Origin of the sequence: Enterococcus sp. C57, assembly GCF_040887305.1 — a bacterium.
Taxonomy (GTDB): Bacteria; Bacillota; Bacilli; order Lactobacillales; family Enterococcaceae; genus Enterococcus_B; species Enterococcus_B hirae.
Window position 1 is genome coordinate 57,672 of sequence record NZ_JBFOFP010000006.1, and the last position, 57,671, is coordinate 115,342.

51 protein-coding genes and 1 other annotated feature are annotated in these 57,671 nt (G+C 37.2%); of the genes, 38 read left to right on the forward strand and 13 right to left on the reverse strand.

Going from position 1 to position 57,671, the window contains the following annotated elements; all coding sequences use genetic code 11:
* Positions 1 to 120: 120 nt before the first annotated feature.
* Entirely contained in the window at positions 121 to 522 is a 402-nt protein-coding gene (locus AB5M32_RS08605) for an organic hydroperoxide resistance protein (RefSeq protein ID WP_010720840.1), read from the forward strand.
* Positions 523 to 802: 280 nt separating this feature from the next.
* Here AB5M32_RS08605 and AB5M32_RS08610 read toward each other — a convergent pair whose 3' ends face one another.
* Positions 803 to 1,633, reverse strand: a complete 831-nt coding sequence (locus tag AB5M32_RS08610; RefSeq protein WP_081128452.1) for a manganese catalase family protein — start codon at positions 1,631 to 1,633, stop codon at positions 803 to 805.
* A 227-nt stretch (positions 1,634 to 1,860) separates the two neighbouring features.
* Between AB5M32_RS08610 and AB5M32_RS08615 the strand changes: the two genes are divergently transcribed.
* The 8 genes from AB5M32_RS08615 (at position 1,861) to AB5M32_RS08650 (ending at position 9,869) form a co-directional block, all read left to right on the forward strand.
* Positions 1,861 to 3,186 carry an ABC transporter substrate-binding protein gene (locus AB5M32_RS08615; RefSeq protein ID WP_368024413.1) on the forward strand — a complete coding sequence of 442 codons (1,326 nt, stop codon included), beginning with the start codon at positions 1,861 to 1,863 and terminating at the stop codon, positions 3,184 to 3,186.
* A 40-nt stretch (positions 3,187 to 3,226) separates the two neighbouring features.
* Positions 3,227 to 4,138: a carbohydrate ABC transporter permease gene (locus AB5M32_RS08620; RefSeq protein ID WP_063627525.1), complete on the forward strand. Its 912-nt coding sequence runs from the start codon at positions 3,227 to 3,229 to the stop codon at positions 4,136 to 4,138.
* On the forward strand, positions 4,135 to 4,989 hold the full coding sequence (locus AB5M32_RS08625; RefSeq protein ID WP_053766292.1) for a carbohydrate ABC transporter permease: 855 nt from the start codon (positions 4,135 to 4,137) through the stop codon (positions 4,987 to 4,989). Before AB5M32_RS08620 ends, AB5M32_RS08625 begins: the two co-directional genes overlap by 4 nt.
* Positions 4,990 to 5,604, forward strand: coding sequence for a DUF624 domain-containing protein (locus tag AB5M32_RS08630; RefSeq protein ID WP_178287221.1), 615 nt, complete (start codon positions 4,990 to 4,992; stop codon positions 5,602 to 5,604).
* 176 nt (positions 5,605 to 5,780) lie between these two features.
* On the forward strand, positions 5,781 to 6,455 hold the full coding sequence (locus AB5M32_RS08635) for a response regulator transcription factor (protein WP_010720833.1): 675 nt from the start codon (positions 5,781 to 5,783) through the stop codon (positions 6,453 to 6,455).
* A 17-nt stretch (positions 6,456 to 6,472) separates the two neighbouring features.
* Positions 6,473 to 7,498 carry a HAMP domain-containing sensor histidine kinase gene (locus tag AB5M32_RS08640; protein ID WP_010720832.1) on the forward strand — a complete coding sequence of 342 codons (1,026 nt, stop codon included), beginning with the start codon at positions 6,473 to 6,475 and terminating at the stop codon, positions 7,496 to 7,498.
* Positions 7,499 to 7,586: 88 nt separating this feature from the next.
* Entirely contained in the window at positions 7,587 to 8,453 is an 867-nt protein-coding gene (locus AB5M32_RS08645) for a GRP family sugar transporter (RefSeq protein ID WP_010720831.1), read from the forward strand.
* 36 nt (positions 8,454 to 8,489) lie between these two features.
* On the forward strand, positions 8,490 to 9,869 hold the full coding sequence (locus AB5M32_RS08650; RefSeq protein WP_010720830.1) for an APC family permease: 1,380 nt from the start codon (positions 8,490 to 8,492) through the stop codon (positions 9,867 to 9,869).
* Between the two features lie 220 nt (positions 9,870 to 10,089).
* Here the strand turns inward: AB5M32_RS08650 and AB5M32_RS08655 are convergent, their stop codons facing one another.
* Positions 10,090 to 11,277 (reverse strand): toxic anion resistance protein, encoded by a 1,188-nt coding sequence (locus tag AB5M32_RS08655; RefSeq protein ID WP_010720829.1) that lies wholly within the window; start codon positions 11,275 to 11,277, stop codon positions 10,090 to 10,092.
* A gap of 169 nt (positions 11,278 to 11,446) precedes the next feature.
* Entirely contained in the window at positions 11,447 to 12,112 is a 666-nt protein-coding gene (locus AB5M32_RS08660; RefSeq protein WP_010737126.1) for a 5-bromo-4-chloroindolyl phosphate hydrolysis family protein, read from the reverse strand.
* A 225-nt stretch (positions 12,113 to 12,337) separates the two neighbouring features.
* On the opposite strand from AB5M32_RS08660, the gene AB5M32_RS08665 reads away from it, so the two are divergent.
* The 4 genes from AB5M32_RS08665 to AB5M32_RS08680 are packed head-to-tail and all read left to right on the forward strand — an operon-like array spanning position 12,338 to position 14,467.
* Positions 12,338 to 12,901 carry an NUDIX hydrolase gene (locus AB5M32_RS08665; protein ID WP_053766295.1) on the forward strand — a complete coding sequence of 188 codons (564 nt, stop codon included), beginning with the start codon at positions 12,338 to 12,340 and terminating at the stop codon, positions 12,899 to 12,901.
* A gap of 12 nt (positions 12,902 to 12,913) precedes the next feature.
* Positions 12,914 to 13,198, forward strand: a complete 285-nt coding sequence (gene macP / locus AB5M32_RS08670; protein ID WP_010720826.1) for a cell wall synthase accessory phosphoprotein MacP — start codon at positions 12,914 to 12,916, stop codon at positions 13,196 to 13,198.
* A 16-nt stretch (positions 13,199 to 13,214) separates the two neighbouring features.
* On the forward strand, positions 13,215 to 13,907 hold the full coding sequence (locus AB5M32_RS08675; protein ID WP_010737128.1) for a 5'-methylthioadenosine/adenosylhomocysteine nucleosidase: 693 nt from the start codon (positions 13,215 to 13,217) through the stop codon (positions 13,905 to 13,907).
* Positions 13,908 to 13,918: 11 nt separating this feature from the next.
* The gene (locus tag AB5M32_RS08680) at positions 13,919 to 14,467 is read left to right on the forward strand and encodes a cysteine hydrolase family protein (RefSeq protein WP_081128460.1); all 549 of its coding nucleotides are present in this window, start codon (positions 13,919 to 13,921) and stop codon (positions 14,465 to 14,467) included.
* A 272-nt stretch (positions 14,468 to 14,739) separates the two neighbouring features.
* On the opposite strand, the gene AB5M32_RS08685 is transcribed toward AB5M32_RS08680, so the two are convergent.
* The 4 genes from AB5M32_RS08685 to AB5M32_RS08700 form a co-directional block, all read right to left on the reverse strand.
* Positions 14,740 to 15,324 (reverse strand): biotin transporter BioY, encoded by a 585-nt coding sequence (locus AB5M32_RS08685; protein ID WP_010737130.1) that lies wholly within the window; start codon positions 15,322 to 15,324, stop codon positions 14,740 to 14,742.
* Complete coding sequence (gene bioD / locus AB5M32_RS08690) at positions 15,311 to 15,988, reverse strand: dethiobiotin synthase (RefSeq protein WP_063627521.1); 678 nt, start codon at positions 15,986 to 15,988, stop codon at positions 15,311 to 15,313. The genes AB5M32_RS08685 and bioD overlap by 14 nt, the downstream gene beginning before the upstream one ends.
* Positions 15,978 to 16,943, reverse strand: coding sequence for a biotin synthase BioB (gene bioB, locus AB5M32_RS08695; protein WP_178287225.1), 966 nt, complete (start codon positions 16,941 to 16,943; stop codon positions 15,978 to 15,980). The genes bioD and bioB overlap by 11 nt, the downstream gene beginning before the upstream one ends.
* An 841-nt stretch (positions 16,944 to 17,784) precedes the next feature.
* Entirely contained in the window at positions 17,785 to 19,692 is a 1,908-nt protein-coding gene (locus AB5M32_RS08700; protein ID WP_368024414.1) for a M13 family metallopeptidase, read from the reverse strand.
* A 179-nt stretch (positions 19,693 to 19,871) separates the two neighbouring features.
* Here AB5M32_RS08700 and AB5M32_RS08705 point away from each other — a divergent pair, with 179 nt between their 5' ends.
* From AB5M32_RS08705 to AB5M32_RS08720, 4 genes are all read left to right on the forward strand, one after another.
* Entirely contained in the window at positions 19,872 to 20,720 is an 849-nt protein-coding gene (locus AB5M32_RS08705) for a dihydrolipoamide dehydrogenase (protein ID WP_178287229.1), read from the forward strand.
* An 81-nt stretch (positions 20,721 to 20,801) separates the two neighbouring features.
* A complete protein-coding gene (locus tag AB5M32_RS08710) occupies positions 20,802 to 21,776 on the forward strand; it encodes a ribose-phosphate diphosphokinase (RefSeq protein ID WP_010720818.1) in 975 nt (324 codons plus the stop codon).
* 176 nt (positions 21,777 to 21,952) lie between these two features.
* Positions 21,953 to 23,083 (forward strand): cysteine desulfurase family protein, encoded by a 1,131-nt coding sequence (locus AB5M32_RS08715; RefSeq protein ID WP_063627518.1) that lies wholly within the window; start codon positions 21,953 to 21,955, stop codon positions 23,081 to 23,083.
* A 75-nt stretch (positions 23,084 to 23,158) separates the two neighbouring features.
* Positions 23,159 to 23,500 carry a DUF1831 domain-containing protein gene (locus AB5M32_RS08720; RefSeq protein ID WP_010720816.1) on the forward strand — a complete coding sequence of 114 codons (342 nt, stop codon included), beginning with the start codon at positions 23,159 to 23,161 and terminating at the stop codon, positions 23,498 to 23,500.
* A 124-nt stretch (positions 23,501 to 23,624) separates the two neighbouring features.
* On the opposite strand, the gene AB5M32_RS08725 is transcribed toward AB5M32_RS08720, so the two are convergent.
* Both AB5M32_RS08725 and AB5M32_RS08730 read right to left on the reverse strand, forming a co-directional pair.
* Positions 23,625 to 24,401 (reverse strand): hypothetical protein, encoded by a 777-nt coding sequence (locus tag AB5M32_RS08725; RefSeq protein ID WP_010720815.1) that lies wholly within the window; start codon positions 24,399 to 24,401, stop codon positions 23,625 to 23,627.
* A gap of 95 nt (positions 24,402 to 24,496) precedes the next feature.
* Positions 24,497 to 28,357, reverse strand: coding sequence for a bacterial Ig-like domain-containing protein (locus AB5M32_RS08730; RefSeq protein WP_178287231.1), 3,861 nt, complete (start codon positions 28,355 to 28,357; stop codon positions 24,497 to 24,499).
* Between the two features lie 698 nt (positions 28,358 to 29,055).
* Between AB5M32_RS08730 and AB5M32_RS08735 the strand changes: the two genes are divergently transcribed.
* Entirely contained in the window at positions 29,056 to 29,667 is a 612-nt protein-coding gene (locus AB5M32_RS08735) for a metallophosphoesterase (RefSeq protein WP_178287233.1), read from the forward strand.
* 162 nt (positions 29,668 to 29,829) lie between these two features.
* Here AB5M32_RS08735 and AB5M32_RS08740 read toward each other — a convergent pair whose 3' ends face one another.
* Complete coding sequence (locus tag AB5M32_RS08740; protein WP_178287235.1) at positions 29,830 to 29,991, reverse strand: hypothetical protein; 162 nt, start codon at positions 29,989 to 29,991, stop codon at positions 29,830 to 29,832.
* Between the two features lie 569 nt (positions 29,992 to 30,560).
* On the opposite strand from AB5M32_RS08740, the gene AB5M32_RS08745 reads away from it, so the two are divergent.
* The 9 genes from AB5M32_RS08745 (at position 30,561) to AB5M32_RS08785 (ending at position 39,750) form a co-directional block, all read left to right on the forward strand.
* Positions 30,561 to 31,199, forward strand: coding sequence for a hypothetical protein (locus AB5M32_RS08745; RefSeq protein ID WP_178287237.1), 639 nt, complete (start codon positions 30,561 to 30,563; stop codon positions 31,197 to 31,199).
* A gap of 431 nt (positions 31,200 to 31,630) precedes the next feature.
* The gene (locus AB5M32_RS08750) at positions 31,631 to 32,263 is read left to right on the forward strand and encodes a hypothetical protein (protein ID WP_178287239.1); all 633 of its coding nucleotides are present in this window, start codon (positions 31,631 to 31,633) and stop codon (positions 32,261 to 32,263) included.
* 86 nt (positions 32,264 to 32,349) lie between these two features.
* Positions 32,350 to 32,988 (forward strand): hypothetical protein, encoded by a 639-nt coding sequence (locus tag AB5M32_RS08755; protein ID WP_178287241.1) that lies wholly within the window; start codon positions 32,350 to 32,352, stop codon positions 32,986 to 32,988.
* Positions 32,989 to 33,390: 402 nt separating this feature from the next.
* Positions 33,391 to 34,011 carry a hypothetical protein gene (locus AB5M32_RS08760; RefSeq protein ID WP_178287243.1) on the forward strand — a complete coding sequence of 207 codons (621 nt, stop codon included), beginning with the start codon at positions 33,391 to 33,393 and terminating at the stop codon, positions 34,009 to 34,011.
* Between the two features lie 466 nt (positions 34,012 to 34,477).
* A complete protein-coding gene (locus AB5M32_RS08765; RefSeq protein ID WP_231105515.1) occupies positions 34,478 to 35,020 on the forward strand; it encodes a hypothetical protein in 543 nt (180 codons plus the stop codon).
* A 98-nt stretch (positions 35,021 to 35,118) separates the two neighbouring features.
* On the forward strand, positions 35,119 to 35,403 hold the full coding sequence (locus AB5M32_RS08770; protein ID WP_010720808.1) for a hypothetical protein: 285 nt from the start codon (positions 35,119 to 35,121) through the stop codon (positions 35,401 to 35,403).
* A 577-nt stretch (positions 35,404 to 35,980) separates the two neighbouring features.
* On the forward strand, positions 35,981 to 37,102 hold the full coding sequence (mnmA, locus tag AB5M32_RS08775) for a tRNA 2-thiouridine(34) synthase MnmA (protein WP_010720804.1): 1,122 nt from the start codon (positions 35,981 to 35,983) through the stop codon (positions 37,100 to 37,102).
* Between the two features lie 438 nt (positions 37,103 to 37,540).
* Entirely contained in the window at positions 37,541 to 38,668 is a 1,128-nt protein-coding gene (locus tag AB5M32_RS08780) for an aminotransferase (protein ID WP_178287323.1), read from the forward strand.
* A 380-nt stretch (positions 38,669 to 39,048) separates the two neighbouring features.
* On the forward strand, positions 39,049 to 39,750 hold the full coding sequence (locus AB5M32_RS08785; protein WP_225792577.1) for a hypothetical protein: 702 nt from the start codon (positions 39,049 to 39,051) through the stop codon (positions 39,748 to 39,750).
* Between the two features lie 301 nt (positions 39,751 to 40,051).
* Here AB5M32_RS08785 and AB5M32_RS08790 read toward each other — a convergent pair whose 3' ends face one another.
* Positions 40,052 to 41,353 carry a multidrug efflux MFS transporter gene (locus tag AB5M32_RS08790; RefSeq protein ID WP_081128488.1) on the reverse strand — a complete coding sequence of 434 codons (1,302 nt, stop codon included), beginning with the start codon at positions 41,351 to 41,353 and terminating at the stop codon, positions 40,052 to 40,054.
* A 149-nt stretch (positions 41,354 to 41,502) separates the two neighbouring features.
* On the opposite strand from AB5M32_RS08790, the gene AB5M32_RS08795 reads away from it, so the two are divergent.
* The 3 genes from AB5M32_RS08795 to AB5M32_RS08805 all read left to right on the forward strand — a co-directional run bounded on the left by AB5M32_RS08795 (position 41,503) and on the right by AB5M32_RS08805 (position 44,575).
* Positions 41,503 to 42,069, forward strand: a complete 567-nt coding sequence (locus AB5M32_RS08795; RefSeq protein ID WP_034700638.1) for a TetR/AcrR family transcriptional regulator — start codon at positions 41,503 to 41,505, stop codon at positions 42,067 to 42,069.
* Between the two features lie 123 nt (positions 42,070 to 42,192).
* Positions 42,193 to 42,570 carry a DUF1033 family protein gene (locus tag AB5M32_RS08800; protein WP_010720800.1) on the forward strand — a complete coding sequence of 126 codons (378 nt, stop codon included), beginning with the start codon at positions 42,193 to 42,195 and terminating at the stop codon, positions 42,568 to 42,570.
* On the forward strand, positions 42,503 to 44,575 hold the full coding sequence (locus tag AB5M32_RS08805; RefSeq protein WP_178287245.1) for a DNA topoisomerase III: 2,073 nt from the start codon (positions 42,503 to 42,505) through the stop codon (positions 44,573 to 44,575). Before AB5M32_RS08800 ends, AB5M32_RS08805 begins: the two co-directional genes overlap by 68 nt.
* A gap of 231 nt (positions 44,576 to 44,806) precedes the next feature.
* Here AB5M32_RS08805 and AB5M32_RS08810 read toward each other — a convergent pair whose 3' ends face one another.
* Complete coding sequence (locus AB5M32_RS08810) at positions 44,807 to 45,292, reverse strand: prolyl-tRNA synthetase associated domain-containing protein (RefSeq protein WP_088775533.1); 486 nt, start codon at positions 45,290 to 45,292, stop codon at positions 44,807 to 44,809.
* A gap of 92 nt (positions 45,293 to 45,384) precedes the next feature.
* Positions 45,385 to 45,615, forward strand: a binding site (T-box leader).
* A 200-nt stretch (positions 45,616 to 45,815) separates the two neighbouring features.
* Between AB5M32_RS08810 and AB5M32_RS08815 the strand changes: the two genes are divergently transcribed.
* From AB5M32_RS08815 to AB5M32_RS08850, 8 genes are all read left to right on the forward strand, one after another.
* Positions 45,816 to 46,457 carry an amino acid ABC transporter permease gene (locus AB5M32_RS08815; protein ID WP_010720797.1) on the forward strand — a complete coding sequence of 214 codons (642 nt, stop codon included), beginning with the start codon at positions 45,816 to 45,818 and terminating at the stop codon, positions 46,455 to 46,457.
* 11 nt (positions 46,458 to 46,468) lie between these two features.
* Positions 46,469 to 47,104, forward strand: coding sequence for an amino acid ABC transporter ATP-binding protein (locus AB5M32_RS08820; protein ID WP_010720796.1), 636 nt, complete (start codon positions 46,469 to 46,471; stop codon positions 47,102 to 47,104).
* 16 nt (positions 47,105 to 47,120) lie between these two features.
* A complete protein-coding gene (locus AB5M32_RS08825) occupies positions 47,121 to 47,939 on the forward strand; it encodes an amino acid ABC transporter substrate-binding protein (RefSeq protein ID WP_010720795.1) in 819 nt (272 codons plus the stop codon).
* Between the two features lie 268 nt (positions 47,940 to 48,207).
* Positions 48,208 to 49,644, forward strand: coding sequence for a glycoside hydrolase family 1 protein (locus AB5M32_RS08830; RefSeq protein WP_178287247.1), 1,437 nt, complete (start codon positions 48,208 to 48,210; stop codon positions 49,642 to 49,644).
* A gap of 346 nt (positions 49,645 to 49,990) precedes the next feature.
* Positions 49,991 to 52,432 carry a DNA translocase FtsK gene (locus AB5M32_RS08835; protein WP_368024415.1) on the forward strand — a complete coding sequence of 814 codons (2,442 nt, stop codon included), beginning with the start codon at positions 49,991 to 49,993 and terminating at the stop codon, positions 52,430 to 52,432.
* Positions 52,433 to 52,683: 251 nt separating this feature from the next.
* The gene (rlmN, locus tag AB5M32_RS08840) at positions 52,684 to 53,757 is read left to right on the forward strand and encodes a 23S rRNA (adenine(2503)-C(2))-methyltransferase RlmN (RefSeq protein ID WP_178287251.1); all 1,074 of its coding nucleotides are present in this window, start codon (positions 52,684 to 52,686) and stop codon (positions 53,755 to 53,757) included.
* 907 nt (positions 53,758 to 54,664) lie between these two features.
* The gene (aac(6'), locus tag AB5M32_RS08845) at positions 54,665 to 55,213 is read left to right on the forward strand and encodes an aminoglycoside N-acetyltransferase AAC(6')-Ii (protein WP_034700626.1); all 549 of its coding nucleotides are present in this window, start codon (positions 54,665 to 54,667) and stop codon (positions 55,211 to 55,213) included.
* A gap of 353 nt (positions 55,214 to 55,566) precedes the next feature.
* On the forward strand, positions 55,567 to 57,231 hold the full coding sequence (locus AB5M32_RS08850) for a peptide ABC transporter substrate-binding protein (protein ID WP_010720789.1): 1,665 nt from the start codon (positions 55,567 to 55,569) through the stop codon (positions 57,229 to 57,231).
* A 79-nt stretch (positions 57,232 to 57,310) separates the two neighbouring features.
* Here AB5M32_RS08850 and AB5M32_RS08855 read toward each other — a convergent pair whose 3' ends face one another.
* Positions 57,311 to 57,655, reverse strand: a complete 345-nt coding sequence (locus tag AB5M32_RS08855) for a DUF3899 domain-containing protein (RefSeq protein ID WP_010720788.1) — start codon at positions 57,653 to 57,655, stop codon at positions 57,311 to 57,313.
* Positions 57,656 to 57,671 lie beyond the last annotated feature (16 nt).

Genomic DNA, 57,671 nt, shown 5'->3' on the forward strand with positions numbered 1-57,671 from the left:
ATGTTAATCAAGAAGTCCTCAACCGTTGCAGTATGAATCTAGGAGCAGAATTTTTGAACAAATCGCTGGATATGCTTACACTGGTAATAGACGAAGTGTCATATCGAAAGGAGCAGTACAATGAAAAAATTATACGAAACAGCGATGATCAATCATGGCGGACGAGAAGGCGAAGTAGCAGCACCAAATGGTTCGATGCAAATGAAGATCACTCCTCCAGGCATCCATGCTGAAGGAACAAATCCGGAACAACTATTTGCTGCGGGCTATGCCTCATGTTTCAATGGTGCACTGCAACATATGATCAAAGAAGCTAATTTGTCCGTAGACTCCACAGTTAAAGCACGGGTTTCACTTTACACACTTGATGAGGGTGGTTATAAAATCGGTGTGGTCTTAGAAGTACATGTTGACGATGTGAGCGAGGAACAAGCCAAGCAATTAGCGGAAGATGCCCATGATTACTGCCCTTATTCAAAAGCGACAAGAGGAAATATTGATGTTGAGGTAGTGACAGTTTAAACGATTTTTCTATCTGAGGAAGAAGTAAGTACCTTTAGATAAGTACTTTTTTATAAAAAACAGGACCGGTAGAATTTTCTATCGGTCCTAAAAGTGATGGTGACGAGTCTCAAACTATTCTTGGCTTATAAATGCCAATAGAAGCTAAAAATGATCGACCAGCAAGCATTTCTACTGTCTTTAGTAGGACAGCAATGGCTTGCTGGTCGATCATTCTTATTTTTATTCTGTTGAGTGGTAAGGACCCAAAGGATGTTGGACATAACCACTTTTGCATGTTTTATTTTTTACTTGGCGGTGTCCCATACATTTTTGGTGTAACCCGTTGTAATTTTGGCTTATCACCTTCAACTTTTGGCTCTGCTAACCATTGGTATTCGCCTTCACCATCTAAGGCTTCGCCACTTGCCCAAGAACCTTTACTACTTTCATCACCTTCTGAGAAATTATAAAAGTCATAGGCGATATCTTTTCGTTCGTTTTCACGATTGAACGTACTTGGTACAAGAATGGAGCCTTCATTTTCTTCTAATTCTTTCACGGCACTTGCCCATAAGTTTTGATGATAACTATCTCTTGCAAGCAAGACTGCCAGTAAATCTTTGACGCCACGGTCATCGATCATTTCATAGATACGAGCAACTTGTAACCGTCCTTGAGATTCAGCATTTAGATTGGCACGGAAATCAGCTAACAAGTTTCCACTTGCAACGATATAACCGCCACTCCAAGGGTTGCCAACACTATCAGCAGGGCGTGGTCCTAAGCCAGCGACAATTGCATGCTGAGGATTCATACCAGAGATGATTGCACCGATCGTAGGATCTTTTTTCATTGCTTCTTCTTGGTCTTCAACTGGCGCATCTTCTAATAATCGTGCGACCATCGTTGCTAACATTTCGACATGTCCAAGTTCTTCTGTTGCGATATCCATTAACATGTCTTTATATTTTTCTTCTCCTCGACAGCTCCAACCTTGAAACAAGTATTGCATTGCCACACTCATTTCTCCGTATTGTCCACCGATAAGCTCTTGTAAATATTTTGCGATTAACGGATTCGGACGATCTGGTTTTGCTTCAAACTGTAATTCCTTTTGGTGTCTGAACATCAAAAATTCCTCCTAATCTTTTATTAATACATTTACATTCTGCACTTTAAAATGAGAAAACACAAAGGAAATGCTTAGAAAAAATACGGTGGCAGATTTCATCTGATATATGAGTAGACACGCCTAATAAATTGTTATTTTCTGATTAAAATGATATCGTTATATTAAAATGTTATCGGTTGCAAATAACAAAAGATAACCTTTTTATTAAAAAACGGAGGGATAAAATGAAAAAGTTGTTAGTTACTGGGGTGCTGGCAAGTACAGCATTATTTTTGTTGGGAGGTTGTGGTTCAAGTAGTGCAAAGTCAAACGCAGCTAGTTCATCTGAAAAAACAAGTGACGGGAAGAAAACTATTGATTTCTGGTCATTTTGGGGATCAGGAGCACGTAAAGAAGTGATCGAAGAGATCATTGACGATTACAATCAATCACAAGATAAGATCCAAGTAAATTATAAATACCAACCGTGGGGGGATATTTGGACCAAATCATTGTCAGCGATTACAGCGGGGAATGCACCAGACGTGATTGTTCAAGATATCAATTCAGTTGCTCAAAGAGCTGAAGCGCAACAGGCCACAAACTTATCTAAATATGTAGATGAAGAGACCTCAAAAGATTTTTATCCACAATTGTGGGATACAGTGGAGTACAAAGGTGATCCCTATGCGATTCCGTTCAACACAGATACTCAAGTTATTTTTTATAATAAAAAATTATTTAAAGAAGCAGGAATCGCTGAAAAAGATTTATCAACTACATGGGATGAATTAGAAAAAACCGCCCATCAATTGGATAAAAAAGATAAAAAAGAATTCACACGAATTGGATTTTATCCTTTATGGAATTTAGGGGCAGATGTCTGGGCATTAAATGAAGATAATGGGACAAGCTGGTTTGATCAAGACGACAAAATCAAAATCGATACGAAGAATAAAGTTGAAGCATTAGAGTGGATCCAAGATTGGCAAGACTATTATGGGAAAGATACGATCAATAAATTAGAGGCAGAATTTGGCTCAGGTGTTTCTGATCCATTCATCTCAGGTTTAGTCGCAATGCGTGCCCAAAATATCAATTATTATTCGAGCTTGATGGAAAATGCTCCAGAAGATTTTGATTTTGGTGTCATTCCGCTTCCAGAAAAAGAAAAAGGTTCTGGTCATTGGTCATGGGGCGGCGGCTTTGTACTCGAAGTACCTTATGGGGCAAAAGATCCAGAAGCTTCTTATGACTTTATCAAGTATCTTTCTTCACCAGAAGTTCAAGAAAAATTTGGCGAAAAGAGTTTTGATATCATGGCAAGTAAAACAGCCAATGAGAACTTAGTGAAGAATGAACAGCTAAGTGACAAGGGACGAATGATCTATCAAATGGCTGATGAGAATTTCAAAAATACGGTCATTACACCTGTCCCATTAGCAGCACCAGATTATACGACACTAGTGAACGAACAAATCGATCAAATTCTCTTAGGAACAAAAACACCAAAAGAAGGTTTAGCTGATGCTCAAAAAGCGGTGGAGAATCTAGTAAAACAAAATAACTAATCAACTGTTGACTAATTGAAAGAAAAAAGGAGGCAAGAAAATGAAGCGTTTATCAATCCGAAAGAAAAAAGAGGCAAGATGGGCCTATTTATTTATCTCGCCTTTTATTATTGGCTTTGTCGTCTTTATGTTAGGGCCCATGCTTTTTTCTGTTATCGGAAGTTTCACTGATTATAATTTGACTTCTAAAATGAATTTCATTGGATTAGCTAATTTTAGACGGATGTTTCTACACGATGATCTTTTTTGGAAATCATTATACAATACAGTGTATTTCGTCCTATTCAATGTTCCTTTAACCACAATATTTAGCGTATTTCTAGCAACGATTTTAAATCAAAAGATCAGAGGTATCAGTATTTTCCGAACGATGTTTTATTTACCTGCAGTCCTATCTGGTGTTGCTGTTTATATTTTATGGATGCAGCTGCTTTCACCTTCTGCTGGGTTGATCAATACGTTTCTAGGTTGGTTCAATATTTCTGGACCAGCCTGGTTGTTTGATCCTAACTGGACAAAGCCAGCTTTGATTTTAATGAAAATCTGGAGTTCTGGCGGAGCAATGTTGCTTTATTTAGCGACTTTGCAAAACGTTCCACGCTCTTTATACGAATCAGCAGCGATTGATGGTGCTGGCGTATGGGGGAAATTTAAAAATATCACGTTGCCATTGATCACACCGATTATCTTTTACGATGTGATTACTTCAACGATTGGTTCTTTTCAAATTTTTCAAGAGGCTTATGTGATGACTAAAAATGGAACAGGTGGACCAGCTAACTCTTTACTATTTTATAATCTTCACATGTGGAATAAAGCTTTTGTCGCATTCGATATGGGGTACGCAATGGCGATGTCAATGATCCTATTTTTGATCGTGTTAGTATTGACTTTTATTAATTTGAAACTGGCACCTAGATGGGTCTATTACTCTGGAGGTGATGGAAAATGATGGAATATTTCAAAAGAACAAGTGTTAACCGCCAAACCAAAAAAATCGTTAGTTATCTCCTCATGACGGCTATCGGAATCGTATTGATCACACCATTATTGTGGATGGTATTTACTTCTTTAAAACCAATGGAAGAGATCGTACGTTATCCTCCAACCTTTTTTCCAGAAAAAATTGTTTGGCAAAACTATCTGGATACCATTACTGCTTTCCCCTTCTGGCGTTATGCAAGGAATACTTTATTGATCACAGTCTTAGTGGTATTTGGCAATGTTCTCTCGAATTCCTTCATTGCTTATGGGTTTGCGAAATTAGATTTTCCAGGAAAAAAGCTAATGTTTGCTTTAGTCCTTTCTACGATGATGATTCCAGGTTTTGTGACCATGATCCCCCAATATGTTCTATTCTCAAAAATAGGCTGGGTAGGAACTTATTTACCATTGATCGTTCCATCATTTTTCGGCAATGCATTTAATATATTTTTGATGCGTCAATTTTATTTATCCATCAATGATGAATTAATTGAAGCGGCAGAAATCGATGGAGCAAATCATTTCTATATTTGGAGCCGTCTGATGCTGCCGCTGACTAAACCAGCGTTAATCACGATTGCGATCAATTCATTCAATGCGGCTTGGAACGATTTTTTAGGGCCGTTATTATACATCCAAGATCAAGAGAAGTATACTTTACAGATTGGGTTGCAAGTTTTCCAAAATCAGGCGACGACTCAATGGAATTATTTGATGGCAGGAGCCACACTTGTTTTGATCCCAACGATTTTGATGTTCTTCTTTGCGCAACGTTACTTTATTGAAGGAATGGATTTAACAGGAGGGTCAAAAGGCTAAATGAATAAAATTCATAGTGAAAAAATCAATCAGCATTTTTTGACAGTCATTGAATGGATTCCGTCATTGCTTATTTTGCAATTCTTATGGCTATTAACTAGCTTACCGCTGTTGACGATTGGCAGTGCTAGTCGTACGGTTATGTCTACCATTTATCACTACCACAAAAACGAAGAGAAAAAGATCCATACGTTATTTTGGCAAGAACTTCGTCATAATTTTTTGACCTATCGTAAGCAAGACCTCATAGTCAGTTTCTATTTATTGCTTTTACTAATTGATAGTCGTATTTTTCTTTACTGGGGCGGAGCATGGGGATTGATATTGATGTATGCTTCGTTAAGTGTCCTTTTTTTAAGTATCGTGATGGTTAGCTACCGTATGTTGCTCCAACTAGAGAGAGTAAACGAAGTCCCTCTTTTTACTGCTTTTATTTTATTTTTTTATCAATGGAAAAACGCTCTCTTACATTTAGGGGGAACACTGCTACTACTGCTTTTTTTATTCTTCCTGGGACCTATTTATGTGGTTTTAGTCGGAGGAAGTTCCTTGCTTTATTTACAAACTTTTTTGTTTTTTGGACGGAAAGAAATAAAGAGCCCTTCAAAAGTTTAAGAATAGTCAAAATATTTGCGATGAAAGAATCAACTACCTGACTAAATATTGAGGAATAAACCCATCGTTTCAGATGTAAGGCGTATGGAGAGAGAAATAGTTGAAAATATGGTTACTTGTCACGTTCGGCCTTCTTTGTTATGGTTATAGCAAGAAAGAAGTAGGAGGACAACAAGATGGCAAAAATTATGGTTGTAGAAGATGAAGAAATCATCCGCCAACTCATCATGGAAGAACTGGAAAAGTGGCAGTTTGAAACGTTCGGTACCTCTGATTTTAATCAAGTATTTGCAGACTTTGAAAAAGAAGAACCTCAACTTGTTTTATTAGATATCAATCTTCCGGTCTTTGATGGCTACTACTGGTGTCAAAAAATTCGAGAAGTCTCCAAAGTGCCGATTATTTTCATCTCCAGTCGAAATACCAATATGGATATGATCATGGCGATGAATATGGGCGCAGATGATTTTGTCACCAAGCCTTTTCAAATTGATGTGCTGATTGCCAAAATCAATGCTTTATTGCGACGTTCATACAATTATGGGGAACTGTCGAGTGAAGTCATGAGTCATAATGGGATCACGTTGAATGTTGATAATGGGAGTATGGAAATCAACGGTGAAATCATCGATTTGAGTAAGAACGAATACCGATTATTATTTATCTTGATGAAGCAACATGGGAAAATCCTTAGCAGAGAAAAGTTATTGAGAGCATTATGGGATGATGAGCGGTTTGTTGATGACAATACATTGACAGTCAATATCAATCGTTTACGTCGGAAAATCGAACAAGCAGGGATCAAAGGATATATCGAAACAAAAGTCGGGCAGGGCTATATTGTTCCCTGAAAGGATGAAAATAAATAATGAATTTCTTTAAATACTTAAAGGATCAATGGTCGTTGCTCTTAGGCTGGCTCTTTTTTGTCTTGCTAACGATTTTTGTCATGTGGTTAGCACCTAATATTTTAGTCGACTGGACGATGGTTGGCTATCTGGCGCTTATTCAAGCCGTATTTTTGTTTTTTTATTTACTTGTCCGTTATTTAAGTAAACGTCATTGGTGGGAAAAACTTGCCGATCTCAAACAAATATCTCCGCTGCAAAGTTATTTGAGTGGCGGTCATACAGAAGAAGAAAAATTAGTCGAAGATTATATCAATCAATTGATCCGTGAGCACCAAGAAGTCATGCAAGAGGCGATTAGTAACCAACAGGATCAAAAAGATTACATTGATTCGTGGGTCCATGAAATCAAGGTGCCTTTAGCAGCCTCTGAACTCTTGGTGCGTTCGATTGAATTCGATATTGATGATCAAAAATATACCCTACTAGAAAACGAACTAGCTAAAATCGATGAATATGTAGAACAAGTTCTTTATTATGCACGGTTGGATAGTTTTTCGAGAGATTATTTAATCCAAGAGTATGAATTAAAAAGCATCATTCAGCCAGTGATCCGCAGTCAGGCGAATTACTTTATTCAAAAAAATCTTCGGTATGAGATTATTGGAGAAGATCAAAGAGTTTTAACAGATGCCAAGTGGGTAGCTTTTATATTCAAACAAATTTTGAGCAATGCGATTAAATATACACCTGACCATCGAGAAATCATCATTTCGATCGAAAAGAACCAACAAGGGATCTCTTTAGCCATCAAAGACTCGGGCATCGGTATTCCTAAAGAAGACTTGTCGCGGATTTTTGACAAAGGATTCACAGGTTCTAATGGACGATTGAGTAAAACACATTCTACTGGTTTAGGGCTTTATTTGGCTAAATCCTTAGCTGAAAAACTTGGGATCCAACTACTTGCTGAATCAATTGTAGGAGAGGGAACAACGATGACCCTGTTTTTCCCAATCTTAAATTTCTATAATGAGAAACGTTAGAAAATAGTTAGAATCGAAAAAAACTTCTTGTGTTGTGAACGTTTTCGCTGATAAGTTTCATATCATGTGAAATAAAAGGAGATTAGTTATGGAAATTTTAATAGCATTAATCCCTATGGTAGCATGGGGAAGTATTGGTTTAGTAAGCGGGAAAATTGGTGGCGATGCCAATCAACAGACATTAGGGATGACGATTGGTGCATTTATCTTTTCATTAGTTGTCTTTTTCATCGTTAGCCCAACAATCACACCATGGATTTTCTTGATTGGATTCCTCTCTGGGTTAGCTTGGAGTGTTGGTCAAAACGGACAGTTCCATGGAATGAAATTTATGGGCGTTTCTGTTGGTTTGCCTTTATCGACTGGTTTTCAATTAATTTTGAATACGATTGCGGGAGCCGTTTTCTTTCATGAATGGACACAAACGAAAGATTATGTATACGGTATCCTAGCTTTAGCCCTTCTTGTTAGCGGTGCCTATTTAACAGCACGCCAAGATGATGAAGGAAAAGTTGATACTGACAATAAAATGCTTGATTTTGGTAAAGGGTTTAGAGCATTGATCTATTCAACGATTGGTTATGGTGTTTATACGATCATTGTGAACTGGGCTAACTTGGATGCGATGTCAATCATCTTACCTCAAAGTATCGGAATGATCTTAGGTGCAAGTTTCTTTGCCTTTCGTAAAGTGAAAGTGGATCAATTTGTTTGGAAGAACATGATTTGTGGTTTGCTATGGGGAATTGGGAACGTGTGCATGCTCTTAACTGTTAAATCACTTGGTTTAGCTGTTGGATTTTCATTATCACAGATGGGGATTATCATCTCAACTTTAGGTGGTATTTTCATTTTGGGAGAAAAGAAAACGAAAAAAGAACTTGTTTACGTTATTGTCGGTTGCCTTTTAGTCATTTTAGGTGGTATCATTTTAGGGTATATGAAAACGGCTTAATGGCCGTTTTCCAACCTAAAATAGGGAGGTACTGCCATGGATTTGTTTCGTAAGAAAGAAATCAATCTCAACCACACAAGTGGGATGAAGAAAGATCTGAAAACGTCCGATTTAATTATGCTTGGAATTGGCGCAATTATCGGCACAGGAATATTTGTAGTGACAGGGGTTGCGGCCAATCAAAATGCGGGTCCAGCACTGTCACTTTCATTCGTTTTAGCTGCAATCGTTGTCATTTTATCGGGGTTAAGCTTTGCTGAGTTTGCCTCACGTGTGCCAGTCATTGGTGGCCCGTATGCGTATCTTTATGTTGTTTTTGGTGAATTTGCCGCCTGGTTAACAGGTTGGTTGTTGATTGGCGAATTTCTATTAGCAGTTTCGTCGGTTGCTTCCGGCTGGTCTGGTTATGTTCAAGGGTTCTTGGAAGGATTTGGAGTCCATTTACCACAAGCCTTGACCAGTGGTTATAATCCTGACAATGGCACCTATGTCGATTTGATCGCAGTGTTCGTTGTCATATTTGTGACATACATCGTTTCTTTAGAAGCCAAAAAAGCATTAAGATTGAATAATATCATGGTTTTTGTGAAATTCGGTATTATTGCATTATTTATCGTTGTAGGGATTTTCTTTGTAAAACCTGAAAACTGGCAACCATTTACACCATTTGGTTTTTCAGGCGTTTTAGATGGAGCAGCTCTAGTCTTCTTCGCTTTCTTGGGATTTGATTCAGTTGCAATGGCAGCCGAAGAAGTGAAAGAGCCACAAAAAGACGTTCCTCGAGGGATCATTGGTTCGATCTTGATTGCCACAGCTTTATACATCGTAGTTACCTTGATTTTAACGGGGATTGTTCCGTTTACTGAATTAGGGGTCAGTGACCCAGTTGCCTTTGCGATGCGTTACGTTGGTCATGGAACAATCGGAGCTGTGATTGCAGTCGGTGCCATTTTGACGCTCTTGACCGTAACGATTTCTATGATGTATTCGCTAGCTCGGTTATTGTTTGCTGTAAGTAAAGACGGTCTTTTACCTAAATTTATGACAGAGATCGATGAAAAGCATCGGACGCCTAGAAAGGCGACTTTTGTAGCTGGGGTAGCGGCTTTATTTTTCGCTGGTTTCTTCCCATTGAATATTCTCGCTGAACTAACAAACATCATGGCGTTGACCTATTTGATGTTAGTCAGCTTAGGATTACTTAAACTAAGAAAAATGTTTGGTAAACCAAAAGCCGGTGAATTTAAAGTGCCATTTGTACCGATATTACCGATCATATCTATCGGTACATGCTTGGTATTAATGCTTCGTTTACAACCAGTCACATGGATCGTCTTCGGTATCGTGATGGCGATTGGATTAGTGATTTACTTTGGTTATGGGTACCAACATAGTAAAATGAATCAACAAAATTGATGATTCGTTCTTTCTAAACGACCTGGGTTTAGAACCTATAGCGTAATTTGATAAGACGAGTGTAAGACATCTTGAGTCCTTCGATGAATTGGTTAGCCAAATTCATTTTGAAGGATTTCGGGGTGTCTTTTCTATCCTTTTAAAGCATAAAAAAGATGTTGGCGAATTTCACCAACATCAAAAATCTAGAGCTTTTTTGATTGATCCATATAGATCATTCTTATTGTGTTAAATCGAGTAATTTTTGTTTCAAGTCGTCTTCCATATGACCAAGTTCGACTTCTGCATGACGACGCTTTTCTTTTCCTTCTTTTTGGATGCGTAATGTTTCTTGGATCGTTTCGATCAAATCATTTTGAGTTGTTTGTAAGGTTTCAATATCAACGATCCCACGTTCATTTTCTTTTGCTGTTTCAATAGCAGAGATTTTCAACATTTCTGAATTTTTCTTCAAAAGGTCATTAGTTGTCTCAGAAACTTGACGTTGGGCAGTTACCGCATCTTTTTGGCGAAGTAACGTCAAGGCGATCACGACTTGGTTTTTCCATAGAGGGATCGCTGTTGCGATTGATGCTTGGATTTTTTCTGCTAACGCTTGGTTAGTATTTTGGATTAAACGGATCTGTGGTGCTTGCTGGATAGTGATCTGTCTTGCCAAACGTAAATCATGGGTTCGTTTGTCTAAACGATCTAGAAATTGAGTATAATCATTTGCAATTTGAACATCCATTTGATCGCCTGTTTCTTCGGCTTTTTTCATTGCTTTAGGAATGATCGTTGTTTGAAGTTCTTCCATCTTCAATTCGCCAGCTGCGATATAAATATTCAGTGCATCAAAATAATCTTTGTTTTTTTGATAGAGTTGTTCGAGCATCAAATTGTCCTTTAAAAGCCCGTCTTTTTCTTTTTCTAGTTTAACAGAGATTTTATCGATTTGGGCACCGATCTTTTGATATTTTGCAGTCACTTCATAGATCGATTGTTTTACTTTGCCAAACATCCGTTGGAAAATATTGCCTTCGCCAGCTCGTAATTCATCAGGATTTGCTTCTTGCAGACGATACATCAATTCAGTCAATGAATCTCCGACAGGACCAATATCTTGTGCCTGTACATGATTTAACATGGATTGTGAAAATTCACTTAACTTCGTTTGAGCAGCAGAACCGTAGCTGATCACCGACTGTGCATCTGAAACATCGATTTTAGCTGCTAGCTCTTTGGCTTGCTCTTGTCGTTCAGCAGGTAGTTTATCAATCAAGCGTGCAGCGGTTTGTTGTTCTTGCAAAGCATTGATTTCTGACTGTTGTGTTTGGGTTAATTTATCTGTTGGGGTAGAGAACGGATTATTTAACAAATCATCTAACGTGTCATTTACAGGTGTTACCTCTTTAGGTTTATTATCCATTTAAAACTCCTCCTCGTGGTTCAATGTGATGCGATAGGTTCAATGTTATCATTTTTGTAAAAAAACAGTTGTTCATCTTATTCATCTATTATAAAGGATAAACAAAAGAAAGGATAAGCAAAAGGAGTGTCTAAGAAACAAAACACTCCTTTATGATTCTATTAACCGATCATTGAGATTGATTGTTATCATCAGATAGATTCTCTCGTTTTAAGCTTTGTTTCGCAACTGATATTTCTACATCTAGATCATCTAAATCTTCAGAGACAAATTGTTGATAGTCTTGAGCGATCAGATGTGCTAGTTGATCAATGATTTGTGAACTTTCTTCTAACTTTTCATAAGTCTGTTTGTTTTTGATTTCATGGTCGTTGATCTCAATATATTTATTGGTCAAATCGACTAAGTTTGGTAAGTGAGTATAAAGAAATTGACTTGCTTCGTGTAATCGGTTGGGCTCTTTCACCAATGCTTTGAAGAGTGCTTTGGCCGCCTTCACTGTATCGTGACGAAGATCGACAGCTTTTAGTTTGGCTGTTTGTTGCATGTTTTGTTGCAATTGTTCAATTTCGACTTTCGTTTGATTCATTGTCTGTCTAAAGAAAGTAATCTCACTAGGTGTCATCCCGCTTTTTGTATAATGTGATTCAAGTTCATCAGATAAATCGGGCATTTCATTTTTTGCTGATTTTTTCTTGCCAGAGCCAAAGATTCCCCAAATCACTAAAGCTGCGCCGATAATCAAAATGACTGTTACTAAAGAAAAGTGACCTTGACGAATCAAAAGAAACACCAACAATAGACCTAAGATCCATCGCCAATTTAATTTTCGCATAATAAGCCCTCCATATATATTCCATCCATTTTAAGTAATGAAGCGTTGTTCTCATTTCCACCCTTATTTTAGCACACTCAACCTAAGAAAGAGTATGGGACTAAAGGAGGATTTTGTAGATTTAGAGAATTTCTAAGGTTTAGTTATGGTAAACTAAAAGAAAACTCTAGAAAAATTGAAAAGTAAACGAAAAGCGGGTATTATTACAAAGAAAGTGGGAGAAAGATGCTTGAATATGAGCAATTTGAAGAAAAAACGATCGAACGAAAAGAAATCTATCACGGAGCGATCATCGATGTTGCAGTAGATGACGTCCGCCTGCCAGATGGGAAACTTGCCAAACGTGAATTAGTGTTTCATCCGGGTGGTGTAGGGATCATCGCATTTGATGATCAGAATCGTTTATTATTAGTGAAACAGTTTCGGAAACCATTAGAAAAAGTGATTTTGGAGATCCCTGCTGGGAAAATCGATCCAGAAGAAAGCCAAACACCGGAACGTACCGCTGCAAGAGAACTGGAAGAAGAGACTGGGTATCGGGCAGGAAAGCTCAAACATGTTTCATCTATGTATCTTTCACCAGGATTTGCAAATGAGATCATGCATATTTATCATGCGATTGATTTACAGAAAGTAGAGAATCCGTTGGCTCAAGATGAAGATGAGGTGCTTGAATTATATGCACTGACTTTCGCAGAAGCTAAACAAGCAATAGATGATCAACTGATCTGTGATGCGAAAACCATGTATGCGATCCAATATTGGGAGCTATTGATTAAAGGAAAGTAGAGGGATCGGCTGATGGCTAAAGGACCGCTGATTACGAGAAGTGAATTACGTAAACGACAGCAGGCGCAAGCCCAAGAGTCATTAAAACGGCAAAGAAAAGAAGAGGCTGCTTATCAGCAAGAAGAAAAGAAAATTGCTAGTTTTTATCGAAAGGAACAAAAACGGAACAAACCTATCACAAAAACAAGAATCGGTGAACGTGAAAAAACGACGAAGTGGAATTCATTTTTGATGAAATCCTTGATTATTGTTATTCTATTATTGTGTGTCGTATTTTTTGCGGTCGCATTTATTTAGAAAGAAGGAAAAAGCTATGAAAATCGGTATTATCGGTGCAATGGAAGAAGAAATCAAAATTTTAAGAGAAAAGCTAAGTGAACCCTTGTCATGGGAACGAGCAGGAGCATTGTTCATTTCAGGCTCTTTAGGAAGACATGAAGTGATTGTGGTTCGTTCAGGGATCGGTAAAGTTTTGGCATCAGTCACGACTAGTTTATTGATCCAACAATATGGTGTAAATATGGTCATCAATACAGGTTCAGCGGGTGGTATCGGACAAGGGCTACAAGTAGGCGATATCGTAATCTCTGATAAAGTAGCTTATTTCGATGCAGATGCAACCGGATTTGGCTATAAGCCAGGACAAATACCAGGGATGCCGCTTTATTATGAAGCAAGTACGTATCTTCGCACAGAGATGGCAAGAGCAGCCAAAGCGATAGATCTGAATGTGAAAGAAGGCTTGATCGTTACTGGAGATACGTTTGTTGATTCTTCCGAAAAAGTAGAAGAGATTTTAACAAACTTTCCAGATGCGTTGGCTTGTGAAATGGAAGGAGCGGCTGTTGGACAAACGGCTCGTCAGTTCAATATTCCTTTCTTGATCGTTCGTGCGATGAGTGATACTGCTGATCATGCAGCGACACAAACCTTTGATGAGTTTATTGAAGATGCAGGGAAACGTTCTGCTGAGATGGTAATCGAATTTGTCAAACATCTTGTATAAGGAGCCCATTAATGAAAGCATTGATCTCGATTGATTACACGTATGATTTTGTGGCAGATGACGGGAAATTAACGACAGGTAAAGCTGGGCAAGTGATTGAACAAGCAGTGACGACTCACACGAAAAAGTTTATCGAAGAGGGAGACTTTGTGGTGTTTGCGATTGATGCGCATGACCCATCGGATAACTTCCATCCTGAAAATAAACTATTTCCTCCGCATAACGTGATTGGCACCAATGGTCGTGCCCTTTATGGTTCGCTACAAGCTGTTTACGAAAGAGCTCAAGAACAAGCCAATGTCTATTGGATTGATAAGCGGCATTACTCTGCTTTTAGTGGAACAGATCTAGATATTCGGCTCCGTGAGCGGGGGATCACTGAACTCTATTTGACTGGCGTATGTACGGACATTTGTGTGTTGCACACAGCTGTTGATGCATATAATTTAGGCTATCAACTGTTTATTTTTGAAGATGCTGTAGCTAGCTTTGATCCAGTCGGTCATGACTGGGCACTACGTCATTTTGAAACAGTCCTCGGGGCAACGTTGATCAAGTAAATATATAATAAGCTTGTTAATGATTTGTGGGCCTAACTGGTTCATGAAGTAACCAGATCGTTCTGTTGTATATTCTGTCGTACGTCTGTCGTACGATAGAGTAAGTCAATACGGAAAAATAAACCGAAGGATTCGAACATAGTTTATCTATTTTCGAATTTCTTCGGTTTATTTTCTTTCATAATTTTGTAAGATTTTTTAAGTCAATCAATCAGTATCCATTTTAAGCCGATGGTTCGATTCTTTTCCAATCGCTGAAATAGCGGCTTTTATTAGGAGATAAAGAGTTGGTTTGCTAGTTTGTGCTTATGAATGAGTGGCAATAACTTATAGGTAAGCAAACTAGCTACGAACACAAGTAAGATATCGCAACTTAAATCAATCAATGTGGAAACTGCTAGCACACTGTAAAGAACATTCGTTTCTTTAAGGTAAAAGAATAAAATCAAGCATTTATACAACAGACCGATTAAATAGAGATAAAGTAATCCTGAATAGTTAATGATCAGGATTTTTTTTAATGGGAGCCATTTTCTGCGCCAGAACAATTTTGACAGTGTAGCTTGAATCAGTGGGAAAGTTGCAAAAGATAGTAGAAAGCCAAAACTAGGTTTAAAAATATAAAAAATACCTCCGCCACTAGCGAAAATCGGTAATCCAATGAGCCCTAGGATCAAATAACTGAATGTGACAATGAGCCCGTATTTTGTTCCTAATAAAGGATAAATCAGATAAATCGTTATAATTTGTAAAGATAAATAATCGAATAGTGGTAACGGAATCACTAGTTTTGCTGTGATGATCAATAATGCCATCATCATCGCCATCATGGTGATATCTCGCCTATTTGTATACATTTAAATGCCACTCCTTACTAAGTTCTCTTTTTTTTGTTCTCGATTTTAACCAATGAGTTAAATCCTCTAAATAGGGTAATTTGCCAATTTGTGTGATTCCTGTCTTATCTGTCATCCATTGGCTTAAATCTTCCATGTCATTCTTTTCATTTGCTTTACTTGAATTAAAAACCAGACCTGCTATTGGAATGTTTTCGCTTTGTAATAAACTAGTCGTTAGCAACGTATGATTGATTGCACCTAAATAATTATCCGAAACGAGAATAACCGGTAATTGCAAAAGTTTGATCATGTCTAACATGGTTTGCGAGTCATTAATGGGAGAAAGCAGACCACCTGCTAATTCAAAAATCGTGGGTCGATTTTTTTTCAAGACAACATGTGCTTTTTCCTTCAAGACAAGTAGATCGATCCATTGATGCTCTTTTCTGCTAGCGATATGTGGAGAAGCTTCTAATGACATTGAATAGAAATGAACAATATTTTGTTTCTCAATATGGCATGCTTGATAAAAATCTGTATCAGGAAACGGTCCTGTTTGGATCGGTTTCACGAGTAACGGTTCCTGATTTGTCAGATCACGTAAATATTCATAGAGTAAGACACTGATCACTGATTTTCCACAATCGGTATGAATCCCGCAAATAATATAATTATTCTTCATCACATACACCAGCCACAACTAAACCTAAACGATCAAGCATTTTTTGATCTTCAGAAATAGGTGCTCCTTTCTCTGTCAAATAATTGCCTAAAAAAATAGAATCCACGATCAATAAAGCAAATGGCTGGAGTTCACCTAAATGAAACTCTCTTCCTGCACTTACCCTAAGTTCTGTACTGGGGAATAGTAACCTCAGCATGGTTAGGATTTTTAAACATTTCATAGGGGTTAGTTCATTGTGTTCCTCAAACATTGTTCCAGCAATTGGAAGTAAAAAATTGACTGGAACGGAATAAGGCTCTTGATCTTTTAAGTCAAAAGCCAGATCGACTAATTGTTCATCTGTTTCTCCCATGCCACAAATAAAACCAGAGCAAATATTCATTTTGCGCTGACGAAGTTTGTTTAATGTTTCTAACCGATCATCATAGGAATGGGTTGTTGTGATGTTGGGGTAATTATCTCGACTAGTATTAAGATTATGATTCAATCGATCTACTCCACACGATTTTAAATAATCAATTTGTTCCTCAGTAACTAAGCCAATGGATAAACAAATCTCAATCGACATTATGCTTTTGATCGTTTGAATTGCCTCACCTAAAAGGTGGATTTCTTTTTTTGATGGGCGTGTTCCGCTTAACGCAATGCAAAACACACTGGAATGATTCTTTTTAGCAATCAACGCTTTACGAATGATTTCTTTTTTGGGTAATAATCCATATGTTTCAATCGTTGCAGAACTTTTTTTTGATTGCGCACAATAACCACAATCTTCTCTACACAAGCCGCTCTTAGCATTCAGCAATGTATTCAGACGGATGATATTTTGTGACTTGTTTGTTTTGAGCTGAAGGGCTCGTGCATAATACCCCCATAAATTAGTTTTGTCTTTTAGTATCTCCAGACATGTTGTTTTTGTTAGCGGAACACAAGGTTCGAATAGATTTTCCATAAAAACACCTCTTTACTTTCGTTAACTAATTTTATTACAAAGGTTAACGAAAATAAAGGGGTAAATGAAATGATGCAGTTTTATGACTATTTATGGTCGGAAAGAGTAGATAACACTAGAGAACAGTGAAGGAAGATGGAAGGATTTATTTTTCTTTATTAAGTGGATTTGGTTTGTGGGTAGTCAAAATGAGCTTGGTAGAAAAGTAAATGATAATATTAAGAGAGGTTGAGACAAAAGTGTTCAGCATCAAGAAATAAGAAGGAATTTCCGAAAATTGACAAGAAACACAAAAACTAGTTTTTGATGTTGATTGTTACCTACTTGGTGCTTCTCAAATTTTTGGTAAATTTCGGCAAATTTTCCGAAGATGCTACTTTTGTCTCACCGTGAACAAGAGGTCGTGAAAAGAGTGTTTTGACCTGAGCGCTCACCAAGTAAAAACTACGACGAGTAATCGCAGGAGCATTAAGGATGGAAATCTCGAAACAGCTTCCCATGTTTTGAGATTTTTTGACTTATCGCCGAAGGTCAGCTCTTTGAACACCGTGAATCAGAGGTCGTGAAAACATCGGGTAGCTCTGATGACAATAAGAAAGAATTTTTTGAAACAGCTCCTCATGTTTTGAAAAATTCAGGCTTATTGTTGAGGAGTTGCTTCTTGAACGCCGTTTATTCGTTTTTAGAGATACTAGAAGAGACTGAGACAACTTTTGTCTCAGTCCCTCGTAAAGAGAAAAATAGTGTTCAAACAATCGCTCCTTGAAATAAGTCGATTTTTTTATATGAGAGGTTGTTTCAAAAAATTTTCTTATTGCCATTGGAGCGTTTTTTAACTGTATTACCAGATATGCACTCGTTTTTCAGGTGGAAGATACATCGCGTCTTTTTCAGTGATCGCGAATGTTTCATAAAATTCCATCAAGTTTTGGGGTTGGATATTGGCACGTAATTTAGCAGGGGCATGAACGTCGATTTGTAACAACAATTGTTGGTATTCTTTTTTTGCTTTTGTCCGCCAAATCGTCGCCCAGCTGACGAAAAAGTCTGCTAGTGAGTGATCTGCTTCGGTTTTTGCTGCTTCTAAAGCACAACTTAGACCGCCCGCATCTGCGATATTTTCTGAAACAGTAAGCTTACCATTAACAGTACCATCAGCAAATGATAAGCCATCAAATTCTTCGATCATTGCTTGGGCTTTTTCTTGGAAGTGCGCTAGATCTTCTTCCGTCCACCAGTTATTTAAATTACCATATTCATCGAATAAGGCACCATTATTATCGAAGGCATGAGAGATTTCATGGGCGATGACAGCGCCGATCCCACCGTAGTTTGCTGAACTTGATTGTTCTAAACTATAAAATGGTGCTTGTAAAATAGCAGCTGGAAAAACAATGACATTTCTGAAAGGATGGTAATAAGCGTTGACTGTATCAGCACTCATTTCCCATTCCGTCCGATCAACAGTTTGATTCCAGCGACCAAAACGTTCTTTCAATTCGATTTTGCTGAAGGCTAAAGCGTTGGAAAGCAAGGTTCCGCCTTCTTCTTGTGTCACTGTGTGGTACTTCGTATATAACGCAGGGATTTGGTCTGGATAGCCGACCTGAACTCCTAGTTTATCTAATTTGATGATCGCTTTTTTTCGAGTAGTATCGCTTAACCAGTTGTTTTTTTCTAAACGATCTTTATAGACAGAGATCATTTTTTCGATCATATGCTCAACATCTTTTTTGGCCGCTTCACCAAAGTATTTTTTGCCATAATAATCGCCAACGACTTGGTCAAATTGACCTGAAGCTAAGTAATAGGCAGCTTTTTTCTGCGGCATGGCTTCATCTGTGCCAGAGAGTGTCCGTGAGAAGATTCCGCTGATTTGTCTAAAGTCTTCTGATAGATAACTACTCAACGAACGAATCGTTCGGACGATCATCCAGCTTTTGATCAATTGAAAATGTTCTGTGGTTAGTAGTTCGCCTAACTGTTCAAAATAAACAGGATCCGTCACGATTACTTTATCCGGTGTGGTACCAATCAATCCGACTGTCAACTTTTCCAGATCCAGTTTATCGGTATAGTGGATGAAGGTGTCAAATGACCGGGGATTGTACATTTTGCTGTAATCCGCTTTTTCTTCCGCACTTTTAACATGAGGCGCAACTAATCGATCAAATTGGATGGCTTGTTCAACGATTGCCTCTGCTTGGCTTTTTTCTTTTCCGGTTAATTCAACGAGTTGGACCATCATATCAAAGAAAACGCCTAATAGTTGCGCACCATTTGGATGTTCTGCAGTATAGTAAGTTTTGTCAGGTAAAAATAATGAAGGGGGATAAGCAAATAATGCGTTTGTTTGTGCATTTTTCATATCCGCATCGACATCTAAGCTAAACGGTAAAGGTAAACTATCCAATGTCCAAGTAGGAAATTGTTGGTTCAAGTCTTCAAAAGATTCGATTTTTTCAATTCGTTCAATTAAAGGAAGCAACGGTTTAGCAGCTAACTGGTTTCTTCGATCATAATCATTAGCTAATTGATAAAAATGAAGAAAGTGACGCATCATATCTGATTGGACTTTATCAGGTTCAGCCAGCATATGATCAATATCTGTCATCAAAAGATCATCGATACCGTCAACTAAGTCCTGGAAACCGCCAGTGGCTGGTTTATCAGCGGGGATCTTGGCTGTTTTTAGCCATTCTTCATTCACAGCTTCAAAAAAGTCTTGCTTTATAAGTTCTTTGTTCATTCGGTTATCGCTCCTTTTTATCTAATGTTCCTATTATCATATAAAAACAGCGAATAAACAAATAGAAAGAGGAAAGAAGCACTTGTTGTGGTCTTGCCATAGTCACAGCAGAACTAGTCTATCTGATTTGTTTTTCTCCTTATTTCACTTATAATAAAAAAGACGGAGGTGATTCGTTCTTGAAAACTGTATTTGAACAATCAATCGAATGGAATCTAGATGGTATCAAGAAACGGTTAAGCGCTGTGGAACAGTTGGCGATGAAGGATGAAGAAAAGGGTTACGCTTTAATTTTTGAAGATGGTAGTTATGTTATCCTAGATCAAAACAAACAACCAATAGAATACGGTCCTGCGAGCCACTCCTACCCAGATGCAAGAAAAGCTTATCAACTCGTACCGATGACTGAAGCAGAAGTCACCAATATTTCTCGTTGGCTTGCAGATGATCGTGAAAAAGCTTTGATTGCGCCAAAGGAAAACGGACAAGAACTTTTGGATTGCTGGGTGGGATTGCCTGAACAACGGTTTTTAAACTATAAAAATTGGCGGACACCGTCTGGCTATCTTTGTGGGACCTATGCTGCAACTGTCCTTATTGCTTATTACCAAGATTTTCAAAACGAATTGTTTTTCTCTCCAACGTTACGTGAAAAAGGAACGAAAGACCATGCTCAACTAAGTGAAGCATTACGCCAAGCGATCCAGCCGCTAGGACTTCCGACGGTTCCCGGTCAAGTCAGTCATGGTATCACGAAGTTTTTAAAACATACAGGAAATCGAGTGTCTGCTAGAAGTACGATGCTTGGTTCTTGGCAGCGAGCGACTAAACGGATTCGCCAAGGAAAACCTGTGATCTTAGGGGTCTTGAAAGTATTAGGGAGTACCTATGGCAATCATTGGGTCACTGCGTATGCGTATTATCAATCCTCTTCTGGAGAACGCTTTTACAAAGTCCATGACAACTGGGGCAACACGGATCAATTGATTCCTGCTAGTTGGTGTAATGGAACTGTTTCGCTGCCTTAAAAATTATTTACAGAAATTACCAGAAAAACTTGAAAAAATATGTTAAACTATCGAAGAAGAGAGAACAATAGGGAGGACAACATGAGTAAAAAGTATCAGGATGACACATTGAAAATCTTTAGCTTGAATGGGAATCGACCACTGGCAGAAAAAATTGCCAAGGTGTTTGGAACGGAGCTAGGAAAAAGTGTCGTAAAACAATTTAGTGATGGAGAGATCTCAATCAATATCGAAGAAAGTATTCGTGGGGATCATGTTTATATCGTGCAATCAACCAATCAGCCAGTTAATGATTATTATATGGAATTATTGATCATGATCGATGCGATGAAACGTGCCAGTGCAAAAACAATCAATGTTGTGTTACCTTATTACGGTTATGCCAGACAAGACCGTACAGCAAAACCACATGAACCGATCACAGCTAAATTGATTGCTAATTTGATCCAAGAAGCTGGCGCAACTCGTGTGCTGACATTGGATTTGCATACAGTTCAAGTCCAAGGATTCTTTGATATCCCTGTAGATAACTTATTCACAATGCCATTGTTTGCTCACTATTACCGAGAACTTGGTTTAACAGGTGACGATATTGTTGTCGTTTCACCAAAAAATAGTGGTGTCCAACGTGCAAGAAGTCTTTCTGAATATTTGAATAGTACATTGGCGATCGTGGATCACGCCGATGATGCAGATGAAAATAGTGGATATGTAATTGGCGATGTCCAAGGAAAAACATGTATCATGGTCGATGACATCTTGAATACTGGTGCAACGCTTGCTCGAGCTGCTAATGTTTTGAAAGAAAACGGAGCAAAAGAGGTTTATGCTTGTGCTTCACACGGCTTGTTGTCTGTTCCTGCAAAACAAATTTTAGATGATGCACCGATTAAAGATATCTGCATCACTGATTCTGTATTTACTCAAGAAGAACGTCATCCTAACAATTTAACGATTGTTACTTGTTCAGAGCTGATGGGAGAAGCGGTTAAACGAATTCATGAAAATACACCAATGAGTCCATTGTTCCGTCTAGAAGAAAAAGTATTTGATTAATCATTTTTTGTTAAGTGATGAAATAAAATTCGTTCGACAATCGTGGTAGCACGAATTGTGGAACGAATTTTTTTCTAAAAGTTGGGAAACTATCCTGGTTTAGCGATTGTTTCTTTGGTAACTTTCTTATTTTATGCTAGAATGTGCCTAGTTCTATTTGGAAGGGATGAAAGAAGTTGGAAAAAATCTATTTGGATCATGCAGCGACGACGCCCATGCATCCCTACGTCATTCAAGAAATGACCACAATGATGCAAGAAACCTTTGGGAATCCTTCGAGTATCCATGGCTTCGGCCGAATTGCCCATGAAAAGTTAGAAACAGCAAGACAACTTATTGCTGATAGTTTACAAGTCAATGATCATGAAATCATTTTTAATAGTGGAGGGACAGAAGGCGATAATACAGCGATCCTTGAAACGGCTTTTTCACGAAAAAAAGACGGGAATCATTTGATCACTACCGCTATCGAACATCCTGCTGTCTTGAATACAATGAAATATCTGGAAACACAAGGCTTTGAAGTCACGTATTTACCAGTAGATGAAAAAGGCAATATTTCACTAACTGACTTTGATGAAGCATTAAGCGATGAAACGATTTTAGTCTCGATCATGTTTGGGAATAATGAAATCGGGAATTTGATGCCAATCAAAGAAATCGGCGAACGGTTGCGGGAACATCCTGCTTATTTTCATACCGATGCAGTTCAAGCTTATGGGAATCAGACGATTCATCCAAGGGAGTTAGGTGTGGATTTACTTAGCATCTCTGCCCATAAAATCAATGGACCAAAAGGCGTAGGATTTTTATATAAAAAAGATGGCATAAATATTCCTTCACTACTTTTAGGTGGAGAACAGGAAGAAAAGCGGCGAGCAGGTACTGAAAATCTCGCAGGTATTTGGGGAATGGCGCAAGCGGTCAAACTTTTAACTGCCGAAGAACGTGAAGCTCGAAGTGAAAAATATGCTGGATTCCAAGAATTGATTTTGAATACCTTGGAAAAAGAAGGAATTTCTTATCAAGTCAATGGTGATTTAAACAACAAATTACCACATGTGTTAAACCTTCGATTACCTGGTGTTGCGAATGACTTACTTTTGATGAAGTTGGATCTTAATGGGATTGCGATATCTACTGGGTCAGCATGTACAGCTGGTAATATCGAACCTTCGCATGTGCTGGAGGCAATGTATGGGAAAGATACACCAATCCTTAAAGAATCCATACGAATCAGTTTTGGTTACGGCAATACCAAAGAAGAAGTCCAACGTTTTCTTGATGTATTGATCCAATCAATCTAAGTTGGAAAAAACCTAGTAAATGATGCAAGAAACTTTTATAATAAAAGTAGAAATCAATTTACCGAGGTGAAAATCATGGCATTTGAAAAAACAGCCACAGTTTTAGGAGCAAAAACAAGTTATCGTTTACATCCAGATGCAAAACGCTACACTTTGAGAGACAATGGATTTACCGAAACAAATGGCGGCAACTATCAGTTGATCCGTCCGCTAGATGCAACCCCACAAAGCAAAGAAGGGTTTAAACTAAAAATCACTGTTTCAAAGGATATCCAAACACTAAAAATGTCTATTACGACAGCTAACGGATTGAAAGCAGTCAATATTTTTAAAGACGACCGACAAAAAATGAGTCAAGATAAATTTTATTTTTTGATGGATGGTATGATCAGCCGAGGATTATTTGAAAAAGTCTAAGGAAGTCGAACGTATCTATCATTGTTGCCAGTAAAAAAAGCAAAGAGAACAGCTAGTAAAGCTGATTTCTTTGCTTTTTTACTATCTATTGAAACGGGACAATCGCTAGAGAATAACCATTCCTCTATTCTACTTTTGTCCACTCATCTAAGGATTTACCATTTTCATCAATGATTTCTAACCAGCTGTTTGTTCCACCGAAGTAGAGTAACAGACTTGCTTCATTGACGCTTTTGACGATAATATCTTTGCTCGTTTTATTTCCTACAATGCTATCTTTATAATCATCACGTAATTTATCCCCATATTTTGCCGCATAACTGACGGAACCGTCTTTATTTAAAGGGGCTTCCGCTAATAGTATAGCCCCCTTTTTGATCAACAGTTCATTTCTACTGATCCAATAAAGTGTTGCCTGACTGTTTCTAAAATTAACGGTAAAAGGGATCTCACTAACTTCTTTCGTCCAACGATGTCTTGCTTTTGCCGGCTTTTTCTTTTGAGGACTGCTTTTTTCTAAAGAGTAACCAAATACTGCCAAGATTTTTGTGATTTCTTCGACTGGTTCCGCTAACTTTTTGACTTGTACTTGAGGGATCGTTTCTTTTGCGGAATCATCGATTTCTACTGTCAATCCCGTTGATTCTGCCTGTTCTTGAAGTAGGTAGCTTAGATGACTGGCTTCAAGATCCCAAGGAAGTTGAACCAATACGATGTGATCCCAACTTTTAGGTACCACGGTTTGACCGATTGCGATACATTGTTTGTTTTTGAAAAATAGATAAAGTGAATGATCAGGTAGAGCTGGTTTTTCTTTTGTGATAGTCATCTTCCCATGTTCATTTGGTAACGTAATCTCGATTGCTGAAGGAGTCAGAGTAGTATGAAAGCTGATAGGCATAATCAATACCTCCTGTTTTTCCTTAAGTTTACCATGATTCACACGTACTGTCGGTTTTGACTAACTAATAATGAAGTTTGGATTCCTTTGCTTGTTCACTTTTCTTTCACAGTAACTGTAAAAGTAGAATCCGTTCTTTTGACGAGCCCTTTAAAGGTGTAAGTCAATTGATAGACACCTGGTTTGCTTGTATCGATTTTAGCACCATTCGTTGTGATGCGTCCATTTGAGTAAGGAACTGATTTCCCGTCTTCATCTGTCGCACTCACAAAAGCATCTTGTTTATTCCATTTTTCGCCTACAAATACGACATTATCTTTTGTAACGATAGAAGACAAGTCTTCTTTAATCGTGATTTGCTGTCGGGTACTGTATTTCCAATTATTTGTTGCATCATAATAAGCGATTCTAATCGTGTGTGTCCCAGGTTTAGACGTGTCAAGCTCTTTTGTTTTGATTTCATCAATATAGTATTCTTCCACATCTTTTGCTTCAAGCTTTTGTCCATCTTTATCTGTCACGTTTTTAAATGGAGAATTTGGATCGAATGTTTGACCTGTATATAGTGTTACATCTTTTAACTCCAAGGTCGTTTGGTCTTCTACTACTGTGATTATCGCTGTGTCTTTGAACGTTTTTGATTTTCCTTGCAACGAATAGATGACTTCATAAACGCCTGGTTTAGCAGTGTTAGCGGCTCTGCTTATGAAAATTCTTTCATCATCTGCAGGAATTTCATTTCCGTCAGCATCGGTAGCGTATAGAAGATTATCTGCTTTAGTCCATTGTTGTAAAGTGTAGAGACGACTGTCTTTTGTTTTAATCGAAGTCAAGTCTTCCTTGACTGTAACATTTGTGGTAGAAGTTACAGTTTTACCTTTATCAGTAAATTGATAGACAATGGTGTAGTCACCCGGTTTGTGAGTATCGACTGTGCCGTTTACTGAAATCCTAGGGTCATCGAAAGAAACAGTTTTTCCATCCGCATCAGTAGCAGAAAGGAAATTGACTTTTTTAGTCCAAGCTTCCCCAACGTATAAGACAGTATCTTTCGTATGGATGGAAGTTTTATTTTCTTTGACCGTAACTGAAAAAGGAGAATCCGTATTTTTGGCAATTCCTTTAAATGTGTAGGTTAAGTCATAAATACCTGGCTTATTTGTATCAACACTAGCATTGTTCGTTACAATCCGCTCGTCTTCAAAGGAAATCTCATTTCCATCTTCATCCGTTGCGTGAACGAAATTATCTTCTTGGTGCCATTTTTGTCCCTGATATAAGATACTATTTTTAGTTTGGATAGAGGAGTTGTCTTCTTTGACCGTAACTGTAAAAGTGGAATCCGTTCTTTTGGCAATTCCTTTAAACGTATAAGTTAACTCATAAACTCCAGGCTTGCTGGTATCAATACGAGCTCCATTTGTTGTGATACGCCCATCTTTGAATGGGATATCTTTACCATCTTCATCTGTTGCGTGAACGAAATTATCTTCTTTACGCCATTCTTGCCCCTGATATAAGATACTGTTTTTGGTTTGGATAGAGGAACGATCAACTGAGTCTACACTGATCTGTATTCCCGCATGGATCGGATTACCTTGACTATCTATAGGAACGATAACAAAGTGATGCGACATGCCTAAAGTTAAATTGACTAGAGAAGACGTTACTGACCCAGCGACAGATGTCATGCCACCGAATAGCCAACCTCCGCCACCAGAAAACCAACCAAAGATATTAAAACCTGATACGTTGAGTCCGCCGAAAAGGCCAGACCAATTAAGTGTTGCTTGAGAAGATGTGATATTTTCTGCTCTATCTTCATTTTGCTTTTCATCATGCTTATCCTCTGTTCGAATGATAACTTGATTACTTTGTTCTGACTCATTTCCAGCTTCATCAATAGCAGTCATATAGTAGGTGTAAGATTGCCCTTTTTCAACGGTGAAATCTGTATAGTAATTGGTACCTTCGGGAACAATAAAAAATGTTTCATTTGTTGTTAAGAAAGACGGAGTATATTCGACTAGTAATGAAGAGGAGTGTCTTCGGTATAACCGTACTTCTTTTACTTTTTGATTATCTGTTGGAGGAGGCCAGCTAAACCTTGCGGCACTGCTTACTAAAGGTTGCCCTGTTAAAGGTCCAGTTAGTTTTGGTGGTTCAACGTCACGTGTTGTTACTTTTAGTATAGAACTTTTTTCAGATTCATTCCACGCATCATCAACTGCGACAACATAAAACTCATATTCTTTTGCTTGTTCAAGATCATCAAATGTTACTTTTAAATTTTGTGAGTGTTTTCCAGGATCAGGATAGGAAAGATCATTTGCATCTTTTGGAGCAAGTACAGTTTTAGTAAGTTCTCCATTTTTATAGATCTGATACTTTTCAACACCAGTATTATCTGTAGAATGATCAAAGGTTAAAGTGGCAGAATTACCACCGACTTCGATTGTTTTTAAATGATTAGGCGCTGATGGTGGTGCTTCATCAAATAAAATATCTAACATTCGATTTGTTTTCGGAACTTCCTGTTTAAAACGATTACTTATTTCCTTGTCAGGATTGAACTTTGCTGCGAAAGCTTCACAAATAAATTCTTCCCAATTACTTTTTGCATAAGAACTATTTAACAATGCTACTAATTCATTTATTTCAGCTTCTTTCAGCTGTTTTATTTTAGTCTCAAAAGCAATGGGATCATCTTTGAAAAGTTCTTTATGTTTAAATCTATCTTTTAAATCAATAAGGTAATGAAAAATTTCGTGTATGACTGTAGATGATAAGGTTTTATTTACATCTAGTTGAGGTAAGTTATCGGTTGGTTCGTAATGAGAAAAAGTAATCACGCTGTCACTGTCACTAAAATAACCTTTATCGTCGTCCCATGATTGTGTAAGTCCCAAATGTTTTAGGTCATAGTTCTGTTCAAAAACTTGTTGCCATTGTTCCGCTGGATAGTACTGGTTTAACTTCTCTAATGCTTCTGTATGAACGAATAAACCATTTGTAAAATGAAGTTTTTCCTTTTCTAGTAAATTCTCAGTAAGAATATGATTCGAGCTTAAAGAATCCAAGGTGTGTGAAATGACGCGAATGCTGTTTGTAAGGACGAGTCCGGCATTTAAGCCTAGTGGAGTCAACTTAACAAGGTTAGAAGGAGTATTGTAAAGCGATTTCATTTCGTGGTTCAACTTATTTTCTAACTCGGTTGTCTCATGTTCAAGTTCACTTCGATCGACCAACAGTGCATTGATGGTGATAGTCTTATCTTTTTGATTAAAATTGGACAGGGTATAATGCAAAGTGCTTTCTCTTGGTAATACGTATTTTGAGTCTAAGAGCGTTCCAACCCTCATCATCTTCGTTCCTTTAGGTACAGTAATTTTCATCTGGATATACTCATTATTTTCAAGATTCAGTTTATTTTTAGTCAAACTGCCCAGAAGGTAACCATGGTCAATACCATAACGGCTATTTTTTAACATGGATTGATAGATTTTATCGGGATTGCTAATAAAATACTCTGAATTGATTCCGAAATCATCCGGTGTAAAGTTTGCGTATAAATTAATATCTTCTGATGCTTGTGTGAGAAACAGATCGTCAAGAAGTTTTATATTTTGCTGTGGTTGGTAGTACTCAGATCTGTTCAGGTATTTTATTCGTAATTTTTTGTTGATACCGGTTATAAATTTAATGTCTTCATTAAAAACTGTTGGAAAATGACGATTGCTCCAAGCTAATGCTGCTTTAGAATCATTAGCTAAATTTAACGCATCTACTTTGGTTTCTAGATTGTTCGAGTCTTTGACTTCTTGAAGTGTCTGTTTGTTGTTTTGGGTATATGAAATAAGCGGTAGAGTGACTTCATTCATCTCGTGTGTAATGACGGAGCTGGCAGGATTCAATAGCATCGTAAGCGGCAGTAAAGATAAGAGTAACTTTTTCATGAATTTTCCTCCTTATACTCAATTAAGTATTATTTATTTTTATTCTTTGATCATTGATACCTTATAAAAAACATACTCTAGTCCTAAAAACAGAAAGTAAACATGGTACCTTCGCTTAGATTTTGGTTGAAAAATGGTGTTGTCTAAAAAAGAAATAAGCGTTTAATACTAAACTTGCAAGGACAATAGGGAAAGATTTTATAAGATTATCGCACTAAACATTCAAGAGCACCCCTCCTTTGGTATTTCAACAATATAATAACATATAAAAATGATTTAATTACTTATATTTTATAGTTACAAATGTTTTTTATTATGTCGGTTGTTATGCATAACAAGAATAAATAAATAGATAGATCGAACATAGTTATATCAAAATTTAAGGTTTTTAAAAGGCGTTTTTGAATATATTTTGATTGTGACATTGTTTTTTTGACAATAATTAACAATGGCTTTTATATAGAGTGCTTATTATGTTTATTCGTTATTTTATAAATATTTAAAAATAACTTTTGTATAATTAGGTTTTGATGGTGAAATAATATTCGTTTTGAAAAAATGTGGAGGGGGAAGTGGAAATACGGTAAGAGACATCGTTTAGTTTGGTATGATTTGAGAGAGACTGTGGGAATCTAAACAGTTGTAACTTTGTCTTAGATTGTTTACCCTAAAAGAAAAGGGAGTAAGAAGGGGTCAATATGAATTTTTTTATTAGTGATATGCATTTTTTTCATAAAAACTTATTAGGCAAAAATGATTTTGCCCCTCGTTTATTTGCTAGTGTGGAAGAAATGAATCAGCAACTAATCAATAGCTGGAATAAAGTTGTCAAAGAAACCGATCATGTGTATCACTTAGGCGATCTGGCGATGCACCCACAATATGAAAAAGGTAGCCAAGACATACTGGAGCTGGTGCAACAACTCAATGGGACAATCCATTTAATCAAGGGAAATCATGACAGTCGTGCTTTTTTCAGGTATTTAGAAAAACATGATCCAGGAAACAAGGTTGGTTCAAAAAAGTTTTATTTTTATGATGTCGGAACCATCATCAAATTCAATCATCAGCAATACTATTTGACTCATTATCCGATGTTGCTGGGACCAAACGATAGTATCCGTAATCTTCACGGACATATTCATCATTATAGTGTACCGATCGGTAATGATGTGAATGTCGGTGTAGATGCGCCAGAAAGAGAACTGTTGAAAGTGCAACAACCCTTTGGCACACCGTTGTCAGAAGATGACATTGAAGAAATTTACGAAGCTAAACAACAAGAATTAGCACGTCTGAAACAAAAATAAGAGCATGAAATACTTCTGCTAGTCTATAAAAAATAAGGCTCTTAAGTTCGTCTGATAAGGCGAACTTAAGAGGCTTTTTAAATTCCGTTGGAGTTACTTCTATCGTTCGAATGTAACGAAAGTTTTTTTCTTTGCCGTTAATCAGATATCGTAATTTGGCTTTTATTCAAAAGTTTGATCAAAGGGAGCATATTCATTTTTGGAAAAATAATTGTATTGAGTCAGCTGATCATTAGTCGTTGTATCTACATGGTCATTAGTGACAGAGACAGCAAACGAAAGTGTCCATAAACAGGTGACGATATAAAAGAATTCAAATTCCACGGGTATTTCACTTAAGTTTTTATGGTAAAATAATAACAAGTTAAAAATAATTGTATATCTTTAAATTTATATTATATATGTTTTTTTATTAAGATGTAAAACAAGGGGTAACAGCTAGGACGAAATAAATTAAAGCATAATTGTGAGCGATGTTGTTTTTCTTTTACAATAATATCATAGATTATTATAAATTTCATTTAGAGGGTTATAGAAGGGGGAATAAACTTAGTCAATAATTATAATATTTATATGTTATTAAATTTTAGTTTTTATTTAATTTAAAATAACGTTTTTTTGAAAAAAATTAACTTTTTTGCTGAATCTAGATTTTGTAATCGATTATTTCTAGAAAAAATGGTAAAAGGGTAGTTTTTTTAAAATAAATACTTGATTGTTTTCTTCACAGATTATGACAATCTGTTCATTAATATAAAAGGAGAAGATGAGAATGAAGGCTTATCTAGTTGGTTTGGTGCTATCCATGTCAGTGTCTATATGGTTTGGGATAGATGTGTTTAGAACAGTCAATCAAAAATACATAAACAGATGAACTTTTAAGGAGTGAGGCAATGTTACCATTAACAAGTAAGACATGTACGAAGCTTTCGAAGATTTTCTTGGCTTGTAGTATTTTGCCGTTGGTTTTACTAGTAATGGCTTTTTACGGCAACGGCATGTTTAATCAATTATTTGTAGGTATCAAAAATGTAGCATACATATATTATCCTGGTTGTTTACTAAGTGGGCTTAGTTTGTTTTTTTCTACAAGATCCTATTCAAAAACGTTAAAAAGAAGTGCTACTTTCATTCATTTTAGCTATGTTTACTGTATTGTTCTCGTTTTTATCGGTTTTGTAGGTATCAAAAGATATGATTTTTTCATTGTACTAATTGCTTATTTACTGCTATCTATCCGATTATTGAAAAAAAACACAAACAATCAGAAAAAGATAGCAATCGTTTGCTTGGGAATACCGATGTTATTTTCAACAGGATTCTTTCTCAAAATCAATTACGAGCTACTAACTTCGGGGACTAGCTGGGAATTGATTGGTTATGTGATTCTACTGAGTTGGTCTGGGTTAATTGGACTTATTCTCTCATTAAACATCAATAACGAGAACAGAAAAGTCAAATGGATGCTCTTAGGGTTGAATTATATATTTGCTGCTTATTTCCATATCGTCATTCTGATTATTGGTCTATAACTACAATCAGATAGTCGATAAAGGCAAGTGATTGAAAGATGAAATGTTTTCTTAGATAATCAGTTGGCACCTAAAAAAGGGGAGTTATTGTATTTTTTCACTAAAAAGTAAGGATTATACGAAAGTCCCATTAATTTTATTAACTATTTCGATTGTTTTCATAAGTTTTTATTTTATTCCTGACATGAAGGCAAACCCAGCATTTTTTTCGTTTATATATAGGGGTATTAGATTAGTGGTGGGATCAATTTAATTATTCCACCAAAATATGAAGAACTGAAAGGAATCATTATTTTTCTTAATTTGATCTGTATTATTTTGGTTTTAAATGTTGGTTCCGTTCTTTCTTATCATGGTGTCATGATTGATCGGTTTATTTTTTGCTACATTTTTAAAAAATTAGTTAGGAAAATAAAAAAGGAGTGGTACAAATGCTATCGCTAGACAGTAAAACGTGTATAAAGGTTTCAAGAAATTTCTTAATCGATAGTTTTTTCTTAATGATGTTGATGATTGTTGGTTTGTTTGATAAAGTTTATGGATTTATTCCGTTAAGTGATCTTCCAGAAGGAAGTCTGATGATTTTCTATTATCTTAGCTGTTTACTCAGTGGTCTCAGTTTGATTTTTTCTACAGGTGTGCATTCAAAAATTTTAAAACGGACAGCTGCGATTGTCCATTTTAGTAGTGTTTATTGGTTTTCTCTCTTTATTTTCGGTTTTCTTTTTGTTGAAGTATTCCATGTACTTTTTTTTATCGTTCTTTATTTGTTCCTAGCTATCGTTTTACTGACAGCAAGCAAGCAGAAATGGCTAGCGATCACTTTCTTCGGGATACCGATGATTATTTCAATTGGCTTTTTTATCAAGCTCAATTACGAACTAATCCTTTATAGGGGGGAATGGTCATGGGACGCCATTGTATACATAGTCATTCTTCATTTATCAGGTTTAAGTGGTCTGATTCTTTCAACGCAACTCGATAAGGGAAAAGCCAAGTGGATACTTTTGGGTATTAATTATTTATTTGCAACTTATTACCATATCTACATCTTTCTTCAGTGAGACGTCTTACATACATATCGAGTACTGGAAAGGGAAGTGGCTTGCTAGAATATAAAAAGGTTTTTTGTTAGAAAGGAGTAGTGTAAATGTTGCCGTTATCAAGTAAGGTATGTACCAAGTTTACAGTGATTTTCTTAATCTGTAGTATTTCCTCCATTTTTTTACTAGTAGTGAGTAGGATAGCAGGGGAGCATGGATTTGCTCCATTTAGTCATTATCAAGAAATAAGTGGCTTTTTTTTCTATTATCTTTGCTGTTTATTTAGTGGCATCAGTTTGATTTTTTCGACCGGTGTACGTTCAAAAGAGTTAAAATGGTTGATTAGAATTAGTCATTTTAGTTGTGTTTATTTCATTGGTCTATTTTGGATTGGTTTAATGATCATTCAAGGTTTCATTTTTATCCTTGCGATAATGGCCTATTTATTCGTGTCCATCCGGTTATTGAAAACAAAAAGTCAGAAACGAGTAGCAATCGTTTGCTTGGGGATACCGATGTTGTTTTCAATAGGGCTCTTTCTCAAAATCAATTACGATCTACTAACTTCTGGAGCTAGCTGGGAATGGACTGGTTATGTGATTCTACTGAGTTTGTCTGGATTAATTGGACTCATTCTCTCAGTAAACATCAATAACGAGAACAGAAAAGTCAAATGGATACTCTTAGGGTTGAATTATATTTTTGCAATGTATTTCCATATCGTCATTTTGATTATTGGTTTATAACTATAATCAGATAGTCGATAAAGGCAAGTGATTGAAAGAGGGAATCGTTCTTATTGAAAAAATACCAAAGGGAAACAACGAGATGGAAAGATAAAATGTTTGTTTTTAGATAATCAGTGGGCACCTAAGAAAGGGGAGTTATTTTATTCCTGACATGAAGGCAAACCCAGCATTTTTTTCGTTTACATATATGGGCATTAGATTAGTGGTGGGATCAATTTGATTATTCCACCAAAATATGAAGAACTGAAAGGAATCATTATATTCCTTAATTTGTTCTGTATTATCTTGGTTTTAGAATGTTGGTTCCGTTCTTTCTTATCATGGTGTCAGGATTGGTTGGTTTATTTTTTGCTACATTTTTAAAAAATTAGTTAGGAAAATAAAAAAGGAGTGGTACAAATGCTATCGCTAGACAGTAAAACGTGTATAAAGGTTTCAAGAAATTTCTTAATCGGTAGTTTTTTCTTAATGATGTTGATGATTGTTGGTTTGCTTGGTAAAGTTTATGGATTTATTCCGTTAAGTGATCTTCCAGAAGGAAGTCTGATGATTTTCTATTATCTTAGCTGTTTGCTCAGTGGGCTCAGTTTGATTTTTTCTACAGGTACGCATTCAAAAATTTTAAAACGGACAGCGGCGATTATTCATTTTAGTAGTGTTTATTGGTTTTCTCTCTTTATTTTTGCTTTTCTTTTCCATGTACTTTTTTTAATCGTTCTTTATTTGTTTCTAGCTATCGTTTTACTGACAGCAAGCAAGCAGAAATGGCTAGCGATCACTTTCTTCGGGATACCGATGATTATTTCAACTGGCTTTTTTATCAAGCTCAATTACGAACTAATCCTTTATGGGGGACGATGGTCATGGGACACCATTGGATACATAGTCATTCTTCATTTATCAGGTTTAAGTGGTCTGATTCTTTCAGCGCAGCTCGATAAGGGAAAAGCCAAGTGGATACTTTTGGGTATCAATTATTTGTTTGCAACTTATTACCATATCTACATCTTTCTTCAGTGAGACGTCTTACATACATATCGAGTATTAGAAAGGAAAGTGGCTTGCTAGAATATAAAAAGGTTTTTTGTTAGAAAGGAGTAGTGTGGATGTTGTCGCTAACAAGTAAGACCTGTACGAAGTATTCCATGATTTTCTTCGTCTGTAGCATTTTTCTAGGTACATTATTAGTAATGAGGGGCTCTGTTGGGATAATTGTGAAATCTTTTCACAATCTTTCAGAAGTAAGTTTAGTGTTAATCTATTGTCTTTGCTTTTTACTCAGTGGACTTAGTTTGTTGTTTTCTACCGGAGTGTATGCCACCCCTTTAAAAAAATGGACAGCTATCGTTCATTTTGGCTGTCTTTATTGGGTTTTATATATTTTTATCGGTTTTATTGGCATTCAAAGATATGATTTAATTGCCTATTTGCTACTAACAATTTGGCTACTGAAAAAAAGGATCAGAAACGCGAGGCGATCATTTGTTTGGGATTGCCAATGGCTTTGTCAGTCGGACTTTTTATAGAGATCAGTCTTGTGTTCATCTATTATCTTTGTTGTTTACTCAGTGGACTCAGTTTGCTTTTTTCTACTGGTGTACATTCAAAACTTTTAAAAAGATGGGCAGCTTTCATTCATTTTGCTTGTATTTTTGGAGTCGTATTTATTTTTATCGGCTTTGTTAGTATTGCAAGATTTGATTGGCTTATTGCGCTAATTGTTTATTTGCTACTATCCATCTGGTTACTGAAAACAAAAGATCAGAAACGAGTAGCGATCATTTGTTTAGGATTACCAATGATCTTGACAGCTGGCTTTTTTATCAGGGTCCACTACAGTTACCTTACCTCTGGGGATTATTTGCGTACGCTTGGATTTTTGATTTTACTAAGTTTGTCTGGGGTGGTTGGTCTTATTCTTGCGGCGAACCTCAAGAACGAGAATAGAAAAGTCAAGTGGGTTCTCTTAGGGATCAATTATTTTTTTGCAACCTATTTCCATATCGTCGTTTGGATTTTTGGTCTATAACTATCAGGTATTTGACAAAGGCAAGTGTTTAGGAGAGATGAGTATTCTTATTAAAAATACTAAAAAATGTGTTTGAAGAATGAAAAGGAGAGAAGAAAATGATCCCATTAAAAAGTAAAACCTGTACCATCATTTCATTTGTTTTGTTAGCGTTATCTTTTAGTGTTGCTTATGTTGGCTATATCCAAACAGATGAGCTTAATTTTCTATTGTTAGTGAGGATTACGTGTTGGTTATTAGGTGGCGCTAGCCTTTTCTTTGCTACCAAGATCAAATCTAATTATCTAAAAATAGTAGTGATCCTTCTAAATTTTATCAGTCTCTATAATTGGCTGTATAGCTGGCTTGATAATTGGTTTGATATTTGGCGACGATTTAATTGAATCGGTTTGGCATTTTTAAAATTATTGAAGGAGAAAAGATGAAAAAAATATTTGACCATAAAGGGCTATGTCTTGCTATGATTCTATCGATTAGTTGTTGGATCATCGGAGGGGTTAACTTGTTTTTATCCACAAAAATTGAATCCAAATTCTTAAAAAGAATCATTATTTTCCTTAACCTAATCTGTATTTTGGGCTGGCTTTTTTTTGGGGGGTGAAAAAAATGATACAAATTGAAAAGAAGAAAAATCATTTTATTTAACGTATCAGGTATATCTTTTAACAAAGATGGTGCTATTAATCCTCAATTATTTGTTTGCTACTTATATTCTTTCCTTACGCTTATTTTCTTCATGTGGATAGTCTTTAACTATGATCAATCGACTGAACAAAAGCAAATGATAGAAAGACGATTCCAATTTTCTTTTTTTAAAAGTGATTAAAAGGCTATACTGATACTTTGATAAATAAGGGATGAAATTTTCAAGAATATATCGTATAATGTAAAGCACTGAAAAGTTGCGACCTTCAACTCGTAGATGATTTCAGAAAATCTAATTGAAATGATGGTGATACCATGAAAGACAACAGCAAGACACGCGTTGTCGTTGGGATGAGTGGCGGTGTCGACTCATCTGTAACAGCACTTTTACTAAAGGAACAAGGCTACGACGTCATTGGGATCTTTATGAAAAACTGGGATGACACGGATGAAAATGGTGTATGTACAGCTACGGAAGATTATAAGGATGTAGCGAAAGTTGCTTCACAAATCGGGATTCCTTATTATTCTGTCAATTTTGAAAAAGAATATTGGGATCGTGTATTTGAATATTTCTTAGCTGAATACCGAGCAGGACGGACACCTAATCCAGATGTGATGTGTAATAAAGAAATCAAATTTAAAGCATTTTTAGATTATGCGATGGATCTAGGTGCTGAATACGTAGCGACTGGGCATTATGCGCAAGTAGTGCGTGACGAAAATGGCGTAGCACATATGCTTCGCGGTGTAGATAACAACAAAGATCAAACTTATTTCTTAAGCCAATTGTCACAAGAACAATTAGCGAAAACAATGTTCCCACTAGGTGGTATGGAAAAAACACAAGTACGTGAAATTGCGGAACGTGCAGGTTTAGCAACTGCTAAAAAGAAAGATTCCACTGGGATTTGTTTTATAGGCGAAAAGAATTTTAAACAATTTTTAAGTAATTATTTACCAGCTAAAAAAGGAAATATGGTGACACTTGATGGCGAAGTCAAAGGTCAACATGCTGGATTGATGTATTACACGATCGGTCAAAGACAAGGCCTAGGGATTGGTGGTGGCGGTGCATCACAAGAACCTTGGTTTGTAGTTGGAAAAGATCTTGCAACGAATACGTTATATGTAGGACAAGGATTTCATCATCCTGCCTTATATGCAACAAGCCTTGATGCGAGCGAAATCCATTTTACAACGAATGAACCAATGCCAAAGGAATTTAAATGTACAGCTAAATTCCGCTACCGCCAACAAGATGTGCCGGTAACGGTTCGGTTATTAGAAGGCGATCGTGCCGAAGTGATTTTTGATGAACCTGTACGGGCGATCACACCAGGTCAAGCTGTCGTCTTTTATGATGGAATGGAGTGCCTTGGTGGTGGCTTGATTGATCATGCCTACAATAAAGAAAAAGTCTTGCAATATGTGTAAATCTTGCTTGCGAACAGCTCTTTGAACAACTTTCTTTTGTTAGAAGAACAAGAAAAGAGTTAAGACAAGTTTAGTTCTGAGAAATAAGCCGAAGAATCCGAAAATAGTTTCGCCTATTTTTGGTATTCCTCGGCTTTTTTTGCTAGAGTGTCTTCTGAAATATCCGTTAGGGGTTTTTGAAGCAAAGAGTTTTCAGATTTTTGTCTAATAATTTTTTCTGAAGAAAACAGTGTCAGGCGACTTTTTCAACAGGCGGTTCTATCTATTTGAAAGCGTTATTTTTAAAAAGAGAGTATAATAAAAAAGGAAACCGACCGTTTATCTCATTTACATGGCATCTAGGATTAGGAGAGACGAATGGTTCTTGGTTTGTTTGAGTATCAACGAATAGAAAGTAGTGAATCAAAAATATTGAAGAAAGCAAAAGGAGCGAAAAAGATGGAAATCACACATTTTGGACTGGAAGAATGGTTGAATAAGTGGGAAAAAGAAGCAGTATATGACCTTGCACAAAGTTCCATCGAAGCACTGACGTTAGAAGAACTGATTGGGTTAGACGGAACGACAGTTACTGATTTTTTTCAATCTTTGAGTAAAACGTCGTTGGATTATGGGTGGAGCGAGGGGACGGCAACTTTCAAACAAGAAGTCGCTTCTTTGTATCAATCGCTTTCTTCAGAAAACATTATTCAAACCAATGGGGCGACTGGGGCGAACCTTTTGGCGCTGTATGGATTGATTGAACCAGGAGATCATGTGGTCTCCATGTTGCCAACCTATCAGCAATTGTATGACTTACCCAAATCTTTAGGTGCAACTGTTGATTTCGTACCACTCACAGAAGAAGAGGAATGGCGTTTTGATAGTGTGAAATTAGTTGATGTGATCCAACCAAATACTAAAATGATTTGTTTAAACAGTGCCAATAATCCAACAGGTACATTGTTGGATCGCCAAACATTGGAAGAAATTATCGAAATTGCCGAAAAAGTCGATGCGTATATTTTGATGGATGAGGTGTATGCCCCATTAGCAGGGGGAGATTTTGTCTCAATCGTGGATCTGTATGAAAAGGGGATCACGACTAATTCATTGTCAAAGACTTATTCTGTTCCTGGTATACGCATCGGCTGGGTAGCAGCGAATCAAGAAATCATTGAGCGTTTAAGAAAATACCATACCTATTTAGTACTTAGCGGTGGTGTTTTGTCAGATGCATTAGCGGTTCACGCACTGAGGAATAAAGAAAAGATCCTTGCACGAAATAAAAAAATCGTTTCGGAGAATTTAGCCATCGTTGAAAAATGGCTGGCTGATGAACCAAATGTCCAATTAGTGTTGCCGAATCACGTGTCAACGTCATTCATTCGCTTGAACATAACAGAAGATGATGAGCAATTTTGTATTGATCTTCTGAGAGAAACTGGTGTCTTACTGGTCCCAGGTAGTGCCTATGGGGTGCCTCAACATGCGCGCTTAGGGTATTGTTGCAGGAAAGAAACATTAGAAAAAGGGTTAGCCTTACTTTCAGAATATCTAAAAGAACGTGGAAATAACAAAGCTTGAGAAATTGAAGAGATCTCCAAACGTTAGATTTTTTGGTCTATCTTTTGGAGGTCTCTTTAATTTAAGGTGTGTTTTTATCAATTTTGTTAGGAATAAAATAATTATTTTTGATGTTGCCAAACACGCTCTTTTTTATTTTTTGTTCTTCAAATTTTTTATAATATAAGTGATAGAGAGGACTACTAAAATAATAACTAAAATTGTAAAAATAAGTCTAAAAGATAACACGAGTTTTATAATTAAATTCCCCATTTTAATTATTCTCCTTTTTATAAAAAAGCTTTATTTTACTACAAGAGAGCGTTTTCTTTGTATATTTTTTAATAAGTGTTATTATAACTTTGTGGAAAATAATATCATATACTATAGGAGGAATGCAAATGTTTTTTAGGAAGATGGTTGGATTAGGAATATTAAGTGTTACAGCTTTAACATGTTTTAATGGTGTTACTAATGTTCATGCTTCAGATATAATTTCATCACAAGCCAATGAACCATTAGAATTAAGTCTTGATAATGTTTATAATTTGGAACAAAAAACTTCAAGAATAAGCAAATATGTGTTTGAAACAAAAAATTATACTAATAACAGAACGACAAGCACATTTGAAAAGATTCAGGTAGATTTTACGGATGCAGTATTTTATGATGAAGAGGGAAATATAGTCAATAAAAATAGTGTAATAGAAAATATCGCAAAGGATATTGAAGACTCTCAAAATACAAATCAAAAACGTAGTACTTGGAGAGAAGGTGGAAGTTGGACTAGCGGATCTGGGTATTCTATTTGTAAAGGGACAGCTATTCATGGATTTTCATTTGGGTTTGAATTAGTTTTTAAAGCTGATTATACAAGTGTGCAAGGTGGATATGATCAAATTGATAGAATCTATGGTGTAAACTTTGCTGGTTTTGGCTCTTGGTCTCCGATTTCTAGTGGGATATTTAGAAAAAAAGAACAAGCAGGTTATTCAGCATATGGTGGAGTAAAAGGTGCCTTGTCTAGCAATGGGCTCACTAAGTCAATGTACCTTTATCTTCGAGTAGGTAATGATACTGCTTGGATTGACAGTAATATGTAAAATGATCATTCATTTATAACTTAGAAAATATAAAATTTATGAGTGTGGAACAATAATCCTTTCTCAAAAAGAAGATAAGTCTAATTTTGATTTATAACATTAAAATTAGACTTATCTTTCCTATTATTGACACCTTGTCCTTTATTTTCCAAATTTTATCAATCTAAATCGATATCAATCGTTGCTCCTTGTTTCCAAATGTAAATAAAAGCAATGGAACGCCAATTGAGCTTTTGGGGGTCTCTTCAATCTGGAATATGACGATAGTTCTTGTTTATCCAGATTGACTATTAGTAAGCGATCAATGTCCATGAGGTTGTGTGTGTTTGTCTGAAGAAAGGACAGGTGTATCGGATGTTTCTGATGAGTCAACAAGCTCATTGTCATGGATTTCTTGTGTGTTACGACGTACTAGTAAGAAGTTCACTAAAACAAGTAAAGAAGTGGAAAGAAAGACTCCTCGGTAACCAAACACGCTTGAAACGCTCGAACCAATCATTGGACCAACGACATTCCCAGTTGCTTGGAAGGATTGATTGTAGCTAAAAATCCGACCGGCGGCGTGATGTGGGGAATATTTGGTGATCAAAGCTTGGACAGCTGGAAGCAAACAAGCATCTGAAATACCGATCAAAAAACGCAACGCAGCCAGTTCCCAGACATTCGTGACAAAGGCCATTGGGATATAAACTAAAATTGCAAACCCTAAGCCAATAGCTAAAATACGTTCACTCCCGATTTTATCGCCTAAGCGACCAAAACGAGGAGCGGCGATCAATGTGGCAATTCCTGGGATCGAAGCAATGATCCCACTAATCAGTGTGACACTGCCATGTCCATTTAGTAATTGACGAATATATAAACTAATGATTGGGCTAATAGAATTATTCGAAGCTTGAATAATCATTGTTGTGACGAACATACCAATCACGACATGGGGATACTTCAATTCTTTGAATATTTGTTTGGCAGAAGCCATATTTTCTTTTTTAATAGGTACAAATGTTTCATGAACAAAGAAGAGACTCAATAAAAAGACGAGAAATAAAATGATTCCTGTGATGAAGAAAGTTGGACGATAACCAAATGCTGAGGCTGAAATCCCCCCAAGTAAAGGACCAAGCAATGTTCCTGTGACGGAACCAGTAGCCAATGTTCCTAGGACTTGACCACTTTTTTCTTTCGGCGTACCAGTAGCGACAAGGGCAGTGGCATTACTGATGTAACCAGAAAAGATCCCTTGTAACAACCGAAGTGCAACAAGTTGATATACACTGGTCACACAACCCATCAAGGCAATAACGACAGCCATCCCTAAGGAAGCACGCAAGAGCATCAATTTTCTGCCTTTCTGATCGGCTAATTTGCCCCACCAAGGAGAAATCAATGTGGTGACGAAGAACGTAGAAGAAAAGGTCAACCCACTCCAAAAATTCAATTGCGACGTACTATAGTTACCTAACGTATCTATGTATAGTGACATAAACGGCATGACTAAGCTAAACCCAATTCCTGCCATAAAAGTCCCAAACCATAAGACAAATAAGTTTTGTTCCCAAGTTTCTCTTTTCCTAAATAATTTTTCTTTGATGCGTGTGGTCACTGTTATGTCCTTCTTTCTGAAAATTTTCATTTACATTCGTTTATTATAAACTACAATGTGTAGTTTATCAATGGAAGCCTCTTTTTTAAGTTCGCTTTTCATGGTAAACTAAAGTTGTTAAGTAGTTAACATACGAGAGGAACAACGAAATGAAAAAAAGAAATCTATCTCAAGAAAAAATCATCGCTTGCTTTCGTGGACTAGCGGAAGAGATGGATGTTCAACAAGTCACTTTTCAACACCTGGCTAAGGCGCTAGACGTCAAGTCTCCTTCCCTCTATAATCATTTTAAAAATATGCGTGATGTAAAGACCGCATTGACTGCAAAATTATTACAAGAGTTAAACGATGCGTTGCGTCGTTCTTTGGTTGGAAAAAGCGGAGCAGAGGCGCTGCGTGTCTATGCACAAGTCTATCAGTCTTTTGCTTTTGCGAACCAGGCCGTTTACGAGTTACTGATCAGTGTCCCTCACACCAATGAGGAGATTTTGTTAGAAGGAATCTATGAAACGAACCAGATCATTCTACAATTATTTGATGCCTTTGACTTGACCCGAAAAGAAAAAACGCATCGCAGCAGAGAATTGCGAAGTATCATCCATGGCTATTTGTCTTTACGATTTTTAGGCTATTTCACAAAGGAAGCAACTGTGTCTCCTGAAGAGAGTTATTCTTGGATGATCAATGACTTTATTGCCACTTTACCAAGTAAATAAGTAGTACGTTTCTTTAAAATAGACAAATTCATAAAATGTCCCTTTTATAAGAGAAATTTCTTGCAACTTTCTTGAAAAGTGTCTAAGATGAGTCTAGTAAAATCGTAGAGAAGGAGCACGAGTATGTATCAAGTAGTGACAATGTTCGGAGATAATGAGCCTTGGTGGTTCTTTGAGAATTGGGAAGAGGATATCGAAGTAGAAGAAACATTTGATTCTTTTGAAGAAGCACAGGTTAATTATGAACAAAAATGGCTTGCAATCAAAAATAAATACGAATATATCCATGCAAAAAGCAACTTTCTAAGTGCCTTCTGGAATGACGGAGACGAGCGCTGGTGTGAAGAATGTGATGATGATCTTCAACAATATAAAGGGTTAGCCTTATTGAAAAATCATCAGCCAATCACTTTAGAAAGCAGAAAGGAATTTTATGAAACAACTAATTCTAGCGGAAAAACCAAGCGTTGCGAAAGACCTAAGCAAGGTGCTTGGTGCTAATCAAAAACACAAAAATTATTACGAAGGACCCAAGGTAATCGTTACTTGGGCCCTTGGTCATTTGTTAGGGTTGAAAATGCCTGAAGACCTCAATAAAGAATGGCAAAGTTGGCAAATGGAAACGTTGCCGATGATTCCTAAAAATTTAGGAATCAAACCACTGCCTAAAACAGGTCACCAATTAAAAACAATCAAGCAATTGGCGCAACGTAAAGATGTGTCAGAGGCTGTGATCGCTACGGATGCCGGAAGAGAAGGGGAATTGGTTGCTCGGTGGATCTTGGAATATGTCCGCTTCAATAAACCAGTGAAACGTCTTTGGATTTCTTCCCAAACAGATAAAGCAATCAAGACAGGATTCAAGCAATTGAAGCCCGCAAAAGACTATGATGCACTTTACTATTCGGCGCTAGCTAGAGCAAAGGCTGACTGGTTAGTAGGATTGAACGTGACACGGGCGCTGACTGTGAAGTATCAAGATAATCTATCCGCTGGTCGAGTTCAAACTCCAACACTCGCCTTGGTTAGAACACAAGAACGTAAAATTGAAACATTTAGACCACAAACCTATTTTTCAATTTTATTAGATGTGCAAAAACAACAAGCAAAGATGGTTCAAAAAAATCAATTCGCATTGAAATCTCATGAAGAAGCTCAATCGTTAGTGAAAGAGTTAGCTAAAAATAAAGGGACTGTGACAGCCATCCAAGAAAAAGTAAAAGTGGAGCCGGCACCATTGCCTTATGATCTAACGGAGATCCAGCGAGAAGCAAACCAACGTTATGGCTACTCTGCTAAAAAAACTTTGGGACTGGTCCAAAGTTTATATGAAACGCATAAAATCGTGACGTACCCTCGTACAGATAGCAAATATCTGACGAGTGATATGAAAAGTACGATGAAAGAACGTTTACAGGCAGTCAGCGATTTTTCTCCAGAAGTGAAACAGTATTTAAAAAATGGGGCAGTTGTTCGACAAACAAAAGTCTTCCAAGACGGTAAAGTCACTGATCACCATGCGTTATTACCAACTGAAAATCGTCCACGCTATGAGAAACTTAGCAACGAAGAACAAAAAATCTATCAGATGATTGTTACTCGATTCTTAGGATTATTCGCTGAACCACACAAAATCAGTCAAACAAAAGTGACTGTGACATTTGGCAAAGAACAATTTGTGTTCCATCAAAATCAAGTCCTTCAAGCTGGCTGGAAAGATGTCAGTCAAAAGGACAGCAATGAAGTGGACTGGGTTGAGGGAATGCGTATCCAACCAGAATTTACGATCAAGAAAGAACTATCGGCACCGCCTAAGCCTTTGACAGAGGCGAGTTTACTAGGACTTATGGAAAAACATAGTTTAGGAACACCGGCAACTCGTGCTGAAATCATTGAAAAGTTGATCAAATCGGAATTGATGGAACGAACACCACAAGGCTTGCAAGTCTCACCAAAAGGAAAGCAATTATTGGAATTAGTCAATCCTTCCTTAGTGACCCCTGATTTAACAGAAAGCTGGGAGAAAGACTTAGAAGCAATTGCAGCGGGGCAAAAACAAGCTAGCCAATTTTTAAGGGGCATTGAAAAAGAAACAAAACGATTGGTACAAGAAATCAAAACAAGTAAACAATCTTACCAAGATTTCTCGATCACACAGAAAAAATGTCCAGACTGCGGTTCCAATCTTAGAGAAAAAAATACTCGAGATGGCAAAATCTATGTCTGCACGAATCAAGATTGTCATTACCGTAGAAGAAAAGATCCAAAAGTCTCGAACCATCGTTGTCCACAATGTCATCGGAAAATGGAGATCATCGAAGGCAAAAATGGCGCTTATTTCCGTTGTAAATATGATGGGACGACCGAAAAAATGTTAGATAAAAAAGAACAAAAGAAAAAAATGACGAAGCACGAAGAACGTCGTTTATTGAAAAAGTACACGCAAGCAGAAGAACCGGAAGAAAGCCCACTTGCTGCAGCTTTAAAAGCAGCAATGAAGAAGTAATGTGTCATTCGGTGAAAATCAGTAATGGTTTTTGAGACCACTATTGTATGTTAAAAAATGGTGATTGGTTTCAAGTGATTGCTGTTTATGTAACATGGTTTAGAATGTGAAAGAAGCTTAGTCTGAGACATAAGTCATGAGGTTCCTCTTATAAATTGTTGTTTTTACGTACAATTTTTAGGAGGAACCTCATTTTTTGTATGTTGGGCTTTTTATCACAAATAGCCGTGCTTATAAATCTTCGTAGATAGGTGGATGTTCAAGGTATTCTAAAATCTTGATGAAATCTAAAAACGATAAGATCAATGTTGTCGTGTTGACATTTGGATGAAATCCTACGGTAGAGGTTTGATCAATGGCTGAGTCAATCACTACTTGAATCGCTTTTTCTTGATCATGCATCAATGCAAAAGGTGTAACAGTACCGGGAGCTACCCCTAATAAATCAAGGAGCTGTTCTTCTGAAAGAAAAGACAAACGCTTCTCATTCAGCTGTTCTGCAAGTTGTTTCAAATTTGCCTGCTTTTCATCAGGTAAGATAACAAGATAAATTTGTTTCCCTTTTTTTGCTTTTAACACGAGATTCTTCACTTGAGGTCCTGGTAGTGTAAACGGCAGATTTTTGACAGAAGTAATCGGTGGATGATCCACCTTTTGATAGGAAATGTCTAGTAAATCAAGTAATTGATAGGCTTCTTTTTCAGTAGCAAAAACCATCGATTGATCGCTTCCTTTCTTTTTCTTTCATTCATTATAAAAAAATAATTGACAAAAGAAAAATAATCGTGTAAATTACACGTAAGTTAAAATCAACGACATCGAAAAGAAGAGTAGCGATTAAATGTTTGAAGAGAGTCTCTGGCAGGTGGAAAGAGATAGCAGTTAATGGTGAAACACATCTTGGAGTCGATTTTCTGAAATACAGTAGGAAAATCCGGGAAGCCCGTTACAGCTGCGGTCATTGTTTGATGACCAGATAAGGTTAGTTTCCGTGAGGGACTAACAAAAAAAGGTGGAACCACGTAATTTACGTCCTTTGGTCATTTGACCGAAGGACGTTTTTTTATTTTCGTGTGAAGTAAATGTCCAACAACAATTACTTTTGTTTTACCTCATTTTCTGGAATGACTGCGTGAGGTTTCTTTTGTGAAAAAGAAACAAACAGAGGTGGGAACACGTGTGATGCGTCCTCTTGACGAGAGTCAAGGGGATTTTTTTATTTAAAAGGAGGAAGAAAGAAATGAATTATTTGCTGGAAGTCATGCCACAACTATTAGTAGGGGCTCTTACAACGTTGAAATTATTTATTTTTACCTTGATTGGTTCATTGCCATTAGGGATCATTTTAGCATTAGGGTTGTCTTTACATTTTAAACCAATTCGTTATATCTTGCAGACCTATGTCTGGGTCATGCGTGGTACACCGTTATTACTACAATTGATTTTTGTTTTTTATGGATTGCCAACGATCGGGATCGTCTTTGACCGTTTTGAGGCAGCATTATTGGCTTTTGTTTTAAATTATGCCGCTTATTTTGCTGAGATTTTTCGTGGAGGGATTCAATCGATTCCCCAAGGACAATATGAAGCTGCGCAAGTGTTACAGTTGAGTCCTTTTCAAACCGTCACAAAAATCATTATCCCACAAGTGACAAAAATCGTTTTACCATCGGTTGGGAACGAAGTGATTAACTTAGTGAAAGACTCTTCATTGATCTATATCTTAGGACTAGGAGACGTTATGCGAGCAGGGAAGATTGCGATGGAACGTGATGCAACATTGCTACCATTACTAGGTGTGGCTTTCATCTATCTGGCACTAACTGGTATCTTAACGATCATCATGAAACAAGTAGAAGGAAAATTAAACTATTATCGCTAGGAGGAATGGACATGATTGAATTAAAGAAAGTAAGTAAAGCATTTGGAGAAAAGAAAGTAATCAACGCGTTAGATCTAGTCATTCCAGATGGTCAAACCATGGCGATCGTCGGTCCTTCTGGTGGAGGGAAAACGACACTTTTGAGAATCTTAGCAGGATTGGAAAAAGCAGACAGTGGGGAATTTTATCTGGATGGCGTAGCCTTTGACCCATTTGAATTGAAAACGAAAGAGCAAGTCGTAGGTGTTGTTTTCCAAGATTTTCAACTGTTCCCACACTTAAGTATTTTCGACAATATCACTTTAGCACCTAAAATGGTGTTGAAGCAATCGAAAGAAACGTATACGAAAAAAGCACAGGAATTAGCCGATTCACTTGGCATCAGTGATTTACTTAACAATTATCCTTATCAATTATCTGGCGGTCAAAAACAACGGGTAGCGATCGCACGTGCCTTGGCAATGAATCCTCGAGTTCTTGCTTATGATGAACCGACAAGTGCCTTAGACCCTGAGCTGCGACAACAAGTAGAAAACTTGATCGTCTCATTGAAGGCAGAAGGTGTGACACAAATCATCGTAACCCATGATTTGGTGTTTGCGGAAAATGTGGGAGATCAACTCGTGAAGGTCATCCCAAACAAGTAAGAAGGAGGGACACTTGATGAAAAAAATCAGTTTGCTACTTGCGATAGTTGCAGGGATCGTCTTTCTTTCTGGTTGTAGGAATGAAAAGACAGATAAAGACAATTGGTCAACGATTCAATCAGAAAAAAAGATCATCATCGGGTTAGATGACACCTTTGTACCGATGGGGTTTCGTGATAAAGAAGGAAAACTAACAGGTTTTGATATTGACCTTGCTAGAGCAGTTTTTAGAGAATATGACATCAAAGTCGTTTTCCAACCCATTGACTGGTCCATGAAAGAGTTTGAATTGAATAATGGGACGATTGATCTCATTTGGAATGGGTATACTAAAACAGCTGAAAGAGCAAAAAAAGTCCAATTTTCAAAACCTTATATGCAAAACGAACAAGTCCTGATCACTACGAAAAAATCAGGGATCACCAGCTTTGCTCAAATGAAGGACAAAATCCTAGGAGCTCAAAATGGTTCTTCTGGTTATGATGCCTTTATCAAACAACCAAAAATATTAAAAGATATTGTAAAAAATCAGGATGCTGTTTTATATGATAGCTTTAATGAAGCATTGATCGATTTGAAGAGTGGACGGATCGATGGGTTATTGATGGATAAAGTATATGCTGGTTATTACTTGAAGCAAAAAAATGAGTTGGATCAGTTCAATATGATCAAAGGGGATTATCAAAGCGAAGATTTTGTCGTGGGTGCCCGAAAGAAAGACAAGGAATTAGTGAAGAAAATCAATGAAGGGATTGCGGAATTAGAAAAAACAGGAGAATTCCAACAAATCTCAGACAAATGGTTTGGTGAAGATGTGACACCCGTTCAGAAGTAAGCAACGCTAACATCATTGAGTGTCTTAAAAAGAAGCGTGGTAACTTGAGCGTCTCTCAGTTCACACGATAAAACCTATGAAATTAACCTGCGCCAAATGAATAAGCAAGAATTTTTGAAACACATATTTTAAAAAATTCTTGCTTATTTTTTGTCTGAAAAATTCCAATGATCATAAAATTGTTCAATGATTGATTTCTCCTTTTGTATTGAAAGGGGTTTCGTGTTATTCTTTTTAGTAAGGATTGAAGCAAGAAAGGAAGAGATTGATGGAACACCAAAAATTAACTGAATTTCCCCAAGACTTTCTTTGGGGATCAGCCTCAGCGGCTTATCAAGTTGAAGGAGCCTGGCAAGAAGACGGCAAAGGAGAATCGGTCTGGGATCGTTTTGTCCGCATTCCAGGGAAAACTTTTAAAGGAACAAACGGCGATCTAGCGGTTGATCACTATCATCGCTTTAAAGAAGATATTGCTTTAATGAAAGAACAAGGATTGAAAGCGTATCGTTTTTCAGTTGCTTGGACTCGCATTTTTCCTAATGGTCGTGGGGAAATCAATCAAGCAGGGTTAGCTTTTTATGAAGAGCTGATCGACGAGTTGATTGAAAACGGGATTGAACCAATGTTGACATTGTATCATTGGGATCTTCCACAAGCCTTGCAAGATGAGTATGCAGGTTGGGAATCACGCCAAATCATTGAAGATTTCACTAATTATGCTGAAACATTATTTAATGCTTTTCGAGGAAAAGTCCATTATTGGATCAGCTTGAATGAACAAAATATTTTTACTTCACTAGGCTATTTATTAGCTGCTCATCCACCAGGTGTTACTGATCCAAAACGGATGTATCAAGTGAACCATATTGCTAACTTAGCAAATGCAGCAGTGATCAATAAGTTTCATGAAATAGGAATGCCAGGTAAAATCGGTCCAAGTTTTGCTTACACACCTAATTATCCAATCAACAGCGATCCTAAAAATATTTTAGCTGCAGAAAATGCGGAAGATTTGATGGCTCATTACTGGATGGATGTCTACATGTGGGGCAAGTACCCGATCGCCGCTATGAAATTTTTAGAAGAACATGGCTGGGCACCTGAAATGGTTGAAGGAGACGCAGAACTGCTTGAATCTGCTAAACCAGACTTCTTGGGGATCAACTATTATCAAACAGCGACTAATGCCTTTAATCCGTTGGATGGTGTAGGAGCTGGCAAAATGAATACCACTGGGAAAAAAGGATCTTCTGAAGAAACAGGCGTCCCAGGAATGTACAAAAAAGTCGACAATCCTTTCGTTGAACGTACGAATTGGGATTGGGAGATTGACCCAGAAGGATTGAGAATCGCTTTAAGACGGATTACGAGTCGCTACCGGATGCCTGTATTGATTACTGAAAATGGTTTAGGGGAATACGATGAATTGACAGAGGATAAAAAGATCCACGATGAGTATCGTATCGCTTACCTTTCAAGTCATGTCAAAGCGATTAAAGAAGCGATCTCAGATGGTGCTGAAGTCCTTGGCTATTGTACGTGGTCTTACACTGATCTGTTAAGTTGGTTGAATGGCTACCAAAAACGTTATGGATTTGTTTATGTCGATCAAGATGAAACTCAAGCAGGATCATTGGATCGCTACAAGAAAGATAGTTATTATTGGTACCAACAAGTAATCAAAGAAAATGGCTCAACGATCTGACCTTTTTGATAGTAAACGTTCAGGGAAATAAAGCGTGATCGCTTTTATCTAAAAATAGAAGCAGTGAGGATAAAACTTTCCAGCTTCATTGAGTTCACTGAATGAACCAAATGAATTGAATGAACCGAAATTCCCAAAAACTTTCTTGGTTTTTGTGGAATTTCGGTTTTTTTATCATAGTTTCTCGATAGGGGTGCAGGATCTAGCCATTGGTTATTTGAAAAAGTTTCTTAAAGTATTTGGTATAAATACAGGGTTCGAAAAGAAAAACTTTAAACTTAGAAACAAAACTTTTGTTCCCTCGCTTTTTTTTGTATAATGGAACTTGATGAAATGAGGGATAAAAATGGCAAAGAAAAAACGTCCTGCAAAGAAAAAGAAAAAGACGAAAAAGCAACAACAGCAGCAGGAACAACTTCTTGCGATCAGTATCGGATTTGCATTGATCTTATTTGCCGTATTTGGCTTTTTAAAACTAGGTTTTTTAGGTATTTTAGTGGCAAATGGTTTTCGGATCATTGCAGGGAACACTTATCAGCTTCTCTGTATATTATTAGCTATTTTAGGTTTTTGGGTCGTTGTAAAAAATACCGATTTTAAAATCGGAAAAAGCCGTCGGTGGTTTGGAGGCATTCTTTTTTACTTAGGAATTCTTCTCTTTTTACATGCCCATCTATTCGGAAAACTCCATAGTGGCGAACCAAACATTCTAGGAACCACTTGGGATCTATTAGCAAGTGACATCCAGCATGCTCGAGTCAGCAGTAATGTTGGTGGTGGGATGGTTGGAGCAGCACTCTATAATTTTACGTATTTCTTGATTGCTCAACCCGGTAGTTACTTTGTTGCTATTTTATTATTAATAAGTGGTGCAGTTTTATTTAGTAATATCGAAGGTTGTCAATTAGTCAACGGCTTGCAAGTGATGGGAGAACGAATGCAAGAACTGCTGGAAGGAGATCCTGCAAAGCAAGCGAAGAAACAAGCGGCGAAAGAAGAACGGCAAAAGCAACGAGCGAAAGCACGAGAAGAGAAAAAATTAGCAGCAAAAGAAGCGGCAGAAGCTGAGATTGCTGAGCTGGAAAAACGTCGTTTCGCTGAACAACAAGCAAAGTCTGCGCCTTCTTATGAAAAAATAGCAGATGATGAACCCGAACAACTCAGTTTTGTACCGATCGATAGTTTTCAAGGAACTGTCCCATCTGCGACAATGGATATGCCTAAAGCAGAGCCAACGGTCACAACGCCTACTGCATCTGAACCGTTAGAAGCAGAGAGCTTAGAAGATGATGGGACAGCATTAGAATTTGAAATCGAAGCAGAGCAGGAAAATCAAGATTATGAATTACCGTCAATCGATTTACTCGATTCAGTAAAAACGACGGATCAAAGTGACGAGTATAAAAAAATCGAGAAAAATATCGGAGTCTTGGAACAAACTTTTCAAAGTTTTGGCGTAGATGCGAAAGTCGTCAAAGCAAGTTTAGGACCCTCTGTGACAAAATTTGAAGTCCAACCAGCAGTGGGTGTCAAAGTAAGTAAAATCGTCAGTTTAACGGATGACATTGCATTAGCATTAGCGGCTAAAGATGTTCGGATGGAAGCACCGATCCCAGGTAAATCATTGATCGGAATCGAAGTACCGAATAGCAAGATCAGCATGGTGTCATTTAGAGAAATCATCGAAGCACAACCCAACCATCCAGATAAGCTGTTAGAAGTACCATTAGGAAGAGATGTTTCTGGGCGAGTCCAAACCGCAGACCTTTCTAAAATGCCTCACTTATTAGTAGCCGGATCGACAGGTAGTGGGAAATCTGTAGCAATCAATGGGATCATTACCAGCATTTTGATGCGAGCAAAACCCCATGAAGTCAAATTGATGATGATCGACCCCAAAATGGTGGAGTTGAACATGTACAATGGGATTCCTCATCTTTTGACGCCAGTTGTGACAAATCCGAGAAAAGCTGCTCAAGCGTTGCAGAAAGTCGTTCAAGAAATGGAAGAACGTTATGAAAAATTCGCTGCTACTGGTGTTAGAAATATTACTGGTTATAATGAATTTGTCCAACAAAAAAACTTGGAAAATGGAACGAAACATCCTACCTTACCATTTATCGTGGTGATCGTGGATGAATTAGCTGACTTGATGATGGTTGCCAGCAATGAAGTCGAAGATGCTATTATTCGTTTGGCACAAATGGCACGGGCAGCGGGAATCCATATGATTTTAGCGACCCAACGTCCAAGTGTGGATGTTATCACAGGGATCATCAAAGCGAATGTTCCTTCTCGTATGGCATTTGCAGTCTCTAGTGGAACGGACTCACGTACGATCATTGACTCCAATGGTGCGGAAAAGCTTCTCGGACGTGGGGATATGCTCTTCTTGCCAATGGGTGAAAACAAACCGATACGGGTTCAAGGTGCGTTTATTTCTGACCACGAAGTAGAACGAGTGGTCAACTTTGTAACAGATCAACAAGAAGCACATTATGAAGAAAAAATGATGCCTTCTGATGAAGTAGAATCAGGCGGTACCGCAGAACAACCACAAGATGAATTATTTGAAGAAGCTAAAGCACTTGTCATTGAAATGCAGACAGCAAGTATTTCATTATTGCAAAGAAGATTTAGAATTGGTTATAATCGGGCAGCACGCTTAGTCGATGAATTAGAAGCACATGGCGTAGTAGGACCTTCAGAAGGAAGTAAGCCAAGAAAAGTCTTCATTGAGCAAGTCGAAGAACCAATGGATATGATGCCAACGGATCACGAAACATAGAAAAAGTGCGTATGTGCTTGTCAGTTCTAACAATGAAACCGAAGAAACGCCAAAAGTAATTTTGGGTGTTCTTCGGTTTTTTTATGAGATTGATCACTTATTCATAAAAATCAAAAAAAACGATAGTTAAAAAAGGAGGAGCATTCATAAACAGCCTAAGATTTGGTATCTTTGTTTTGTGAACTATTGCATTAGTTGTTAGAATCAGTTATAGTATGTAGCGATACTTTGAAAAAAAGAGGGAAACGATTTTGGAAAAACAATCCATTTATGGTTTAACAATCGAAGAATTAACCAATTGGTTTTTAGAAAACGGCGAAAAAAAATTCCGTGCCGCCCAAGTGTGGGAATGGCTTTATCAAAAGCGTGTCAAAGACTTCTCCGAAATGACCAACTTGTCAAAAAACTTGATAACAAAGTTAACGGATCAGTTTGTGATCAATCCGTTAAAACAAATAGTGGTTCAAGAAGCAACGGATGGCACAGTCAAATATCTATTTGAATTACCAGATAAAAATATGATCGAAACAGTCTTGATGAAACAAGAATATGGATTATCTGTATGTGTAACGACACAAGTCGGCTGTAACATTGGTTGTACTTTTTGTGCAAGTGGGCTGTTGAAAAAGAATCGAGATTTGACAGCTGGAGAAATCGTGGCTCAGATCATGATGGTTCAACACTATTTTGATGAACGACAAGAAGGTGAAAGAGTGTCCCATGTAGTTGTGATGGGCATTGGCGAACCATTCGACAATTATGATAATGTCATGAACTTCTTACACATCATCAATGATGCCAAAGGGTTGGCAATTGGCGCACGACACATTACTGTTTCAACGAGTGGTTTGGCAAATAAGATCAAAGAATTTGCTGATAATGGGTTGCAAGTCAATTTAGCGATCTCATTACATGCACCAAATAACGAGATTCGGACCTCCATCATGCGGATCAATCGGAGTTTCCCAATTGAAAAATTGATGGCTGCAGTAGATGAATATCTTGAAAAAACCAATCGACGAATCACGTTTGAATACATCATGTTGAATCAAGTCAATGATCGTCCGGAGCATGCACAACAATTAGCGGATCTATTAAAAGACAAAAAGAAATTAACGTATGTGAATTTGATCCCTTATAATCCAGTCAGTGAACATGACCAATACTCTCGAAGTCCTAAAGCAGATGTGCTGAAATTTTATGATGTATTGAAAAAGAATGGTATCAATTGCGTGATCCGTAAAGAACACGGTACAGATATCGACGCTGCGTGTGGTCAATTACGGAGTAAACAAATGAAAAAAGAAAAAGCAACGACTAAATAGCATTAGCTAATATCCAACATCCATGGAGAAGAAACAACAAAGACGACAAAGCCTTATGCTTTGTCGTCTTTTGCTGAGTTTTCTTAGAACCTCAATTTACTGTTTGTTCTTGCGGTTCATCCCAATGCCATACAATATCCATGAGAGAACAAAACAGGATAATGCATACAGAATATCTTTTGTCACGTTCAAGACAGCGAGACTTGAGATGATTGATAATGATAAAAATAGTAACAGTTTCCGATCCTTCATAAGACTCCTCTATTATTTAGTAATTCTGCATACATTCTGATGCGTATAATCATTGAATCCTTTTTTATGCAAGTGAGGGGATTGAATGGAAACTAATGTACCTAATCTGTCCCATTCGTTAGTGATTCGTTGCATGATTGTTTGTAAAGGGTTGTTATTGATCCTAATCATAATACTATTTATTTAGCCATGGATGAAAAAGCTATTTGTTAACGATTGGAGTCTATTAGTAAATTAATAATTTTTATAAGAAATGATAGTTCATCAATTTATTCTTGAAATGGCAGTTATCTCAGCAGTTTCGAAAAATTCTTTCTTATTGTCATCGGAGCTACCCGATGTTTTTACGACCTTATCCACGGCGTTCAAGAAGCAACTCCTCAGCAATAAGCGATGATTTTCTAAAATATGAGAAGCTATTTTAAAAAATCCTCTCTTATTTGCTCGGAGCTGAACGCTTCTTTCACGACCTTACCCACGGCGTTCAAAGAGCTGCCCTTCGGTATTAAGTCAAAAAATCTCAAAACATGAAAAGCTGTTTCGAGATTTTCATCCTTAATACTCAGGGCAAACCGCTCTTTTCACGACCTTAAGCATAAACTTTTCTTTTTTCTTTCTAGTACTGCTAAAATAGGCAGAAAAGGGAGGGATAGCGATGATTATCAGTGAGTTTGATCGTGAGAATATTGTCTTGCGAGATCAGCTTGCAGATCTTTTAAGATTGACTTGGCCTGATGAGTATGGGACAGAGCCGATGAAAGAAGTCGAACAGTTGATGGCTCCAGAACGGATTGCTGTATCGGCGATTGAAGGGGAGGAATTGGTCGGTTTTGTTGGAGCGATCCCTCAATATGGCAAAACAGGGTGGGAGTTACATCCTTTGGTAGTAGCAAGCGCACATCGTAAACAACAAATCGGAACACGATTGGTTTCCTACCTGGAAAAAGAAGTTGCTTCATATGGCGGCCTGGTCATCTATCTAGGGACAGATGATGTTGAAGGACAAACAAATTTAGTTGAAACGGATTTATTTGAAGATACCTTTGCAAAGTTACAAGAAATCAAAAATATCAATCATCATCCCTATACATTTTATGAGAAACTTGGCTATCAGATCATCGGTGTGATCCCAGATGCGAATGGGTGGAACCAGCCTGATATTTGGTTAGCAAAACGAGTGGCCAAAAGAGAGCCAACGGAATAAATTAAGACACTAATATTAGAGAAATGAACGATCCATTTTGTTCTCTAGTATTAGTGTTTTTTTGTTAGAATAAAAAATTATAATCTTTTTATGAGCTAAATCCGAACATTATAGCTGTTTTTACGATTTATTTTTTTTTGATGAAAATTATTTTATTTTTTTATCAAGTAGAAATAAAACCTTATAAAATAAGTGTATTTTCAGAAAAGAACAATAAATATTTCACTATAATGACATTATTTTAAAAAAAACCGAGAAAAAAGTATTGCTTTTTTAATAATTATTCATTAAACTCTTAAACAACTCAGAAAAAACTAATTATTCTGAAAATTTCGACAAAAGGGGTACGGGAAATGAAAAAGAAATGGGCATTTAGTGTTGTAGCCTTGAGTGGGCTGGTACTTGCAGGCTGTTATGGCGGAAGTGCAAATACAAAAAGTAGTAATTCAGCGAGTGGCAACTCTACAGATGGAGGCGGAGTATTCAATTTAGTCGTACCTCAAGAAATGCCAACAGCAGATTTATCGTTAGCAACGGATACAATTAGTTTTACTGCATTAAATAATGTGTATGAGGGAATCTATCGTTTAGATAAGGATAGTAAACCACAACCAGCAGGAGCGAGTGAACTGGCAGAAGTTAGTGAAGATGGGTTGACTTACAAGATCAAATTGCGTGAAGACGCTAAATGGTCCAATGGTGATCCAGTAGTTGCGGCTGATTATGTTTATGGTTGGCAACGTACAGTGGATGCTGCCACAGCTTCTGAATATGCGTATCTTTTTGCTCCAGTAGCGAATGCAGAAGAAATCACAGCAGGCAAAAAAGATAAATCAGAATTAGGAATCAAAGCAGTAGGCGATCATGAATTAGAAATCACATTAACGAAACAAACGCCATACTTCCAATATTTACTTGCTTTCCCATCATTCTTCCCGCAAAAACAATCAGTGGTGGAAGAAAACGGTGATGCTTACGCTTCAGCAAGTGATAAAGCAGTATACAATGGACCATTTACCTTAACAGATTTTGACGGACCAGGGACAGATACTGAATGGTCATACAAGAAAAATGATAATTATTGGGATAAAGATGCAGTGAAGTTATCTGAAATCAAAGTTAGTGTGGTCAAAGAATCTTCTACAGCATTGAATCTCTTTAAAGACGGTCAAGCAGATGACGTCATCCTTTCAGGGGAACTCGCTCAACAAAATGCGAATGATCCAGCTTATACGTCAGTCAAAGAAGCACGTACGAGCTATATTGAGTTGAACCAACGTGAAGCTGATTCACCATTTAAAAATGTCAACTTAAGAAAAGCTATTTCATACTCAATCAATCGTGATGCGTTAGTGAAACAAGTTCTAGGAGATGGCTCGGTTGTGTCAACTGGCTTGATCCCAGCGGACATGTCTAAAAATCCAGAAACAAATGAAGATTTTGCGAAAGAAGCAGGCAAACTTGTTTCTTACGATAAAGACAAAGCAAAAGAATATTGGGAAAAAGCGAAAAAAGAACTTGGCATTGATTCCCTTGAATTCAATTTGATGGCTTCAGATGATGATGCATCGAAAAAAGTGATCGAGTATATCCAAAACTCAATCCAAGAAAATTTAGATGGCGTAAAAGTTAAACCAACACCAGTCCCATTCTCCGTTCGTTTAGACCGTTCGTCTTCAGGTGATTTTGATACTGTATTAGGCGGTTGGGCAGCGGACTATGCTGATCCAAGCAGCTTTACAGACCTATTTGTTGCAGGTAACTCTTATAACCGCGGACAATGGAGTAATGCGGACTACGACAAAGTAGTAGATGACTCAGGGAATAAAGATGCGGGCGATGAGCAAGCACGTTGGGCGGATCTACAAGAAGCAACTAAAATCATGTCAGACGATATGGGTGTGATCCCAGTTTACCAAAAAGCAGAAGGACACTTAGTCAATGAAAAAGTCAAAGGAATTGTCCACCACGCTGCAGGAGCTTCATGGGATTACAAATGGACTTATGTAGAAGAATAGGCAAACATTAAGACAAAAAAAGCGGACTAGAGATTAAGGCAGTTGTCTTAATCTCTCTCCACTTTTTAAAGGTTACGTATCATAGAAACGAAAAAATCACCAGCACGATAGAAAGAGCAAGCAAGATTCCGGCAATGATCAGCCAAAAGGTATACATACCATAGCTGGCAGACGAGAGTGAAGAAAATTCTGGTTTTTTCTTGCGGTTTCTTGTTCGGGCTAAATAGATCGATCGTTGAAAATGATCAAAGAAACCCGAGGAAAAAACCCATAAAAATCCGCCGATAATCAAAAACGGCATCGCACATAAAAATAAATCATTTGATAATTGAGTGAGTGTTAGTTGATGATTCAAACTATTTTTTACAATAATCAGGAGAATCAAGACACCAGCAATCAGGTAGGGAAGAGACTTCTTTTTCATCAGTTTGCTCCTTTAT

Bases quoted from the DNA above. Each gene is read 5' to 3' on its own strand.
- AB5M32_RS08605 (WP_010720840.1), top strand. From the start codon at position 121: ATGAAAAAATTATACGAAACAGCGATGATCAATCATGGCGGACGAGAA.
- AB5M32_RS08610 (WP_081128452.1), bottom strand. From the start codon at position 1,633: ATGTTCAGACACCAAAAGGAATTACAGTTTGAAGCAAAACCAGATCGT.
- AB5M32_RS08615 (WP_368024413.1), top strand. From the start codon at position 1,861: ATGAAAAAGTTGTTAGTTACTGGGGTGCTGGCAAGTACAGCATTATTT.
- AB5M32_RS08620 (WP_063627525.1), top strand. From the start codon at position 3,227: ATGAAGCGTTTATCAATCCGAAAGAAAAAAGAGGCAAGATGGGCCTAT.
- AB5M32_RS08625 (WP_053766292.1), top strand. From the start codon at position 4,135: ATGATGGAATATTTCAAAAGAACAAGTGTTAACCGCCAAACCAAAAAA.
- AB5M32_RS08630 (WP_178287221.1), top strand. From the start codon at position 4,990: ATGAATAAAATTCATAGTGAAAAAATCAATCAGCATTTTTTGACAGTC.
- AB5M32_RS08635 (WP_010720833.1), top strand. From the start codon at position 5,781: ATGGCAAAAATTATGGTTGTAGAAGATGAAGAAATCATCCGCCAACTC.
- AB5M32_RS08640 (WP_010720832.1), top strand. From the start codon at position 6,473: ATGAATTTCTTTAAATACTTAAAGGATCAATGGTCGTTGCTCTTAGGC.
- AB5M32_RS08645 (WP_010720831.1), top strand. From the start codon at position 7,587: ATGGAAATTTTAATAGCATTAATCCCTATGGTAGCATGGGGAAGTATT.
- AB5M32_RS08650 (WP_010720830.1), top strand. From the start codon at position 8,490: ATGGATTTGTTTCGTAAGAAAGAAATCAATCTCAACCACACAAGTGGG.
- AB5M32_RS08655 (WP_010720829.1), bottom strand. From the start codon at position 11,277: ATGGATAATAAACCTAAAGAGGTAACACCTGTAAATGACACGTTAGAT.
- AB5M32_RS08660 (WP_010737126.1), bottom strand. From the start codon at position 12,112: ATGCGAAAATTAAATTGGCGATGGATCTTAGGTCTATTGTTGGTGTTT.
- AB5M32_RS08665 (WP_053766295.1), top strand. From the start codon at position 12,338: ATGCTTGAATATGAGCAATTTGAAGAAAAAACGATCGAACGAAAAGAA.
- macP (WP_010720826.1), top strand. From the start codon at position 12,914: ATGGCTAAAGGACCGCTGATTACGAGAAGTGAATTACGTAAACGACAG.
- AB5M32_RS08675 (WP_010737128.1), top strand. From the start codon at position 13,215: ATGAAAATCGGTATTATCGGTGCAATGGAAGAAGAAATCAAAATTTTA.
- AB5M32_RS08680 (WP_081128460.1), top strand. From the start codon at position 13,919: ATGAAAGCATTGATCTCGATTGATTACACGTATGATTTTGTGGCAGAT.
- AB5M32_RS08685 (WP_010737130.1), bottom strand. From the start codon at position 15,324: ATGTATACAAATAGGCGAGATATCACCATGATGGCGATGATGATGGCA.
- bioD (WP_063627521.1), bottom strand. From the start codon at position 15,988: ATGAAGAATAATTATATTATTTGCGGGATTCATACCGATTGTGGAAAA.
- bioB (WP_178287225.1), bottom strand. From the start codon at position 16,943: ATGGAAAATCTATTCGAACCTTGTGTTCCGCTAACAAAAACAACATGT.
- AB5M32_RS08700 (WP_368024414.1), bottom strand. From the start codon at position 19,692: ATGAACAAAGAACTTATAAAGCAAGACTTTTTTGAAGCTGTGAATGAA.
- AB5M32_RS08710 (WP_010720818.1), top strand. From the start codon at position 20,802: ATGAGTAAAAAGTATCAGGATGACACATTGAAAATCTTTAGCTTGAAT.
- AB5M32_RS08720 (WP_010720816.1), top strand. From the start codon at position 23,159: ATGGCATTTGAAAAAACAGCCACAGTTTTAGGAGCAAAAACAAGTTAT.
- AB5M32_RS08725 (WP_010720815.1), bottom strand. From the start codon at position 24,401: ATGCCTATCAGCTTTCATACTACTCTGACTCCTTCAGCAATCGAGATT.
- AB5M32_RS08730 (WP_178287231.1), bottom strand. From the start codon at position 28,357: ATGAAAAAGTTACTCTTATCTTTACTGCCGCTTACGATGCTATTGAAT.
- AB5M32_RS08735 (WP_178287233.1), top strand. From the start codon at position 29,056: ATGAATTTTTTTATTAGTGATATGCATTTTTTTCATAAAAACTTATTA.
- AB5M32_RS08745 (WP_178287237.1), top strand. From the start codon at position 30,561: ATGTTACCATTAACAAGTAAGACATGTACGAAGCTTTCGAAGATTTTC.
- AB5M32_RS08750 (WP_178287239.1), top strand. From the start codon at position 31,631: ATGCTATCGCTAGACAGTAAAACGTGTATAAAGGTTTCAAGAAATTTC.
- AB5M32_RS08755 (WP_178287241.1), top strand. From the start codon at position 32,350: ATGTTGCCGTTATCAAGTAAGGTATGTACCAAGTTTACAGTGATTTTC.
- AB5M32_RS08760 (WP_178287243.1), top strand. From the start codon at position 33,391: ATGCTATCGCTAGACAGTAAAACGTGTATAAAGGTTTCAAGAAATTTC.
- AB5M32_RS08770 (WP_010720808.1), top strand. From the start codon at position 35,119: ATGATCCCATTAAAAAGTAAAACCTGTACCATCATTTCATTTGTTTTG.
- mnmA (WP_010720804.1), top strand. From the start codon at position 35,981: ATGAAAGACAACAGCAAGACACGCGTTGTCGTTGGGATGAGTGGCGGT.
- AB5M32_RS08780 (WP_178287323.1), top strand. From the start codon at position 37,541: ATGGAAATCACACATTTTGGACTGGAAGAATGGTTGAATAAGTGGGAA.
- AB5M32_RS08785 (WP_225792577.1), top strand. From the start codon at position 39,049: ATGTTTTTTAGGAAGATGGTTGGATTAGGAATATTAAGTGTTACAGCT.
- AB5M32_RS08795 (WP_034700638.1), top strand. From the start codon at position 41,503: ATGAAAAAAAGAAATCTATCTCAAGAAAAAATCATCGCTTGCTTTCGT.
- AB5M32_RS08800 (WP_010720800.1), top strand. From the start codon at position 42,193: ATGTATCAAGTAGTGACAATGTTCGGAGATAATGAGCCTTGGTGGTTC.
- AB5M32_RS08805 (WP_178287245.1), top strand. From the start codon at position 42,503: ATGAAACAACTAATTCTAGCGGAAAAACCAAGCGTTGCGAAAGACCTA.
- AB5M32_RS08810 (WP_088775533.1), bottom strand. From the start codon at position 45,292: ATGGTTTTTGCTACTGAAAAAGAAGCCTATCAATTACTTGATTTACTA.
- AB5M32_RS08815 (WP_010720797.1), top strand. From the start codon at position 45,816: ATGAATTATTTGCTGGAAGTCATGCCACAACTATTAGTAGGGGCTCTT.
- AB5M32_RS08820 (WP_010720796.1), top strand. From the start codon at position 46,469: ATGATTGAATTAAAGAAAGTAAGTAAAGCATTTGGAGAAAAGAAAGTA.
- AB5M32_RS08825 (WP_010720795.1), top strand. From the start codon at position 47,121: ATGAAAAAAATCAGTTTGCTACTTGCGATAGTTGCAGGGATCGTCTTT.
- AB5M32_RS08830 (WP_178287247.1), top strand. From the start codon at position 48,208: ATGGAACACCAAAAATTAACTGAATTTCCCCAAGACTTTCTTTGGGGA.
- AB5M32_RS08835 (WP_368024415.1), top strand. From the start codon at position 49,991: ATGGCAAAGAAAAAACGTCCTGCAAAGAAAAAGAAAAAGACGAAAAAG.
- AB5M32_RS08850 (WP_010720789.1), top strand. From the start codon at position 55,567: ATGAAAAAGAAATGGGCATTTAGTGTTGTAGCCTTGAGTGGGCTGGTA.
- AB5M32_RS08855 (WP_010720788.1), bottom strand. From the start codon at position 57,655: ATGAAAAAGAAGTCTCTTCCCTACCTGATTGCTGGTGTCTTGATTCTC.